This is a genomic window from Sphingomonas sp. CFBP 13728 (genome assembly GCF_014841895.1).
Taxonomy (GTDB): Bacteria; Pseudomonadota; Alphaproteobacteria; order Sphingomonadales; family Sphingomonadaceae; genus Sphingomonas.
The window spans coordinates 619,486-673,353 of the sequence record NZ_JACYUS010000002.1 but is presented as its reverse complement, the minus strand read 5'-3'; the positions used below and the strand labels follow the sequence as shown (position 1 = coordinate 673,353).

The window sequence follows — 53,868 nt, the reverse complement described above, 5'->3', positions numbered from 1 at the left end:
AAGGCCAGACGATGCGCGTCACCTGGATCGGCCATTCGACCGTGCTGGTACAGACCCAGGGGCTCAACATCCTGACCGATCCGATGTGGCTCGAGCGCTCGTCCCCGGTCCAGTTCGTCGGCGTGAAGCGCGTCCGCGAACCCGGCGTGCGCCTCGCGGACCTGCCGAAGATCGACCTGATCCTGCTCAGCCACGACCACCGCGACCATCTCGACATGCGTGCGATGCGACGGCTCTGGCACCGCGACAAGCCGCTGATCGTGACCGGCCTCGGCAACGACCAGATCCTCGCGCGCAGCGGCGTCCGTGCGGTCGCGCGCGACTGGGGCGGGCGCGTGACGCTACGTCCCGGCATCGACGTGATCGTCGACCGCGCGCATCACTGGAGCGAATACGATCCCGGCGACCGCGACAAGACGTTATGGGCTGGCTTCACCGTGACGCTACCCGGTGGCAACCTGTATTTCGCGGGCGACACCGGGCCGGGCGACATGCGCTGGGCAGCCGAAGCGCGCGCCGCCGGCCCGGTCCGCCTCGCGATCCTGCCGATCGGCGCGTATCATTTCGCAGGACAAGAGACCGACAACCACATCGGCCCGGACCAGGCGGTGACCGCGTTCGAACAGCTCGGCGCGGCGTACGCGATTGGTGTCCACTGGGGCACGTTCGAACTGACGTCAGAGGGTATCAACGAACCGCCCGAGCACCTCCGCGCGGCGCTGATTTGCGAACACATCCCGATCAACCGCTTCCGCACCCCAGAGGCCGGCGAGGCCTGGGTGATCAAGTAAAAGCGCTGCCAACCCACGCCGTCATCCTGACGAAAGTCAGGATCCAGAGCCAACCAGCGCCGTGTACTGTTATCCTGGATCCTGACTTTCGTCAGGATGACGGAGACGGCTTCAGACCGCCCCGCGCAACTCCAGCGCCCGCTTGAACACCGCGTCGAACATCTCCGCCGTCAGTACGCCCGTATTCACGTTGTACCGCGAGCAATGGAAGCTATCGATCAGGATGCGGCCATCGGGCATCACATGCTCCGCGCCATGTGCGAACCGCGCCTTGGGCAACCGACCGCCGAGCATCTTCACCGCCGACTGATGCGCGATATGCCCCAGTGCCACGAACACCCGCGCGGTCGGCACCGCATCCGCCTGTGTCTCGAGGAACGGCCGGCAGGTGCGGATTTCCTCCGGCGTCGGCTTGTTCTCGGGCGGCAGGCATTTCACGGCGTTGAGGATGATCGCGCCGTCCAGCGCCAGCCCGTCCTCGGCCTTCGCGCCATACGTCCCGGTCGCGAGCCCGAACCGCCCAAGCGTCTCGTACAGGAACTGCCCCGAATAATCGCCGGTGAACGCGCGGCCCGTGCGGTTCGCGCCGTGCTTCCCCGGCGCGAGGCCGATGATGCCGAGCCACGCGGCCGGATCGCCGAACGCAGGGACCGGCGCGTTCCACCAGGTCGGGAACTCGGTCCGCAACTGCTCGCGCACGCCGACGAGGCGCGGGCAGAGCGGGCAGTCATGCGGCGGCTCGGTCTCGGGCAGCGCGGAGACAGGTACGAAGACCGTCGTGACGTCGATCTCGCCGGTCTCGTCGACGGTTTCGGAAAGCTCGGAGGTGTAAGGTGTGGAATCCATGGGATTGCGCTAGGCGGACCAAATGTCGCCTGCAACCCCGCTCCCACCGATCGCGCAGGCCGCAACCACCTACGCGATCGCGCTCGGCTCCAACCGCCGCGGCCGTCACGGGAGCCCCGAGCGCGAGATCACCTCCGCGCTGGAAGCCCTCGGCAACGTCGTCGCACGGTCGCCGACCGTCGCCAGCGCACCGCTAGGCCCCTCGAACCGCCGCTACGCCAACGCCGTCGCGCTGATCGAAACGCAGGAGGACCCCGCCGCGCTGCTGGTCCGCCTCAAACGGATCGAGCGCGCGTTCGGCCGTCGCCCCGGCCGCCGCTGGGGCAGCCGCGTCATCGACCTCGACATCGTACTCTGGTCCGGCGGCGCGTGGTCGTCACGCGGGCTCACCGTTCCCCACGCCGCGTTCCGCACGCGCAGCTTCGTCCTCGGCCCCCTGGCCAGCCTGATTCCGCAATGGCGCGATCCGCTGACCGGACGAACGATACGGCAATTGGCGCAATCGGTTGACCGAAAGCGGCCACGCGATTAGGTGCGCGGTCCACGATGGCGGGGGTCCGTAGCTCAGTTGGTAGAGCAAGCGACTTTTAATCGAGAGGTCCCGGGTTCGAGCCCCGGCGGACCCACCATCGATGCCTCGGGCGTTGCGCCGAGCAGCCGGCGGCATGTCCCGGCGATTCTCGCGGGCGCATCGGTCGCGGCCGTCGGCATCATCTTCATCCTGCTGGTCGGTCTCGCGGTCGATCATTGGCCGTTCGCGTTCGATCGCGCGATCATCCTCGGCCTGCGCGCCTGGCACGGGCCGTCCTGGCTGCCGAACGTCGCGATCGACGTCACCGCGCTGGGCGGCGGCATCGTGCTGACGATCGTGGTGGTCGTCGTCACCGGTCTGCTGATCGTCCAGCGGCTATGGCTGACCGCACTGGCGACGCTGGCCGCCAGCATCACCGGCGGACTGATCGTCGATTTCGTCAAGGCGCAGGTCAACCGCCCGCGCCCCAACATCGTCGAGCACCTCGTCACCGTCTCGAACATGAGCTTCCCCAGCGGGCATTCGGCGAACAGCGCGATCGTGTATCTCACGCTCGCCGGGCTCGCGTCGCAGGTCACCGAACACCGCGCGACCCGGCGCTATCTTCTGATCGTCGCGATCCTGCTGGTCGGCGCGATCGGCTGCAGCCGCGTGTATCTCGGCGTCCACTGGCCGAGCGACGTGCTGGCCGGGTGGAGCTTCGGCACGCTCTGGGCGCTCGCCTGGTGGCTCGCCACCGCCCGCGCCCGTCGTGCGATCGGCGGCGAGCGCCACGCGTTCGGCACCCCGCCCGCCGATCCGGCCTCCTAGCGGCCCTTCTCCGCCAGCGCGCGCTCCCACGCTAGCGCATCGCGAACGATGCCGTCGAGATCGGCATGGCGCGGCGTCCAGTCGAGCGTCTCGAGGATAGCGCGATTGTCCGAGATCAGCATCGCCGGATCGCCTGCGCGACGCCCTTCGAGGCGACGCTCGATCGTCCGATTGGTAACCTTGTCGACCGCGTCGAGCACCTCGAGCACCGAGAAGCCCTTGCCATAGCCCGCGTTGAGCGTGTGGCTCTTGCCGGGGTCGGCGACCAGGACTTCCAGCGCGGCGACATGCGCGGCGGCGAGGTCGGTGACGTGGATGTAATCGCGCACGCCGGTGCCGTCTGGCGTGGCGAAGTCGGTCCCGTAGACGCCGACATGACCGCGCTTGCCAGTCGCGGCCTCGACCGCGATCTTGATCAGGTGCGTCGCGCCGACCGTCGACTGGCCGCTGCGTCCCTGCGGATCCGCACCCGCGACGTTGAAGTAGCGCAGCGCGGCATAGTTCATCGGATGCGCCGCGGCGACGTCGCGCAGCATCGCCTCGGTCATCAGCTTGGACATGCCGTACGGGTTGATCGGCACGGTCGGATCACCTTCCGCGACGGGCACCTTCTCGGGCGTGCCATAGGTCGCCGCGGTCGACGAAAAGATGAAGTGCGGCACGCCCTCGACGACCGCGCTCTCGATCAGCGCACGGCTGGCGGCGGTGTTGTTGCGGTAATATTTGAGCGGATCGCTGACCGACTCGGGGACGACGACCGAGCCCGCGAAATGCATGATCGCCTTGACGTCATGCTCGCGGATCGCCGCGCGGACCTTCGCATCGTCAGCGACGTTCGCCTCGACCAAAGTAGCACGCGGATCGACCGCCCAGTCGAACCCGGTGACCAGATTGTCGAGCACGACGACGTCATATCCGGCATCCAGCAACGCCAGCACGGCATGGCTGCCGATATAGCCGGCGCCTCCGGTGACCATCACCTTGCCGTCGAGTTTCAGACCATCGATCATATGTGTCTCCTCTTTGTTGCGGGGTAGCGACTTCCTACATTGGTAGAAAGGAGATCGTTATGACGGATTATGTGACGCTGGCCGGCGGCTGCTTCTGGTGCACCGAGGCTGTGTTCAAGGACGTGATCGGCGTCGAGTCGGCCGAGAGCGGGTATATCGGCGGGCATGTCCCTGATCCGACGTACAAACAGGTTTGCGGCGGCGACACCGGCCATGCCGAGGCGATCCGCATCGGCTTCGATCCGGAGCAACTGAAGCTCGGCGATCTGCTCGATATCTTTTTTGCGACGCACGATGCGACGACGCTGAACCGGCAGGGCAACGACGTGGGGACTCAGTACCGCTCGGCGATGTTCCCCGCGGACGATGCACAGAAGGCCGAGATGGAGGCGGCGTTGCAGCGCGCGCAGGCGGACTCGCCGAAGCCTATCGTGACCACCATCGAGCCGATGGACACGTGGTACGAGGCCGAGGGCTATCACCAGGATTACTGGGAAACCTCGGGCCGCTCGAACCCGTATTGCATGGCGGTGATCCCGCCGAAGCTGCAGAAGCTGCGCAAGAGCTTCGCCGCACGGTCGAAGGCGGCGGTGAACGCTTAAGATCGGACCAATGCTGTTCCCCCGCGGAAGCGGGGGCCCAGCTAAATGCCGTCATCCGACCTGACTCCTGGACCCCTGCGTGCGCAGGGGAACGGACTATCGATGTGCGGCACGGCGCAAGCGGTCGTTGATCGCTTCACCAATGCCTTCAGATGGGATCGGCGCGATGGCGATCGTTGGACATTCGTTCGCATCGGCAGCGTGAAGCAGATCGAACAGCCTCGCCGCGGCTTCTATGGGATCGCCGGATGCAGAGAGCGTCACGTCGCCCACGACTTCGCCGAACCCGATAAGCCATTCGTCCGGAGCCGCTTCCGTCGCATTCAACCTAAGCGCCTTGTTCGGCGCATAGTGGCTCTCAAGCTGCCCCGGCGCTGTCACCGCACCCTCACGCCCCCCCGGCGAAGGCCGGGGCCCAGTTGGGGGCCTGTCATGATCGGCGTTGCGCGTAGTTACTTCCGACGTTCCGACTGGGCCCCGGCCTTCGCCGGGGTGGTGTTGGAGTTGGGCTAGCATCATTTCCGCAGTCACCGGCCCCGGCCGCAGCACCGTCCGGCCCGCCACGATCGTCGACTCCAACCCCGCCTCGGTCGCCCCGTCGTCGATGATGAGAGGCACATTCCCCCCCAGACTCCCCGCCACATGCGCAGCGCTCGTCGGACTGATCCCCCCGCTAGCATTGGCCGAAGGTGCCGCCAAAGGCCGACTCGATGCGGCGATCAACCCCTGCATAGCCCGATGTCGCGGCACCCGGATCGCGATCGTATCCAACCCCGCCGTCACCAGCGAAGCGATCCCCGAATCCCCCCGCACCGGCAGCACCAGCGTCAAAGGCCCCGGCCAGAACGCCTTGGCCAGCGCCCGAGCCTCCGCATCGAACACCGCGATCCGCTCCGCCGCCGCCAGATCCGCCACATGCACGATCAGTGGATTGAAACTCGGGCGCCCCTTGGCCGCGTAAATCCGCGCCACCGCCTCCGCATTGGTCGCGTCCGCAGCCAGCCCGTACACCGTCTCGGTCGGCACGGCGACGATGCACCCTGCGCGAATCAGTGCGGCGGCCTGCGCCAGCGCGGCCGTTCCGTAGCGGCGGATTTGTGGGTGTGGACGGAGCATTTCCGAGGCGTATAGCGGGTCCAAACCGTAGCGATAAGAGGATGCGATGGCCTTCACTCCAGCAACCACCGAACAGCGTTTCGTGCTCGACCATGTCGTGCGGATCGGCGAGATCGCCGCGACCGAACGCTATGCCGCCGCCAGCGACGACGTCGTCGACGCGGTCCTCGAAGGCGTCGGGCAGTTGGCGTCGGGCGAGTGGGCGCCGCTCAACCGCACCGGCGATACCGTCGGTGCGAAGTGGACTCCCGACGGCGTCGTCATGCCCGATGGTTTCGCGCAGGCGTACAAGGATTACGTCGAGGGCGGCTGGGGCGGAATCGGCGTCGAGGAGGAATGGGGCGGGCAGGGCCTGCCGTTCGCGATCCAGACCGCAGTGCTCGACACATTGGGCTCCGCCAACATGGGCTTCGCGCTCTGTCCGACGCTGACCGTCGGCGCGATCGAGGCGCTCCAGCATCACGGCAGCCCCGAGCAGCAGGCGCTGTATTTGCCGCATCTCGCGACCGGAGAATGGACCGGTACGATGAACCTGACCGAGCCGCAGGCCGGCTCCGACGTCGGCGCATTGCGCGCGACCGCCACGCCGCTGGGCGACGGCAAATGGAGCATCAAGGGCACCAAGATCTACATCTCGTTCGGCGATCACGACATGGCGCCGAACATCGTCCACCTCGTCCTCGCTCGGACCCCCGGCGCCCCCGCTGGTACGAAGGGCATCTCGCTGTTCCTCGTCCCCAAATTCCGCCTTCAGGAAGATGGCACGCCGGGCGACTTCAACGACGTCCGCGTCGTTTCGATCGAGCACAAGATGGGCCTCCACGCCTCGCCCACCTGCGTGCTGAGCTTCGGCGACAACGACGACTGCATCGGCGAGTTGATCGGCGCGGAACTCGGCGGCATCCGCGCGATGTTCACGATGATGAACAACGCGCGCCTTAACGTCGGCCTCCAGGGCGTCCAGGTCGCCGAGGGCGCGACGCAGGGCGCGGTCGCCTACGCACTCGACCGCGTGCAGTCGGCGCGCGCCGGCTCGCCGAACAAGGATTCGGTCAAGATCGTCGAGCATCCCGACGTCCGCCGCATGCTGATGCGGATGAAGGCACAGACCCAGGCGGCGCGCGCGCTCGTCTACTACGCGGCAGGGCAGGTCGACCGCGCCAACCTCGGCGACCGCGCCGCGCGCAACCGCCTCGAGCTCGTCACGCCGCTCGCCAAGGCGCACGGCACCGATCTCGGTAACGAAGTCGCCTCGCTCGGCATCCAGGTCCATGGCGGCATGGGTTATGTCGAGGAAACCGGCGCCGCGCAGTATTTCCGCGATGCCCGCATCACGCCGATCTACGAAGGCACGAACGGCATCCAGGCGGCGGACCTCGTCGGGCGCAAACTCGGCCTCGACAATGGCGGCGCGTTCGCCACGCTGATCGCCGACATCCGTGCGGAAGCGAAGGACGAGCGACTTTTGGCGCTGGTCGACGCGTGCGAAGCGATCGGTCGTAAGCTCGCCACCGCGGATGCAGACGACAAGCTCGCCGCAAGCTATCCGTTCCTGACGATGCTGTCGGTCGCGACCTGCGGCTGGTTGATGGAGCGCCAGGGCAGCGTCGCGGGCAGCGACGATTTCGGCCGGATGAAGACCGCGGCGGTGCGCTTCTACCTCGACCAGATCGTCCCCGAGGCGATGGGCCTCAACGCCGCCGCGAACGCGAGCGCGGCGGTACTCTACTCGATCGAAGCGGACCTGTTCGCGGCCTGATCTCGCCCCAATCCCCGTCATTCTGACGAAAGTCAGGATCCAGAGCCAAGCACGTTAGGCCCTTTGGCTCTGGATCCTGGGTCGAGCCCAGGATGACGAAATTTGAATGCCGGCCTCCTGCCCATTCGTGCAAACGCGCCGTCCCCCCTTGATCCTCCCCCGCAAGGGGGAGGTGGCACCGAAGGTGACGGAGGGGGAGGATGCGCAACGACGGTAAACCCTTACCTCCCCCTCCGTCTGGCAAGCGCCAGCCACCTCCCCCTTGCGGGGGAGGATCGACGTCCAGCGCCTCTAGTCGTGCCAGCCTCAAACCACACCATCATGCCGGACTCGTTCCGGCATTCACCGTTCCGCAGATCCGAGGGAAATGAGAACGCGGAACGGTGGTCCCCGGAACAAGCCCGGGGTGACGCAGCAAGCAGGGACGGCGCCCCTTGTCCCGTTCGCCCTGAGCGTAGTCGAAGGGCATGCCCAATTCGCAGGTGCTTCGACTTCGCTCAGCACGAACGGGGGAGGGGGCACTCACTCTAGCGGCCCAGCACTCGACGTCCCTGCGCAACGAAAGGTAAGGGAGGGCGGAAATCTCTGAAAGTCCGACCGATGTTCGACCTCGAAGCCTATCTCCTCCGTGTCGCCATGCCCGCGCGGCCCACGCTCGATTCGATCGGCCTCGGCCGCCTCCAGCACGCGCACCGTCTCTCGATTCCGTTCGAAGACCTCGACGTCGTCCTCGGCCGCGGCATCGCAATCGACAGCACATCGGTCTTCGCCAAGCTCGTTACCGCCCGCCGCGGCGGCTATTGCTTCGAACACAACCGCCTCTTCCTCGACGCCCTCGCGGCACTCGGCTTCACCGCACGCCCGTTGCTAGCCCGCGTTTGGATCGCCGCAACCGACGTGCCGCCGCTCACCCATACCTTTGCGCTGGTGACGATCGACGGCCAGGACTGGATCGCCGATACCGGTTTCGGCGGCAGCTACACGCCGGTCCTCCCGCTCACCGATGGCGCCGAGGCAACCGCCCCCGACGGAGCCCGCTTCCGCCTCGAAGCCACCGAACAAGGTTGGATGCTGCTCCGCGACGGCGATCCGATGACGACCGACGGTCGCGGCGAGACGGGAGGGTTCCAGCCGCAATACAGCTTCACGCTCGCGCAGGTATTCGATGCGGATCTCGCGATGTCGAACCACTGGACCTCGACGGCCCCCGCCAGCCGCTTCACACATACGCCCATCGCCAGCATCGTCCTCCCAAACGGCTTCGCATCGCTGATCGGCCGCAACTACCGGCGGCGTTCGGGGACGGATACGACGGTCGGCGAGATCACCGATCCGCGCGTCTACCGCATCCGCATGAGCCTGTTGTTCGGGATCGACCTGAGCGTCGAGGATGTCGCCGCGCTCGGATTGTTCTGAAGTTCAACCCCACTTCCGTTCGTGCTGAGTAGCGACCGAGTAGCTCCGTCAGGAGCGTATCGAGGGTGCGTATCGAAGCATGGGTTCCACGCGCCAACCTGTCCTTCGATACGTCCTCTCGATACGCTCCGTTGGAGCTACTCGACGACTACTCAGCACGAACGGGAGGGGAGCAGGACTAACGGCAGCTTAAGCCCGCTCACGCTCCAGCAGATCATGCGCATCCAACCCCAGCAGATCGATATGCCCCAAGATCCGCGGCCACTGCGTCGTCACGAAATTCTCGCGCTCCGCTACACGCAAAGCTTCCGCAGCACCCGGCATCACGAACATCCCGACGCCACGCCGGACCTCGACATACCCGTCGTCCTGAAAGCTCTGATACGCCTTGGCGACCGTCAGCGGATTGGCACCCTGCTCGGCGGCAAACGCGCGGACCGACGGCAATTGGTCACCCGCACGGTAGTCGCCGCGAAGTATCCCCGCGGCGATCGTGCTGCGGAGGCGGATATATACGGGGCTGTCGTCGCTGCTGAGCGCTGTCATGCTGTTCTAATACAGCAATTAGCTCCAAAGTCGAGCCTTACGAGCCCCAATGGCTTACGAGCCGTGCCATTTCGGGGCGAGGCCGTTCGTCGAGCGCGCGCGACGGCGTGCCGATGAACATGAACCCCGCGATCCGCTCCGCCGCCGAGCCGAATGCATCGCGCACCACGTCCGAATAGGCCGGCCACCCGGTCAGCCAGCCGCCAGCAAACCCCTCCGCATGCACCGCGTGAAGCAGGTTCATGCACGCCGCCCCCGCTGAAAGCTCCTGTTCCCAAAGCGGAATCTTGCTCTCTTTCGGCGACGACAGCACGACCACCAAGGTCGGCGCCTGGTGCGCGAACTGGTCGAGCGACTCAAGTTCGGTCCGCGACGCCGAGGGCCGTTCCGCGAGGTACGCATCCGTGATCAACGTCGACAGAGCGGCGCGGTGCTCGTCCCCCACCACCACGAACCGCCACGGCGCGAGCTTGCCGTGATCGGGCGTCCGCGCCGCGATCTCGAGGATCGTCGCCAGCTGGTAGGAATCGGGGCCGGGCGTGATCAAATCGCGCGGCTTGCCCGATCGGCGGGTGGCGAGCAGCGAGAGCGGCGTGGAGCGATCGTTGAGCATGCTCCGGCAGATAGGCCCTGATGTGCGATATTTACAGTCCGGGCTTTGTCGTTAAGTTGCGCGCGATCGAGCGCCCGTCAGCGGCGCGCACACGGAGCATCACCACCACATGGCCAGCGCAATCCGAGCCGGCGGCGTTCCTGCCGATGCGAAGACGTTTTTCGGGCACCCGCGCGGGCTGTTCATGCTGTTCTTCGTCGAGATGTGGGAGCGCTTTTCGTTCTACGGCATGCGGGCGATCCTGGTGCTGTATCTCACCAAGCATTTCCTGTTCGGCGATGAGCCGTCCTACGCGATCTACGGCGCGTATACCTCGATGGTGTACATCACGCCGATCATCGGCGGCTATCTGTCCGACCGCTTCCTGGGGCCGCGCAAAGCGGTGCTCGCGGGCGGCATATTCATCACGCTGGGCCATCTGCTGCTCGCGATCGTCGAGGCGCCGCAGGGTGTGCACGGCGCTGCCCTCAACGGCTTCTACCTCGGTCTCGCCTTCATCATCGTTGGCACCGGCTTCCTGAAGGCGAACATCTCGGTGCTCGTCGGCAAGCTCTACGCACGCGAGGACATGCGGCGCGATGGGGCGTTCTCGATCTTCTACATGGGGATCAACACCGGCGCGTTCGTCGGCCCGATCGCGGTCGGCATCCTCGGCGAGACGGTCGGCTGGTCGTACGGCTTCGGCGCGGCGGGCATCGGCATGGCGCTCGGGCTGATCATGTTCATCCTGTTCCAGCGCGAGCTGCACGGTGTCGGCGAAGCGCCCGACGCTGCCGTGCTCGCGTCGAAGCCGGTTGCCGGGCTGTCGATCGAATGGCTGATCTATCTCGGCGGCATCGTCGGCGTCGCCGTCTCGTGGTGGCTGGTGCGGAGCCAGGGCGTCGTCGGTACCGCGCTGATCGTCGCGTCGCTGGTCACCGTCGGCTACATCCTGTGGACCGCGGTCGCGAGGCTGCCGCGCATCGACCGCGACCGGATCTTCGCCGCGTTGTTCCTGATCGCGCTCGCACCGCTGTTCTGGGCGCTGTTCGAGCAGACCGGCTCTTCGCTCAACGTCTACACCGACCAGTCGGTCGACCGCGTCGTGTTCGGCTGGACTATCCCCGCCTCGGTGTTCCAGTCGGTCAATCCGTTCTTCATCATCACGCTGGCACCGGTGTTCGCGGCGCTCTGGACCAGGCTCGGCAAGGCAGGGCGCGAGCCGAGCGCACCGTTCAAGTTCGGCATCGGCCTGATCCTGGTCGGCGCCGGTTTCTTCGCGCTCACGCTCGGTGCGCCTGCGCAAGGCCTGACCCCGGCGATCTTCGTCGTGCTGCTCTACATGCTGCACTCGATGGCCGAGCTCTGCTTCTCGCCGATCGGGCTGTCGTCGATGACGCGGCTGTCGGTGCCGAGCATGACCGGGCTGATGATGGGCACGTGGTTCCTCGCGACCGCAGGCGGCAATTTCCTCGCCGGCCTGATCGCACAGGCGACCGGCGGCGAGGGCGCGGGCGTCGGGCGGGTGCTCGAAGTGTACGGTCGGATCGGCTGGTTCGCGATCGGCGTCGGCGTGGTCGTGCTGGTGCTCGCGCCGTTCGTGACCAAGCTGATGCATCTCGACCAGATGGGTGCGGTCGATCACGCGATGGCCGGCCAGAACACGCTGGCCGAGCCGGACGCGGCTGGGCTCGACACGCGCGGCGAACAGATACCGCGGGGCTGACGCAGAAATCCCCCTCCCGCTTGCGGGAGGGGTTAGGGGAGGGCGCGACGTACGTACTGGCGTCCGGTCCGAGAGGCACGCCCCTCCTCCGACCCCTCCCGCAGACGGGAGGGGAGAAGATCAGATCCGCGTCATCGACAGCGCCTTTTCAGCATACCGCGGCCCGGCCGTTCCACCGCGCGGTGCAGCCGCATCGAGCTTCGCCAGATCATCCGCGGTCAGCGTGATATCCGCCGCCTTCATGCTGTCCTCCAGCGTAACCCGGCGCTTCGACCCCGGGATCGGCACGATGTCGTCGCCCTGCGCCAGCAACCACGCAAGCGCCACCTGCGCTGGCGAAGCGCCCTGCGCATCGGCAATCGACTTCACCACCGCGACCATTTCCATGTTCCTGGCGAAGTTCTCCTCCGAATACCGCGGGTCATTCCGCCGATAATCGCCCTCGGGAAGATCTGACCGCGCGGTAATCTGCCCCGTCAAAAACCCGCGCCCCAGCGGCGAATACGGCACGAACCCGATCCCAAGCTCGCGGCACAACGGCAGGATCTCGTCCTCCACGTCCCGCTCCCACAACGAATACTCGCTCTGCAACGCCGCGATCGGATGCGTCGCGGCAGCGCGCCGGATGGTGTCGAGCCCCGCCTCCGACAACCCGAGATGCCGCACCTTGCCCTCGCGAACGAGGTCCGCCATCGCGCCAACGGTATCCTCGATCGGCACGCCCGGATCGACGCGGTGCTGGTACAGCAGGTCGATCGTCTCGATCCCCAGCCGCTTCAGCGATCCCTCGCAAGCCCGCCGCACGTTGGCTGGCGTGGAATCAACCCCCGTCATCCCGTTCTCGTCGTAGCGAAAGCCGAACTTGGTCGCGATCACGACGCCGTCGCGCTTGCCGCGGATCGCCTTGCCGATCAGCTCCTCGTTGACCAGCGGGCCATAGATCTCGGCGGTGTCGAACAGCGTCACGCCAAGCTCGATCGCGCGGTGGATCGTCGCGATGCTCTCGTCGGCGTTCGCCTCGCCGTACATGCCCTTGCCGATGCCGGCCATCGGCATGCAACCGAGACCCAGCGCGGAAACCTCGAAATCAGGGCCGAGCGTGCGATACTTCATGCGGAATCTCCTGAGCGCCGTTCCCGTGATCGGACCGCGCTGCGACGGAGATGGTAACGGCGGTGTCCATCGTCACGTTCCCGACGGTCCGAAACAGGTCGGGTATGGTCTCGACTGCGATGAGCAGACCCAGCACCTCGAGCGGGATGCCCATTGCCAGCGCCACCGGCGCGACCGAGGCGACGAAGCTGATCGTGCCCGGCAGCGAGATCGACCCCATCGTGGTGATCGCCGCGGTCGCCACGCCCGCCGCCATCTGCCCCGGCCCGATCGGCAGCCCCAGCCAATGCGCGACGTACAGCGCGACGGCCAGGTTCATCGCCGGGCTGGTCGCGCGGAACACCGCGACCGACAGCGGCAGGACGATCCCGGCGGTGGCGGGCGACGCGCCGAGATCGGTCGAGGCCTTCAGCATCGCCGGCAGCGAGGCGAGCGACGATTGCGTACTGATCGCCACCGCCTGTGCCGGCGCGACCGCGCGTGCGAACCGGCCGAAGCCGACCCGCCCGCCGATCATCCCGATCGGATAGGCGGATAGCAGGACGATGAAGCCGATCGCCGAGACGCAGACGATATAGTGCAGCAACGCACCGAACGCCGCCGTACCGGTGCGCGCACCGACCCCGTAGGCGAGCGCGAAGATGCCGATCGGCGCCAGCTTCAGTACCCATTTGATGATGATCAGCAGCGCGTCGACCACCGCCTGGAAGAAGCCGGTCAAAACGCGGCGGCGATCGTCGGGCAGTTTCGTCACGGCAAACGCGAACGTCAGCGCGAAGACGGTGAGCGGCAGGAACGAATCGCTGGAGGCTGCGGCGACGATATTGGTCGGCACGATCGTGTCGAAGAACGCGCCGATCCCCGGCACCGGCCCGACCGGCGCGGCGCCGGTCAATGCGGCGCGCAGTGCAGTGGCGAGCCCGGCAGGCAGCGGGAACGCGTCGAGAATCAGTGGCGTGACCAGCGCGGACATGATCGTCGTGCTCCACAGGATGACGACGATCATCACCATCGCGCGCACCGTGATCCGCCCGGCGCGCGCCGCCTCGGTGGTCGCGCCGATCCCGGTCACGAGCAGCCCGACGACCAGCGGCACGATCACCATCTGCAACCCGTGCAGCCACGCCGACCCGATCGGCTGGGTCACCGCCGTCGCCGCGATCGCGTTCGCCGGCGACCACGCCGCCGCAGCGATGCCGATCGCGATGCCGCCGATCAGGGCCGCGAGAATCCGTGTAGTCTGCGACATGCTCGCCCTTCGTGGTCTACCGCGCTATCAACGGCGTCGAACCCCGATACCGGACGGAAAGCGCGCGCGATGGCAAGAAAATACTTCGGCACCGATGGCATTCGTGGCGCCACCAACGTCTCGCCGATGACCGCGGCAATGGCGATGAAGGTGGGCATGGCCGCCGGCGCGTATTTCCAGCGCGGCGATCACCGCCACCGCGTCGTCATCGGCAAGGACACGCGGCTGTCGGGCTATATGCTCGAATCTGCGTTGGTCGCGGGCTTCACCAGCGTCGGCATGGACGTGGTGATGGTCGGGCCGATGCCGACGCCCGCGGTGGCGATGCTGACCCAGTCGATGCGCGCGGACATCGGCGTGATGATCTCCGCCAGCCACAATCCCTATGCGGACAACGGCATCAAGCTGTTCGGCCCCGATGGCTACAAGCTGTCGGACGAGGCCGAGGCGGCGATCGAGGCACTGATCGACGGCGATATCCCGCTCGTCCCCTCCGACCAGATCGGCCGCGCGCGCCGGATCGAGGATGCGCAAGGCCGCTATATCCATTTCGCCAAGTCGACCTTCCCCGAAAATCTCCGCCTCGACGGCATGCGCGTGGTGCTCGATTGCGCGAACGGCGCCGCCTACAAGGTCGCACCCTCGGCCTTGTGGGAACTCGGCGCCGACGTCGTCGCGATCGGCGTCACCCCCAACGGCACCAACATCAACGACGGCGTCGGCTCGACCGCACCGCAGGCGCTTGCCGAAACGGTGGTTGCGAGCGGCGCGGACATCGGCATCGCGCTCGACGGCGACGCGGACCGGCTGATCGTCGTCGACGAGACCGGCACGATCGTCGACGGCGACCAGCTGATGGCGACGATCGCCGCCAGCTGGGCGCGCCAGGGGCGGCTTGCAGGCGGCGGTCTGGTCGCGACGGTCATGTCCAACCTCGGCCTCGAACGCCATCTCGCCGCGCAAGGGCTGGGCCTCGTCCGCACCGCGGTCGGCGATCGTCACGTGCTCGAAAAGATGCGCTCCAGCGGCTACAATGTCGGCGGCGAACAGTCGGGCCATATCATCCTCAGCGACTATGCGACGACAGGCGACGGCCTCGTCGCGGCGTTGCAGATCCTCGCCGAGGTCAAGCGCTCGGGCGCCCCCGCCAGCGAAGTGCTCCACCGCTTCGAGCCCCTGCCGCAGTTGCTCAAGAACGTCCGCTTCGCCGGCGGCAAGCCGCTCGATCACGACGCGGTCAAGGCGGTGATCGCCGAAGCCGAGGCCGAACTCGCTGGCAAGGGACGGCTCGTCATCCGCCCGTCGGGCACCGAACCGGTGATTCGCGTTATGGCGGAAGGCGACGATCTCGCCCAGGTCGAGCGCGTCGTCGACCGGATCTGCGACGCCGTCCGGAAGGCGGCCGCCTGATGCTCGAAATGCGCCCCACCTGCGAACGCTGCACCGCCGACCTCCCCGCCGACGCCCCCGGCGCGTTCATCTGCTCGTTCGAATGCACTTTCTGCGCGGAATGTGCCGACGCGCTCGACGAGCGGTGTCCCAACTGCGGCGGGGAACTGCTCGATCGCCCGACAAGGCTGGGCGAGGCACCGCCGCAAAAGCCGGCAGCGGGCAGGCGGCACTAGGGGCCGCTCGAGTAAACCCACCTCGCTCCTTACCGCCACCCCAACCCCTTCTACCACCCCGGCGAAGGCCGGGGCCCAAATGGGAGGAGGGTGCTAACCAAGGGCATCGCTCCGTTACTTCGGCCTTTCCAATTGGGCCCCGGCCTTCGCCGGGGTGGTTGAGGGGGCATACCCCTGTCCTACATCTCACCAGGTATGACATAGCCCAGCATATGACCGCCAACCGCGCTAAACCCCGATCAGCGACCCCAAACGGCGCCCAAACGAAACCGCGCGAGCGTCTACACTTTCTATACTTCACTTTTCCCGCCGACCTCCGATGACCGCCAGAATCCTCATAATAGCCGGCTCGGACTCGGGCGGCGGCGCCGGCATCCAGGCGGATATCAAGACCGTGACGATGCTCGGCGGCCACGCAATGACCGCCGTCACAGCGATCACCGCACAGAACACGCTAGGCGTGCAGGCGGTGCACCAGATCCCGACCGACATGGTCCTCGCGCAGATAGACTCGGTCGTCTCGGACATTGGCGTAGACGCAATCAAGATCGGCATGATCGGTTCGGCAGAAACTGCCAACGCCGTAGCCGACCACCTGACCTCCTTGTTCTCCCGCGAAGGCGGGAGCCCAGACTGGACTCCCGCCTTCGCGGGAGAACAAGGTAGGGAAGAGCACCATAACCCAGCACGCATCCCCATCATCTTCGACCCCGTGATGATCGCAACCTCCGGCTCCGTCCTCGCAGACAGCAACACCATCGCCGCGTTCACTCGCCTCATGCGGATCGCCACACTCGTAACCCCCAACCTCCCCGAACTCGCGGCACTCGGCGGGGAAGCCGCAATCCGCGCACTGGGCCCCGCCGTCCTCGTAAAAGGCGGTCACGCCGAAGGCCCAGACATCACCGACCGCCTCGTCACCGACGCCGGCGAAACCCGCTGGACCAACCCCCGCATTGAAACCCGCCACGCGCACGGCACCGGCTGCACGCTCGCCAGCGGCATCGCCACCGGCCTCGCCCAAGGCATGACGCTCGCCGACGCAATCGAGCGCGCCATCGCGTTCGTCCGCGCAGCGCTTGCGCAGGCGCCGGGGCTGGGTACAGGGCACGGCCCGATGGGACACGCGCTCGGCATGAGCCCGTTCGACCAGTTGAAAGACCGCTGATGCCCGGCATGAAACACGAAAAGCTCTGCGTCGGCCCCGTCGCCGGCGTCGACGAAGCCGGCCGCGGCCCGCTCGCCGGGCCGGTCGTAGCGGCTGCCGTGATCCTGCCCGCCAAGGGTGTCCCCCGCGGTATTGACGACTCCAAAAAGCTCTCCGCCTCCGAGCGCGAACGGCTCTGCGCGCGCCTCAAAGGCTGTGCGATCGTTGGCATCGGTATCGTCCAGCCGGAAGAGATCGACACGCTCAACATCTACTGGGCGACGATGAAGGCGATGACGCTCGCGGTCGACGCGCTGGCGGTCGAACTCGGCCAGGCCCCCGGCCACGTCCTGGTCGACGGCAACCGCTTGCCCCGCTGGACCTACCCCGCCACGCCGCTGGTCGGCGGCGACGCGAAATCGCTGTCGATCGCCGCCGCCTCGATCGTCGCCAAGCACACGCGCGACCTCATCATGATCGCCGCCGCCGACGTTCATCCCGAATATAACTGGCATTCGAACAAGGGCTATGGCTGCGCGCACCACATGAAGGCGCTCCGCGATCACGGGCCCACGCCGATTCACCGCCGCAGTTTCGCTCCCGTCGCCGCCGCCTATCTGGCGCGCGAGGGACTTTTCGCACAGGAAACGACGAGCTGAGTCTTTCGCGCCACACCCCAAGGGCTTGAGCCGCGAGTCTCCTACGACTCAATATCTGGACGAAGCCGACTCGATTGGCCGCATCGAGGGAATCTGGCCCAAACGCCGTTAACGAATGTTTGCTTGACGAAGTCGGACAATTCCGCCGCTATGGGCGTCGATAAGGGGCGGAAATCATGGGTTTGATCGACACGATCGCACGGCCGCGTGCGAAGAAGACAGTGGAGCCGGCGGTTCAGCCGGTCCTCCCGCTCGACCAGATCCTGCGCGGCGACTGCATCGAACGGATGAAGGCGCTCCCGTCGAACTCGATCGACATGATTTTCGCCGACCCGCCGTACAACCTCCAGCTCGGCGGTGAACTCTATCGCCCCGACGGCAGCCACGTCGACGCGGTCACCGACGACTGGGACAAGTTCGACACCTTTGCCGCGTACGACCGCTTCACCCGCGCCTGGCTCAAGGAAGCGCGCCGCATCCTCAAGGACGACGGCGCGCTCTGGGTCATCGGCAGCTACCACAACATTTTTCGCGTCGGTGCCGCCGTCCAGGATCTCGGCTACTGGATTCTCAACGACATCGTCTGGCGCAAGACCAACCCGATGCCCAACTTCCGCGGCACTCGCTTCACCAATGCGCACGAGACGCTGATCTGGGCGTCGAAGGGCGAAAAGGCGAAATACCACTTCAACTATCGCGCGATGAAGACGCTCAACGACGAGCTCCAGATGCGCAGCGACTGGGAATTCCCGACCTGCGGCGGCGGCGAACGGCTGAAGAAGAACGGCACCAAGGTGCATCCGACGCAGAAGCCCGAGGCGCTGCTCTACCGCATCCTGCTCGCGTGCACGAAGCCCGGCGACGTCGTGCTCGACCCGTTCTTCGGCACCGGCACCACCGGCGCGGTCGCCAAGCGCCTCGGCCGCAGCTGGATCGGAATCGACCGTGAAGGCGATTACATCGAAGCCGCGCAGGAACGTATCGAGGCCGCACTGCCGCTCGACGAATCGGCACTCGCGACGATGATGAGCCCGCGTACGCAGCCCAAGGTCGCGTTCGGCGTGCTGGTCGAGAACGCCTACCTCGCCCCCGGCGCGGTCCTGACCGACTCGAAGCGCCGCTGGCGTGCTACCATCCGCGCGGACGGCTCGCTGCTCAGCGACTGCGGCACGATCGGCTCGATCCACAAGCTCGGCTCGACCCTCCAGAACGCCCCCGCCTGCAACGGCTGGAGCTTCTGGCACTACGAAAGCGACAAGGGCCTGAAGCCGATCGACGACCTCCGCCAGACGTATCTGCTGGCAACGACGGTCTGAGCAAAGTTCCGTTCGTGCCGAGTAGAGACCGAGCGTAGTCGAGGGCTCGTATCGAGGTACATCTCCCTCGATACGCCATCTCGACACGCTCGATGTCTACTCGGGACGAACGGGATTGGGAGTTTGAACGGCCAGCGGTTTTAAGGAAAAGGGGATCATGACCAGTCTCCACCTCCGCCCCGTCCAGTTCGTCGACACCCCGATCGGCCACGCAGACGGCAGCGTCGCGCGCCTGGCGGGCGGCCTGCAGTGGTTCGCCGCGTACGAAGTGATCGAAGGCCGCAACCGCCGCACCATCCCCGTCGCCGAAATCGCGACCCTGGGCGAGCACGCCGCGCACCTCCACGCCGCCATCACCGCCCCCCGTGCGCCCCTCCAGCTCGGCGAACGCACGCTCCGCTTCGACCAGCCGATCGTCGCCGGCATCCTCAACGTCACCCCCGACAGCTTCTCCGACGGCGGCAAGCATGTCGACGACCCAGCCGCAGCGGCCGCCGCCGGAATCGACATGGCGGCAGCCGGCGCGACGCTGATCGACGTCGGCGGCGAGTCGACCCGCCCCGGTGCCCCCGCGGTCTGGGAAGGCGACGAGATCGCGCGGCTCGTCCCCGTCGTCGAACGCCTCGCACGCGCCGGTGCGATCGTCTCGGTCGACACGCGCAAGGCCGCCGTCATGGAAGCCACGCTCGCCGCCGGCGCGCACATCGTCAACGACGTCGCAGCCCTCCTCTGGGACGATCGCGCGCTGGACGTGGTCGCGAAAAGCGGCTGCCCGGTCGTGCTGATGCACTCGCCCGACCCGAAAAAGGGCGGACACGGCGATGGCGGCTACGCCAACGTCCTCACCGATGTCTTCGACTGGCTCGAAACCCGCATCGCCGCGGTAGTCGCTGGCGGCGTCGACCGGTCGCGGATCATGGTCGACCCCGGCATCGGCTTCGGCAAGACGCTCGCCGAGAACCTCGCGTTGCTCAACGGCCTCGCGATCTTCCACGGTCTCGGCTGCCCGATAATGCTCGGCGCGAGCCGCAAGCGGCTGATCGGCGCGCTCTCGAACGAAGCGCCGGTCGACCAGCGCCTCGCCGGTTCGCTCGCGCTGGCGCTGAAAGGTGCGGAGGCAGGCGTCCAGATCCTGCGCGTCCACGACGTCGCCGAGACGGTGCAGGCGGTGAAGATCTGGCGTGGCCTGCGCGATCAGTCGCTCGTTGGCGGCTAAGCGGGGCGGCTGATCGTCGCTGCATTGCAGCGAAACGCCACTTCGCGCATTAAAAGCCCTGTAAACAAGGGAGCTTTCGTTTGATCGTCACTGCAACACCGCGCTTCAGTCAAATTCTGAGCGAGGTCTGGCGCCCGTTGCTCGGCCTTTTCGTCTGGGATGTGATCGTCACGATCACCTATTACGTCCTGCCGTTCCACGCGCCCGCGCTCCCTCTGACGCTGTTCGGTACCGCGCTCGCGCTGTTCCTCGGCTTTCGCGATAACTCGGCCTATCAGCGCTGGTGGGAAAGCCGTGGCCTGTGGGGCCTGATGATCAACGCCTCGCGCAACTTGGCGCGTATGGCGCGCAACATGCTGCCCGAGCCCGAGGGTCACGACATGAAGCGGACGATCGTGCTCCGCCAGATCGCGTATGTGAACGCGCTGCGCTGCCAGTTGCGCAAGCAGCCCGCACCGCCCGAGGTGCTGCGGTTCCTGTCGAAGGAAGAGGCATCGTTCGCGCTCGAGCGCACCAACATCGCCAACGGCCTGCTCGACGGCACGGGCCGCCGGATCGACATCGCACGGCGCAACGGCTGGATCGACACCATCCAGCAGACGCAGTTTGAGGCGATCCTGGTCGACATCGCCAACGCGCAGGGCGGCATGGAGCGGATCAAGAACACGCCGTTGCCCAACCAGTACCGCTTTTTCCCGAGCCTGTTCACGCGGCTGTTCTGCGTGCTGCTGCCGATCGGTCTGGTCGAGACGCTCGGCTATGCGACGCCCGTCGGTTCGACTATCGCCGGACTGATGTTCCTCGCCGTGCTGCAGATCGGCGACGATCTGGTCGATCCGTTCGCGGACACGATTCACGACGTGCCGCTGAACGCGATGTGCCGGACGATCGAGATCGACCTTCTCCAGGCGATCGGCGACGAAGCACCAGAGCCGCTGCAGCCGGTCCACGGCATTCTCTGGTAGCACACCAGGCGAGTCGACAGGATCCGATCGCGGCGGACCGACCGTTGCAAAACGGCGGTTTTGTCGCGAGGCGGCGAATGAAGATCAGGCCGGGTTACGCCAACGTGCGCTGGGTCGTACGCAGTCGATCGGCGACGGCATTGACAATGGCAATGGCAAATAGAGGCGTCGGCGGAGGCAATCGACTAAACGAACTTCCGCCCATAAGCGGTCGTTGACCACTTGCAGCACCGCAATGAGTCTGTATTATAGTAGCAACACGGTAACGGGGCGAGCGTACATCCGAACGTTCAACGCCGAACTTCGTTGGCTCACAGGGGCGGTTTGAGATGCAACACGTAAACGCCTTTAGCGACGGCGAACTTCTGTTGGTCATAGGCCTTACGGGCTTAGTGGTCTGGTATATTACGAGGTACTGGACCATGCGCCAGATCAGCAAAGCGGCGCCGGGGAGCCAAAGCACCTCCGGCGGTCTGCTGGAACCGATGAAAGCCGAAAATGAGAAATTGCGTGCCCTTGTGGAGAGCCAGGAGGGCCGGATCCGCTCGCTCGAAACAATCGCGACCGACCCCGCTGAGCGCACCGCTCGTGAGATTGAGGCTTTACGGAACGCCTGACCTGAACCGTTACGCCAATGTCCGCAATCCTTCCCAAACCAGACGTTGCTTCACGCCGCGTTGTCGATGCCGAGTTCGCCGAGTTTGCGGTACAGCGTCGAGCGGCCGATGCCGAGGCGGCGTGCGACTTCGGTCATGCGGCCGCGGTAATGGCCGATGGCGAGGCGGATAACGTCGGCCTCGATCTCTTCCAGTGCGCGGAGATTGCCGTCGGGGCGGAACAGCGTGACGCCGCCTCCACCGATCGCCGCGGCAGCGGGCGTGCGCTGGCGGTTGCCCAGCGCCGCGATCTGCGGGAAATCCTCCTCGGTGAGCGCGGCATCCTCGCAGAGCACGGCAGCGCGGAAGAGCGCGTTCTGGAGCTGGCGAACGTTGCCGGGCCAGTCATATTGCACCAGCAGCGCCAGGGCGGAATCGGTGATCCCCAACGGCCGCAACCCCGGTTGCTCGGCGATCCGCGCCAGCAGATGGCGGGCGAGTGCGGGGATGTCGCCGGTGCGTTCGCGCAAGGGCGGTATCGTCACCTGGACGACGTTGAGACGGTAATACAGGTCTTCGCGGAACCGGCCGGCTTCGACCTCGTCGAGCAATCGCACGTTGCTCGCGGCGATCACGCGAACGTCGACTTCGCGGGGATGGCGCGCACCGATCGCGTGGACTTCGCCGGTCTGGAGCACGCGGAGCAGCTTGGCCTGCGCCTCCAATGGCATCTCGCTGACCTCGTCGAGGAACAGCGTGCCGCCATCCGCGTCCTGGAAACGGCCGATCTTGCGCTCGAACGCCCCGGTGAAGGCGCCCTTTTCGTGACCGAACAGTTCGGATTCGACGAGGTTCGCAGGAATCGCGCCGCAGTTGACGGTCGTCATCTGCTTCTTTGCGCGCGGGGAGGCAGCGTGAATCGCCTCGGCGACGACGTCCTTGCCGACGCCGATCTCGCCTTCCAGCAGAACCGCGACGCGGGCGCGGGCGGCCTTTGCGGCGATCGCCAACGCAGCGCGGAAATCGGGCGACGATCCGACGATCTCGTCGAACCCGAGCAATGCCGGGATCTTCTCGGTGAGGGGGCGGAGTTCGCCTGCCGACGTGCCGCCGACGGCGGTGTCGAGGGCAGCGAGAAACCGCTCGGGGGCGAGCGGCTTGACCAGGAAGTCGGTGGCGCCCGCCCGCATGGCCGCAACGGCGTGCGCGACAGATCCGTTGGCCGTGACCAGCAGGATCGGCAGCGCGGGGCGACGTTCGCGCAACGCAGCAATCAGGTCGGTCGCATCCGCATCGGGCGCCCAGTGATCGAGAATGATCGCATCGAGCTGCATGCCGTCCTGCGTGCCGAGCGTCGCGATCGCCATTTCGCCGTCAGTCGCGAAGATCGCGCGCCATCCGCCACGCGCGGCGAGTGCTGCCACCAGCCGCCGCTGCGCAGGCTCCTCGTCGATCAGCAATAGAAGGCGCTGCCCGTTGCGCGTCATGGCGAATCCTGTCCCGTTCCGGCACGTGCAATAGCCGCGCCGGGTAAAGGGCGACTTAAGTACCGGGCTTGGACATTTTGTATGTGCGCGATAAGGTCGGCTGCATAGAGCATAACACTCAGAGGATTGGGCACGAACCATGGCCGGCAACGGGGACATGAAGGCGCACGTCGCGACCTATTCGAGCGTGACGGGGATGATGAAATGGGGTGCCGTCGGGTGCGCACTGGTCGTCGCTCTCGTCATCTGGCTGATTTCCTGACGCGATGAAGATCGCCGTCCTCAAAGAGCAAGCGGACGGCGAGCGCCGGGTTTCCGCGACGCCGGAGACCGTGAAGAAATTCATCGCGCTGGGGGCGACGCTGGCGGTGGAGGCGGGAGCGGGCAATACCGCATCGATCGCCGACGCGGCGTATTCGGATGCGGGGGCTTCGGTGGGCGATCGCGCGGCAACCCTGGCCGGCGCGGATATCGTGCTTGGCGTGCAGGGGCCTGATCCCGCGGGGCTTGGCGGCATTTCGCCGGGAGCGTGGATCGTCGCGAGCCTCAATCCCTTTGGTGCCGGTCCCGATGGCGGGCGGGCGAGGATCGATGCGTATGCCGCGGCGGGCTACGAGGCGCTGGCGATGGAGTTCATGCCGCGGATCACGCGCGCGCAGTCGATGGACATCCTGTCGTCGCAATCGAACCTGTCGGGGTACAAGGCGGTGCTCGATGCCGCCGCCGAATATGGTCGCGCGTTTCCAATGATGATGACCGCGGCAGGGACGATCAGCGCGGCCAAGGCATTCGTGATGGGCGTTGGCGTCGCCGGGCTTCAGGCGATCGCGACCGCACGGCGGCTCGGCGCTCAGGTGTCGGCGACCGACGTGCGCGCGGCGACCCGCGAGCAGATCCAGTCGCTCGGTGCGAAGCCGATCTTCGTCGAGAATGTCGCCGGGATCGAGGGCGAGGGAACGGGCGGGTATGCCGGCGAGATGTCGCCCGAATACCAGGCTGCGCAGGCGGCACTCGTGTCGGGGCACATCGCCAAGCAGGACATCGTCATCACGACTGCGCTGATCCCCGGACGTGCCGCACCCCGCCTGATCTCGGCGGCACAGGTCGCCAGCATGAAGCCGGGCTCGGTGATCGTCGATCTCGCGGTCGAGCAGGGTGGCAACGTCGAGGGCTCGGTCGCGGGTGAAGTGGTCGTGGTGAACGGCGTGAAGATCGTCGGGCATCGCAACGTGCCGTCTCGGTTGGCGGCAGACGCCAGCGCCTTGTTCTCGCGCAACTTGTACAACTTCCTCAACGCCTTCTGGGACAAGGAGGCGGGCAAACCCGTACTCGACGCCGAGATCGGCGATGCGATCCGCCTGACGCAGGGCGGCAAGATCGTGAATCCAAGGCTGCTGGCATGATAATCCTCCCCGGCACGGGGAGGAGGACCGGCGCAGCCGGTGGAGGGGGCGTCCCGCACATGCTACGCCCCGAAGTATCACTAGCACGCAAATTGCGGCGCGAAATGAGCCTTCCGGAAGTGCTGCTATGGGAGCAGTTCCGGGGACAAAAGACTGGCGTCAAGTTCCGCCACCAGCATCCCATCGGTCCATACGTCTGCGACTTCTACTGCGCCGCCGCCAGGCTCGCGGTCGAAGTAGATGGCGAGTTCCATGGACGCGGCGACCGTCCCCAACGCGACGCCGATCGCGACCAGTTTTTCGAACAGAATGGCTACCGGGTGCTGCGAGTGGCGGCAGGCGACGTGCTGAGGGATATCGAGGCCGTGGTGACGATGATTGTCTCGTCCGCGGCCAGCCCCCTCCACCAGCCTGCGGCCGGTCCCCCTCCCCGTGCCGGGGAGGAATGATGGACTTTATCGCGATCCTGTCGATCTTCGTGCTGGCGTGTTTCGTCGGGTATTTCGTCGTCTGGGCGGTGACGCCTGCGCTGCACACGCCGTTGATGGCGGTGACCAATGCGATCTCCTCGGTCATCATCGTCGGCGCGCTGATCGCCGCCGCTGCGGCCGGCATCGGCGCCGGATCGGGCGTCGCCAAGGCGCTCGGGCTGCTCGCGGTCGTGCTTGCAAGCATCAATATCTTCGGCGGTTTCGCGGTCACCGCGCGGATGCTGGCGATGTACAAGAAAAAGGAACGACCGGTCGCGCCTGCCACGAGCAAGTGAGCGATACGGACGTGAGGGGAACGCGCGATGCATGAACTGACGGTCAGCCCTTGGGCATCGCTCGCCTATCTGGTCGCAGGGGTGTGCTTCATCCTCGCCCTGCGCGGGCTTTCGAGCCCGGCGTCGAGCCAGCGCGGCAATCGCTTCGGCATCATCGGCATGACGATCGCGGTCGTGACGACGCTGGTGACGCATGTGCCCTTCGTCCAGCATGCTCTGGTCGCGGACACCGGACCCATGATAGTCGAGCGCGCTATCGACTGGACCACCGTCGTCGAAATCCTCGCGGCGATCGGTGTCGGCGCTGCGATCGGCCTCGTCACCGCGCGACGGATCGCGATGACCGCGATGCCGCAGCTCGTGGCCGCATTCCACTCGCTCGTCGGTCTCGCCGCGGTGCTGGTCGGCGTTGCGGCGTATCTCAACCCGCAGGCATTTGGGATCTCCGACCTCGTAATTCCGCTGATCGGCCAGCCGTTCGCGGTCATCCACCCGGTCAGCCGGATCGAACTCGGGCTCGGCGTGGCGATCGGTGCGATCACCTTCTCGGGTTCGGTCATCGCGTTCCTGAAGCTCAATGGCAACATGGGCGGAAAGCCGATCATGCTGCCCGGCCGCCACGTCATCAATATCGCGCTGCTCGCCGCCATCCTCGGCCTGATCGCGTATTTCGTCACCAATCAAAGCGCCTGGATCTTCTGGACGATCACGCTTCTGAGCTTCGTCATCGGCTTCCTGCTGATCGTCCCGATCGGCGGCGCGGACATGCCGGTGGTCGTCAGCATGCTCAATTCCTATTCGGGCTGGGCCGCCGCCGCGATGGGCTTCACGCTCCACAACAGTGCGATGATCATCACCGGCGCGCTGGTCGGCAGCTCGGGCGCGATCCTCAGCTACATCATGTGCCGCGCGATGAACCGCAGCTTCATCAGCGTGATCGCGGGCGGCTTCGGCGCGGTCGCGGACACCAGCGGCGGCGCGGTCGCGAGCGATCGCCCGTGGAAGCGCGGCTCGGCGGAGGACGCCGCGTTCCTCATGAGCCAAGCGGAACAGGTCATCATCGTTCCCGGCTACGGCATGGCGGTCGCGCAGGCGCAGCACGTCCTGCGCGAGATGGGCGACAAGCTGAAAGCCGAAGGCGTCCGCGTGAAATACGCGATCCACCCCGTTGCAGGCCGTATGCCGGGGCACATGAACGTGCTGCTGGCCGAAGCAAACGTGCCGTATGACGACGTGTTCGAGCTCGAGGACATCAACAGCGAGTTCGCGCAGACCGATGTCGCGTTCGTGATCGGCGCGAACGACGTGACGAATCCGGCGGCAAAGACCGACAAGTCGTCGCCGATCTACGGCATGCCCGTGCTCGACGTCGAAAAGGCGAAGACGGTATTGTTCATCAAGCGCTCGATGGGTGGGGTCGGCTATGCCGGGGTCGATAACGAGCTGTTCTACCGCGACAATACGATGATGCTACTCGCCGATGCCAAGAAAATGGTCGAGGATATCGTCAAGGCGCTCGATTGATCGAGGCTCATTAGGTTCCCAACTCCGACGAAACTCGATCCAGTTCGGGTGTAACTCTTGGTCTGACGCAGGTTAGTCTCGCTACCACAGCGGAGACCTTGATGACCCGACCGGACAACGCACCTCATGCGGCAAATTACGATACCGGGATCGACGCGGTCCTGGTCGCTGCTACGGGCGCGTCAGACCGGCTCACCGTCGCGCTCAACGCTCTACGCGGGAGGATCGTAGGCCGGTTCGATTGGCAGACCCCGTTCGGCGATCACGCCACGCCCCAGGTGATCGTCCTCGAAGCGATCGGCGTCGATGACGCGCTGCTCGAGGAGCGGCTGCCTGCGATCGTCGACCAGGCGGTTGCCGTGCAGGCAGGCCTCGTGGTTGCCCTGACGTTCGACCAGATCGATGTCGTGACGGCAGCAACGCTTGGTGGCGGCACGCGATTGCTGGTGAACCCGACCGTCAGCGATTGCGTCGCGGCGATCGTCGTCGCAGCGGAGACCGCACGCAGCCCCACCGGCGTGTTCGACGTCGGTCGCGAGACCGATGGCACGCGACTGGAGCGGCTGAACACGGAGGTTGCGCGGATCGCCGAAGCGCTGGCGCGCCTAACGCGCTCCGCGATCGAGGATGATGCTCCAGCGGCGGCGATCGTCGGCGACCGGACCAATCGCTACGGTGCGCCGCCGTCCTTGGCCGAGCCGAGTGCAGCGGATGTTCGTCGGGCGATCCGCGCCCGGCGGTTGCGCGACCAGTTCTTCGGCCCGACGCTGTTCGAGGATCCCGGCTGGGACATGCTGCTCGATCTCTATGCCGCCGAACTGGAGCGGGGCCGCGTTTCGGTGTCGAGCCTGTGCATCGCCGCCGCGGTCGCGCCCACCACTGCGCTGCGCTGGATCGCGCGGATGACCGACACCGGGCTGTTCGAACGCCGCCCCGATTTGCACGACCGGCGGCGCGCCTTCATGGTGCTCTCCGACCGCGCAAGCGAAGCGATGCGCGGGTATATCGTGGCCACCAGAGGCGCAGACCTGCGGATTCCGTGATTTTAGCTTGCCCCCGCCGCCCGGCTTTGGCATCGGACATCCACCCGAGAGGGGCGATTAGCTCAGTTGGTAGAGCGTCTCGTTTACACCGAGAATGTCGGCGGTTCGAGCCCGTCATCGCCCACCATCCTCTATAGTTCGCGGACCAGCCGCACGGCGACCGCGATCCAGGCCGGATCGGCGATGGTCAGCGACTGCGTGCCTGCGCCCGATGGCAAGACGGTAGCGCCGCCGTCGCATCCAGTCAGCCGTCCGAATGCGAACCTCCCGGCCGGTTGGGGGACAAGGACGTCGCGGTTGAGCGCGGTTGTGAAATCATCGGGTCCCAGCGTCGCCGCCCAGATCACATCGCCCGCGCGGTAATCGCCCGTGCCGTTCACGACGGTGATGGCGATCTGGCCCGGCGCGACCTGGGGTGGCGGTGCCGTCGTGGTTCGCCGCGGTGCGTGGGCGCCACGGCCGTCTAGGATCGCGGCGACGGGCAGGTCGGTACGGTCCGGCAATGTCACGAGATCGCTCGCCTCGACGCCCAGCGCCGCGGCAATCCGGTTGAGCCAGCCGATCGAGACGGTGCGCGTGCCGGTCTCCAGCCGCCCGATCGTCTGCGCGGTGGTCGGTGGATCGCAACGCCTGGCGACGTCCTCCAGCGTCAGTCCCTTGGCGCGGCGGACTTCGCGAATGGCGGTAATCATTGAAATTCGATCATCGAACGACTCCAAACCAGATGGGTTATTCTTCTGTCCTACAACCATGCAGATATGGCAACCGCCAAGCGCAACGGGAGATGGCGGATGCGCGAACTGGTAGAGCGGACGGTCGATTCGGAGGGTGTTCCACAGCAGACCGGCACGCGTCGCGGTCGTACGGTCACCGTGAACCTCGCGGAGTCGCCGCTCGGGTGGCTGCGGTCGCGCGCGCTGATCGACGTGACGCAGTTCGAGGCGGGGGAGCGGTTGCGCGCGGATTACGAACGCGCGTCGATCGCGCCCAGCGTGACGATGCGCTGGGCGGAGCGCGTCGATGGGGGAGGCCATGACGGCCTCGATCCGACGTCGGCGCAGATCGCGGCTAAGCGTCGGTTCGACGAAGCGCTGGCGGCCGCGGGGCCGGGGCTGGCGGATATCCTTTGGCGCGTGGTTTGCGCGGGGGAGGGGCTGCCGGTGGCCGAGAGGGCATTGCAGTGGCCGGCGCGGGCGGGGCGGGTCGTGCTGACGCTCGCGCTCGATCGGTTGGCGGCGCATTACGGGATCGGTTAGGCGCTCGCATTGGTGCGCCGGCGTGACTAAGTGGCTGGCATGCGCTTCGACCTGATCAAATGCCACGGCTCCGGTAACGACTTTCCGCTGATAGACGCGCGCGCGTCGACGCTCGGCGATGCGGCTTGGGCTGTCGTTGCGCGGGCACTGGCGGATCGCAATGGACCGGTGGGTGGCGACGGACTCCTGCTGCTGACCGCCGGCGACGATGCCCATGCGTTCGGCATGCGGATGTTCAATTCGGACGGCAGCGAGTCGGAGACGTGCCTCAACGGCCTGCGCTGCGTCGCGCGTGCTGGGTTCTCGGCGACGGGTTCCGAAACCGCGATGGCGCTGCTGAAGACGAGCGACGCGGCCGTTCAGCGCGATGCTGATATCGCCGATGGCGTGTTCACCGTTCGCGAGATCGCTGGCCCCGCATCTCTAGACGTCGCGGCGTGGCCCATGCATGTCGGGACCGATCGCATCGTCGATACGCCGATCGCGCCCTTACCGACGGACCGCGCCTTTACCGCCGTAGCAATGCCCAACCCCCATCTCGTGACGTTCGTGGATGCCATCGACGAGGCCGAACTCGTCCGCGTCGGCGAAGCGTGCGAGGCGGCACCCGAATGGCTGCCCAATCGCGCGAACGTCAGTTTCGTAGAGGTGCGTGGCTATGACCTGTTCGTGCGGACGTTCGAGCGTGGCGTCGGGCTGACCGACAGTTGCGGCAGCGCGATGGCGGCGTCGACCTATGCCGCGTGCCTGACCGGGCGGATTGCGTACGACACGCCGACGACGGTGTTCAACAAGGGCGGGCTGGTTCGCGCCGAGGCGAGCGAGGCGGCGATGGTGACGCTGTCGGGCAATGCGACGTTCGAGTGGACGGGCACGATCGAGGTCGATCTCGATACCGGGGTAGCGAGCGACCTGGCCGTCACGCGGCGGCATGACGATGAGATCGCGGCGTGGGCGGGACTTCTCGCGACGATCTGAACACCGGCTGCGTCCTTCTCCCGGCGCGCGCGTATCTCCCCGCAGTGGCGCCGCACACCGGCTCCGCACGCAGGAGAGAAGCCATGAACCACTTCATTCGTACCGCGATCGTCGCGGCCGCCGTCGCTGTCAGCGGCAGCGCCATCGTCGCAGCCCAGACCAACCCGATGGTCGGCGGCGCCGCGATGTATCCGACCAAGACGATCGTCGAGAACGCCGTCAATTCGAAGGATCACACCACGCTGGTCGCCGCGGTCAAGGCCGCCGGCCTGGTCGAGACGCTGTCGGGCCCGGGTCCGTTCACCGTGTTCGCGCCAACCAACGCCGCGTTCAAGAAGCTGCCGGCCGGCACCGTCGACACGCTGCTCAAGCCCGAGAACAAGGCGCAGCTCGCCAGCGTCCTGACCTATCACGTCGTCCCCGGCACGATCACCGCCGCCGACATCGCCGCCAAGGCAAAGGCGAACGGCGGCATTGCGACCTACACGACCGTGCAGGGCGAGCCGCTGATGTTCAAGAAGGTCGGCACCGGCTGGGGCATCATGGACGGTAAGGGCCACAAGGGTAAGATCACGATCGCCAACGTCATGCAGTCGAACGGCGTGATCCACGTCGTCGACACGGTGATGCTGCCGTAATCGGCGATGCCGAGAGATAGCTGCCTCGCGTTCCCCTGCGAGGCGGTTCTGTCGGGCCCGTTGCCGAGAGGTGACGGGCCCGATTGCGTTTGGGCGCCGTCGCCCCAGTCCCGTCATCTCAACCCCTCCGTCGTCCTGACGAAAGTCAGGACCCAGGATAACAAGCGCTGCCCTTCGTGGCTCTGGGTCCTGACTTTCGTCAGGATGACGGATGGGAGGGATTCAGCCGATCAGCAGGCCAGCGAGTGCTGCGGACATCAAGTTCGCCAAGCTCCCCGCCGCCAGAGCGCGCAGGCCCAGCTTGGCGATCATCGGGCGCTGGTTAGGCGCGAGGCTGCCGGTCACCGCCATCTGGATCGCGATCGACGAGAAGTTGGCGAACCCACACAGCGAGAAGGTGATGACCGCGATCGTTCGCGCGCTGAGCCCCTGCTGCGTACCGAGCGAGATATACGCGACGAATTCGTTCAGGACGATCTTCTGCCCGAACAGCCCGCCGGCGATCCCCGCCTCGCTCCACGGCACGTTGAGCAGGAACATGATCGGCGCAAAGACATAGCCGAGCAGCCCCTGGAAGCTCAGCCCCGGCAACCCGATCATGTTGCCGAGCCCGCCGAGCAGACCGTTCGCCAATGCCACGAGCGCCACGAACGCCAGCACCATCGCGCCGACCGCGACGGCCAGCCGCACGCCGGTCTGCGCGCCCTGGGCGGCGGCCATGATCAGGTTGGCGGGCTTTTCCTCGTCGTGCGTCGCCTGCGGCATGGGCTCGCCCGCGCCCGATTCACCCGGCTGGTCGCCGAGCGCCAGTTCGCCCTCTGGTGGCATCACGCGGTCGGGCATGATGATCTTGGCCATCAGGATGCCGCCCGGCGCCGCCATGAAGCTGGCCGCGAGCAGGTAATCGATGCGGATGCCCATCGACGCATATGCCGCGAGGATCGTGCCCGCGACGCCGGCCATCCCGCTGGTCATCACGGTGAACAGCTGCGCGGGGGTGAGACCCGCCAGATACGGCCGGATGACGAGCGGCGATTCACTCTGGCCCACGAAGATGTTCGCCGCCGCGCACAGCGATTCGACCTTCGAGACGCCGATGACCTTCTCGATCCCGCCGCCGACCCAGCGCACCACGAACTGCATGATGCCGAGATAATAGAGGATCGAGACGAGGCTGGCGAAGAAGATGATCACCGGCAACGCGGCGATCGCGAAACTTTGCCCGCCGATCTCGGGCGTCGCCATCTTGCCGAACAGGAATTCGGTGCCCTTCTGCGAATAGCCGAGCAGATTGGCGACGCCGCCCGACATGCCGCCGAGCACGACCTTGCCGATGCTGGAGTACAGCACGAGAATGGCGATCCCGGCCTGCAACGCGAACGCGGCGCCTACGATACGCAGGCGGATCGCGCGGCGGTCGGTCGACAACAGCACGGCAATGCCCAGGATGACGGCGATGCCCGCCAAACCGATGAAGAGTCTTTCCATGGACGCCCTGCGTTTTCTTGCGATGACACGCGCCGCCCCCCGGCCGCGCAAGCGACCGACATGACACGCGAGCGCCGCGCTCGCCAGTTATTTGAAGCGCGCTAGTCATTTGACGGCGCGCGCGTTTTCGCTAGCGTCCCCGGCGATGGATAAGCCTATTCCCGCGTTTCCGCGTTCGCTCTTCGTTTTTTCGGTCCTGTACGGCGGCATGGTGTGCATCGCCGGCGTGTTGGGGGTGAAGCAGGTCGCGCTCGGCCCGCTCGCGGTCGAGGCGGGGATCTTCGGCTTCCTGCTGTTGGTGGTGCTCAGCAGCGCGATCGCCGAACTGCACGGCCAGAAGACCGCGACGTTCCTCGTCCGCCTCGGGTTCATCCCGCTGCTGGTGTCCGCGGCGCTGATCCACCTGGTGCTGGCGCTGCCGCACGATCCGGGGATGTACCCGCCCGCGGTCGACGCGTTCCCAGTCGTGGTCGGCCAGAGTTCGCGGATGATGATCGCCGGGCTGATCTCCTACGGCATCTCGCAGACGCTTAACGTGCTGATCTTCTCGAAGCTGTCGGGCCAAGTCGGCAGCGGCGAGGGCAAGCTGGTGTGGCTGCGCGGCATGATCGCGAGCATCATCTCGCAGATCATCGACACGATCCTGTTCATCACCATCTCGTTCCTCGGCGAACGGCCGATCGTCGCGCTGATGGAGGGGCAGATGCTGACCAAGGTCATACTGTCGATCGTGCTGGTGCCGTTCATGATCACCTTCTTCGTGAAATTTGGACGGCGGTTGGACCGGGCATAATGTTAGATTTTTCCGTTCGTGCCGAGTAGAGACCGAGCCTGTCGAGGGCTCGTATCGAGGTACAGGTCTCTCGATACGCCATCTCGACAAGTGCTCGATGGCTACTCGAGACGAACGGAAGTTTAGTTGACCGATCACACGCCCGATCCCGCCCTGCTCGCCAAGGCGGAAACGCTCACCGAGGCGCTGCCGTATTTGCAGCGTTACGCCGGCAAGACGTTCGTCGTGAAGTATGGCGGCCACGCGATGGGCGATCCCGAGCTGCAGCGCGATTTCGCCGAGGACATGGTGCTGCTTAAAGCGGTCGGCATCAACCCAGTGGTGGTGCACGGCGGCGGCCCCCAGATCGGCGCGATGTTGAAGCGCCTGGGCGTCGAATCGCGCTTCGTCGACGGCCTGCGCGTCACCGATGCGGAGACCGCGCAGATCGCCGAGATGGTCCTGGCCGGCTCGATCAACAAGGAAATCGTCGGCTGGATCGGCCAGGCCGGCGGCCGCGCGGTCGGCATCTCGGGCAAGGACGCAGGCCTCGTCCTCGCGCAGAAAGTCGGCCACGGCCGCGAGCCCGACAAGCTCCAGGGCATCGAGCGGCATGTCGACCTGGGCTTCGTCGGCGAACCGATCGCGGTCGACCGGACGATCCTCGACACGCTGATTGCGGCCGACATCATCCCGGTAATCGCACCGATCGGCATCGGTGCCGACGGCCACACCTACAACATCAACGCCGACACGATGGCCGGCGCGATCGCGGCAGCAATGGGTGCGGCGCGCTTCTTCCTGCTGACCGATATAGTCGGCGTACTCGACAAGCAGGGCGAGCTGCTGACCGACCTCGACCCGGCGCGGATCGCCGAACTGCGCGCCGACGGCACGGTGACCGGTGGCATGATCCCGAAGCTCGACACCTGCGTCGCGGCGGTCGAATCGGGCGTCGATGCCGCAGTCATCATCGACGGCCGCGTGCCGCACGCGATGCTGCTGGAGATCTTCACCAAGCAAGGCGCGGGCACGCTGGTCAGCGCGAACGGGCGCTCGCGGTAAGGGACGCGACGGGTCTTACCCTCCCCAACCACCACGCCGTCATCAAGCGAAAGCCGGGATGACGATCGTTGGTTGGCCACGAGAGGGCGGCGGCGGAAACGAGCCGCATCATAGGGGTTATCGTTCTCCCCCCGCCCCCTTATATCCGGACCACACCAGCGGAGACCCACGCCTTGATCGCCCTTCTTCAGATCGTCCAGTTGCTGCTCACCGTCATCTGGTGGATCATCGTCGTGCAGGCGATCCTGTCATGGCTGATCGCGTTCAACGTCATCAATACGCACAGCGATTTCGTCCGCACTGTATGGACCGCGCTGCAGCGCATGACCGAGCCGATGTACCGCCCGATCCGCCGCGTGCTTCCGGATTTCGGCGCATTGGACCTGTCGCCGCTCGTCGTGCTGCTGATCCTCTACATCCTGAGCAACATCGTCATTCCGAACATCGCGCAGAACTACCTCGTCGCGACCTATTGACGTCGGCGTCTGAGGCTTATGTCACCGCCACCTGCAATGCAGGTTGTCTTCGCCCGTGATTGCGCGGGAAAGGCGGTTTTCGGCCGCCTGACTTTGCGCTAGTCCGAGCGGATGGCATCGACGATCTCCTGCGACGTTGCGATCGTTGGTGCGGGTTTGGCCGGCGGGATGATCGCGTTGGCGCTCAAGGCCAGGCACCCGGCGCTGGACGTGCGGTTGATCGACTCAGCGTCGGTCGTTGGCGGCAATCATCTCTGGTCGTTCTTCGGCAGCGACGTGGCGCAGGCTGACCGCTGGGTCGTCGCACCGCTCGTGGTGCATGCGTGGCGCGGCTACGACGTGCGGTTTCCGGCGCATGCGCGGACGATCGATGCGACCTATTATTCGATCGAGAGCACACGACTAGACCGTGAAGTACGCCGCGTGCTGCCGCCGCATGCGGTGATGCTCGGCCGGAAGGTGTCGGGCGCGAGTCCGACCGCGGTGGTGATGACGGATGGCGACCGGATCGAGGCGACTGGCGTGATCGACACGCGCGGGCCGGGCGACCTGTCGCTGCTCGATCTGGCGTGGCAGAAGTTTCTCGGGCGCGAACTGGCGCTGAGTGCGCCGCACGAAAGCCCGCGGCCGATGGTGATGGACGCCACCATCCCGCAGATCGACGGGTATCGGTTCGTCTATTGCCTGCCGTTCAGCGCGGACCGGATGTTCGTCGAGGACACATACTATAGCGACACGCCCGATCTCGATGTGCCGGTGATCGGCGCCCGGATCGATGACTATGTCGCCGGGCGCGGCTGGGACGTGGAGCGTGTCGTGCGCGAAGAGTCGGGCGTGCTGCCGGTCGCGATGGGTGGTGATTTCGAGGCGTATTGGCGGTCGGGTGGCGCGCATGTCGCCAAGGCCGGTATGCGCGCGGGGATGTTCCATCCGACCACGGGGTACTCGCTGCCCGATGCGGTGCGGACCGCTTCGATGCTGGCGGGCCTCGGCGATTTTTCGGGCGCGAAGCTCCACGATGCGACGCATGCGATGGCGCGGGCGACGTGGAAGTCGCGCGGGTTCTACCGGATGCTCGACACGATGTTGTTCCGCGCCGCCGAGCCGGAGGAACGCTACCGCATCCTCGAACGCTTCTACCGCCTCTCACCCTCGCTCATCGGCCGTTTCTACGCCGGACGCTCGACGCTTTCCGACAAGGCGCGCGTTCTGACCGGCAAGCCCCCCGTCCCCATCGTGCGCGCCGTCCGCGCCATCGCAGGCAGTATGTCATCATGAAGACCGCAATAGTCATCGGCGCAGGTTTCGGCGGGCTGGCGCTCGCGATCCGGCTGCAATCCGCGGGCGTGCAGACGACGATCGTCGAAAGCCGCGACAAGCCGGGCGGGCGCGGGTATTATTGGGAGCGCGACGGCTTTACGTTCGATGCGGGGCCGACCGTGATCACCGATCCGGATTGCCTGCGCGAGCTGTGGGCGCTGAGCGGGCGCGACATGAGCGAGGACGTGACGCTCGATCCGGTGCTGCCGTTCTACCGGCTGAACTGGCCCGATGGGACGAATTTCGACTATACCAACGACGACGTCCAGATGCGCGCCGAGATCGAGAAGCTGCATCCGGGCGACTGGGCGGGATATGAGAAGTTCCTGCAATATTCGGCGGGGGTGTTTCACGAGGGCTATGAGAAGCTAGGCCATGTCGCGTTTCTCGACTTCGGGTCGATGATCAAGGCGGCGCCGGCGCTGGCGAAATACCAGGCTTGGCGGTCGGTCTATTCGATCGTGTCCAGCTTCGTGAAGTCGGAGAAGCTGCGCGAGGCGTTGAGCTTCCACACGCTGCTGGTCGGTGGCAATCCGATGACGACGAGCGCGATCTATGCGCTGATCCACAAGCTGGAGCGTGACGGCGGGGTGTGGTTCGCGCGTGGCGGGACCAACCGGCTGGTGGCGGCGCTGGTGACTCAGTTCGAGCGGCTGGGCGGCGTGCTGCGGCTCGACGATCCGGTGACGTCGATCGAGACTCTGGGCGATCGCGCGACCGGCGTGACGACGGCGAGCGGCTGGTCGGGTCAGGCGGATGCGGTCGCGGCGAACAGCGACATCATGCACACGTACCGCGACCTGCTGTCGACCTCGCGCAGTGCCAAGCGGAAGACCGGGTCGCTCGAGCGGAAGAAATATTCGCCATCGCTGTTCGTGGTGCATTTCGGGATCAAGGGGACGTGGCCGGGCATCCCGCACCACATGATCCTGTTCGGGCCGCGTTATAAGGGGCTGCTCGAGGACATTTACGACCACGGCGTGCTGTCGGAAGATTTCTCGCTGTACCTGCATCATCCGACCGTGACCGATCCTTCGCTGGCGCCGGAGGGACATTCGACGTTCTATGCGCTGGCGCCGGTGCCGCATCTCGGGAAATTCCCAGTCGACTGGGACGAGATCGCGCCGATCCTGGAGAAGCGCATCCTCGACGAGATCGGGCGGCGCTTGATCCCGGACATCCATGAGCGGATCGTGACGAAGTTCTCGTACGCGCCGAAGGATTTCGCGGCGGATCTCAACGCGCATCTGGGGTCGGCGTTCTCGCTGGAGCCGGTATTGACGCAGAGCGCGTATTTCCGGGTGCACAACCGCGACGAGCATATTCCGAATTTGTACTTCGTGGGGGCTGGGACGCATCCGGGTGCGGGCATTCCGGGGGTTGTCGGCAGTGCTAAGGCGACCGCCCGGTTGATGCTTGAGGGCGAGAAGTAAGGTTTGTTCACGCGGAGGCGCGGAGACGCGGAGGTGTTGCGCTTGTCGCGGAGCGACCGTGTCTCGAACGATTTTCGGAACTTGAGCGAAGACAGCGCAAGCGCTGTCCGGAACGCGACACCTCCGCGTCTCCGCGTCTCCGCGTAAGCCCATTCTTCTCTTGCGGCACCCCGCGCGCTTCCCCTAGCGAGGCGGGATGAAGAGACTTGCTGTGTATTGCGGGTCGGCTACGCCGACTGATCCCACTTATATCGAGGGCGCTCGGGCGCTGGGGCTGGCCTTTGCCAAGCGGGGGATTGGCCTCGTTTATGGCGGCGGGCGGCTTGGGCTGATGGGCGCGATTGCGGATGGCGCGCTTGAGGGCGGCGGCGAGGTTATCGGGGTTATCCCGCAGGCCTTGGTCGATGCGGAGGTCGCGCATCGGGGGCTGACCGAACTGCACGTCGTCAGCGGCATGCATCAGCGCAAGCAGATGTTTACCGATCTGAGCGATGGGTTCGTGACGATTCCCGGCGGTACGGGGACGATGGACGAGCTGTGGGAGGCGCTGAGCTGGGCACAGCTTGGCTATCATGCGGATCCGGTTGGGTTGCTGAATACCGCTGGGTATTACGACCACCTGATCGCGTTCTGGGAGAAGATGGGCGAGGTTGGCTTTTTGCGGCCACAGCACCGCGATCTGCTGATCGTGGCGGATACGCTCGACGTGCTGCTCGACCGGATGGCGGAGCATGTGCCGACGCAGCCGATCGTGCGGATGAACGCGTCGGATTTGTGAGGTTGAAGGCTTACTCCAGCACCTGCCTCCATCCCAATGTTCGCCGCCACCCCGGCGAAAGCCGGGGCCCAGTTGGGAAGGTTGCAGTAACAACGCGCAGCGCCAGCCAACTTACGTCCCCCAACTGGGCCCCGGCCTTCGCCGGGGTGGCGCATATAACGGTGGTGGCGTGCGAGGTGATGACGTGACCCATCCCCTGCCCTCCCGCGACGCGATCGTTGCTACCGCGCATGAGTCGATCTCGCGGGGGTCGAAGAGTTTTGCGGCGGCCAGCCTGTTGTTCGACAAGCCGACGCGGGAGCGGGCGTGGCTGTTGTATGCGTGGTGCCGGCGGTGCGACGATATCGCGGATGGGCAGGATCATGGGCACGGGATGACCGTGGTCGAGGACGCGCCGGCGCGGTTGGTAACGCTGTCGGCGATGACCGAGCAGGCGCTGGCTGGCGAAGTGGTCGGCGAGCCGGCGTTCGATGCGCTGCGGATCTTTGCGGCCGAAACCCGGCTGCCAAAACGTTTCGCGCGCGATCTGGTCGAGGGGTTTGCGCTGGATGCGCGCGAGTGGCGGCCGCGGTCGGAGAACGACCTCTACAAATATTGCTACCATGTCGCGGGTGTCGTCGGGTGCATGATGGCGGTTGCGATGGGCGTCGATCCCGAAGACGAGGATACGCTCGACCGCGCGTGCGATTTGGGGATTGCGTTCCAGCTCGCCAATATCGCGCGCGATGTCGAAGAGGATGACCGGGTCGGGCGGTGTTATCTGCCCGAGGAGTGGCTGGTCGAGATGGACTTTCCGCCGGGTCAGCACATGAAGCCGCCGTTTCGATCGCGGCTGGCGGTGTTGACGAAGCGGATGGCGGATCGGGCGGCGGCGTTCGAGGCAAGCGCGCGGGAGGGGACGCCAGCGCTGTCGTTCCGCTCGGCCTGGGCGGTATTGTCGGCGGCGGGGATTTATGGGGCCATCGGGCGGACCGTGGCGGCGCGCGGGGGGCATGCTTGGGATCACCGGGTGACGACGTCGGGGATGCAGAAGCTGGGGTTTATCGTGACGGCGGCGCGGGAAGCGGCGCGGCGAGATACGCTGTATCCAAGGACTGTGCGCGATGCACGGTTGTGGAAGCGACCTCGCTGATTGTCGACGTCTAGCTTGTTCTCCCGCGAAGGCGGGAGCCCAGTCTGGGTCCCCGCCTTCGCGGGGAAACACTCTAGCCCTGTGGCTTCGCCTTGCTGGCCTTCGCCATCAACTGGCCTTGCGCACGGCAGTTTGCGCCGATCATGGGATACGGAACGTCGGTGTTCTGTGCCAGCTGGTCGGGGAGCGCCGCACGGCACTGCGCCATCGTCTCGTAGCGCGCCGGGATCACCCGCGCCTCGGTGCAGTTCACATTGCCGTCACCGCAGCCCATGATGGCCATGACGTAGAACAGCGGTTCCATTTCATTCTCCAGTGGATCGCGGTGGCCGACATCGGACACGATAACAAAAGCGACGAAGTGGCAGGATTGTTCCCCCAACTGCTTTCGCCGGGGCTTGACTGCGCCTACATCGCATCGATCCATGCCACCCGATACGTACACCTCCACCCGCGCGGACCAGCCCTTGCTGCCGACGCTCCGCCGCTTCCTGCCGTTCCTGTGGCCGGCGGGGCAGCCCAGGCTGAAGGCGCGGATCGTCGTCGCGATGCTGCTCGTGATCGCGTCGAAGCTGATCCAGGTTTTCGGCGCGGCGTTCACCTTGAAATACGCGGTCGACCGGATGGCGGGGAACGACCGCACCGCGCTGACGCTCGTCGTGTTGCTGGTGGTCGGGTACGCGGCGTCGCGGTTCGGGACGACGCTGTTCGACAATTTGCGCAACGCAGTGTTCGAGCGCGTCGGGCAGGATGCGTCTCGGCGGCTGGCGGCGCAGGTGTTTCGCCACCTGCATGCGCTGAGCCTCGATTTTCACCTGTCCAGGCGGACGGGTGCGGTCACCAAGGTGGTCGAGCGCGGCACCAAGAGCATCGATACGATGCTGTATTTCCTGCTGTTCAATATCGCGCCGACGGTGTTCGAACTGGTGCTGGTACTCGGGCTGTTCTGGACCAAGTTCGGTTGGCCGCTGGTCGTCGCGACCGTGGTAATGGTGGTCGGCTATATCGCGTTCACGCGGATGGTGACCGACTGGCGCAATGCGCTGCGCGCGCGGATGAATGACCTTGATACCGGCGCCGTCGCGCATGCGGTGGATTCGCTGCTGAACTTCGAGACGGTGAAGTATTTCGGCGCGGAGGAGCGCGAGGCGAAGCGCTACGACAGCGCGATCACGGCCTATTCCGAGGCCGCGGTGAAGAGCGAGAATTCGCTCGCGTGGCTGAACCTCGGGCAGGCGTTGATCACCAATGTGATGCTGGCGGGCGGCATGGGGTTCGTCGTGTGGCGGTGGAGCCGGGGCGAGGCGTCGGCGGGCGACGTGGTGTTCGTGTCGACGCTGCTGGCGCAGTTGTTTCGGCCGCTCGACCTGTTGGGGATGGTGTATCGCACGATCCGGCAGGGTGCGCTCGACATGGCGGCGATGTTCGACCTGATCGATACGCCGGCGACGGTCGTCGATGCACCGGGTGCGCCGGCGCTGGCGGTGAGCGCGGGGCATGTGCGGTTCGAGGGGGTGTCGTTCGGGTACGATGCGGGGCGGCCGATCCTGCGCGACCTGGAGCTGGATGTGCCGGCTGGGTCGACGTTGGCTGTCGTTGGGCCGTCGGGGGCGGGCAAGTCGACGCTCGCGCGGTTGCTGTACCGGTTCTACGACCTGACGGGCGGGCGGATTACCGTCGACGGGCAGGATATTTCGCAGGTTCGGCAGGCGTCGTTGCGCGCTGCGATCGGGATCGTGCCGCAGGATACGGTGCTGTTCAATGACACGATCGGGTACAATATCGCCTATGGTCGCGAGGGTGCGGAGATGCCGGAGGTCGAGGTTGCCGCCAAGGGCGCGGCGATCGCTGGGTTCATCGAGCGCCAGCCGCTGGGGTATGAGACGCGCGTCGGCGAGCGTGGGTTGAAGCTGTCGGGTGGTGAGAAACAGCGCGTGGCGATCGCTCGGACGTTGTTGAAGAACCCGCCGATCCTGATCCTGGACGAGGCTACGTCGGCGCTCGATAGCCGGACCGAGGCTGAGATACTCGATACGCTGGAGGCGATCGAGCGCGGGCGGACGACGATCGTGATCGCGCACCGATTGTCCACGGTGGTGCATGCGGACCAGATCGTCGTGCTCGAGGCGGGGCGGATCGTCGAGAAGGGGACGCATGCCGAGCTGCTGCGGCAGGGTGGCGTGTATGCGGAGATGTGGAACCGGCAGGCGCAGGAGCGCGCGGGGGATGATGATGGGGCATTGGCGGCGGAGTAAGGTGTGGGACACCCGTGCGTAGCGATCGATCATGAACGCGCCCTAGCCCTCCCCACACCGCCGTGTCAGACGTGTTGTGTGCTCATCCCGTAAAGCAAATACGGCGGCCGCATTCGAACGGCAGCTTCCCCTTCCATGTTCTCCCGCGAAGGCGGGAGCCCAGGCTGGGTCCCCGCCTTCGCGGGGAAACATGGAAGCGCAGAGCGTGGGTCTGCGCAATTCCCCACCCCGGCGGAGGCCGGGGCCCAATTGGGGGACGTTGCTAACGAAGGGCAGCGCGTCGTTATTGCCACCTTTCCACTTGGGCTCCGGCCTTCGCCGGGATGGTTGTGGGATGGGTGCCGGGGTGCCGTGGTGGAGCCCTAAAGGCGAGCGTCGCGATGCACGCAACCTCCTCTGTTCCGTCGCGAACGCGGGGGGCCAGGAAGCACGAGCGATGGCGCTGCTTGGTCCTGGGCCCCCGCGTTCGCGAGGGAACAGAAAGGGTGTGGCAGCCTATGCAGGAATCGACGGGTCCAGCTCGCGTAACCTTGCCTCGATCGCACTCGAATATTGGTAGATGTGCGTCAGGTCCGACAGCAAATGCCGCGTCTCGTCCTTGCCCGCGAACATCCCGAGATACTTGGTCGTGATGCCGTTGAAGTGCATCCGCGCGACCGTCTTGCGATTGTTGTCGTCGAGCAGGATCGCGCAATACGACTTCGCGTCGCGGACGATCACGCGTTTCGGGTCGACGAGCCGTGAGGCGATCGCCTGGATGATGTGGAAGCCGGAAATTTCCTCCTGCGTGGTGACGATGCCGTCGCCGTCGGAAGGGTCGTCGGACGCGCCCGGCGGCAGGTCCTCGACCGGGCTCGACGCCTTCAGCGCGGACGACAGCCGTTCGTTGACGAAATCGCGGATCAGCGCGGCGATCGCAGGCGCGAGCAGCTTTGCGAAACCGTCCTTGATCGCGGGCGTCAGGCGTCCGCCGTGGACACGCTGCGCCATCATCCGGACGAACTCGTCCGACGGCTCGGCGAACTCCTTCTCCAGTTCGAGGCGGATCAGCGACTGCGTCTTGAGATTGCCGGCCTCCTGGACGATCTTGTCGATGTCGAACGCGGCCTTGGTGAACTTCTCGAGCGTACGGATGTCGCCGGGCTTGATCGCGTCCATCGTGAAGGTGAAGAAGGGCTTGTCGTCCATCTTGTTCGGGCGCTCGATGTCCGAATAGAATTGGTAGACGACGCCGTTGGTCAGCACCGCGAGGCGCGCGTCGGTGACGCTGAAATAGCGGAACAGCTGGCCCGCGTGGTTGACGTTGAGCTGCACCGACGAGGGCTTGCACTCGATCAGGATCGACACTTTCCCGCCCGCGCAGATCGCGTAGTCGACCTTCTCGCCCTTCTTGGTGCCGACGTCCGCGGTGAATTCGGGGACGACTTCGGATGGGTTGAAGACGTCGTAGCCGAGCGACTGGAGGAACGGCATGACGAGCGCGGTCTTCGCCGCTTCCTCGGTCAGCAGCACCTCGCGGTGTTCGATCGTGCGCTTCTGCAACTCGGCCAGCCTGATGTTCAGTTCCATGCGCGTCCCCCCGGATTGAACGTGGAGGATGCGCAGGGAAGGTCCGGTGGTCCATGACGGTACCGAAACAATCTGCTCGGAATTCGATCTAGTCTGCGTAGCGTGATGATCGAACCGATCGCGGATCATGCATTGCGGCGACGGTGAACGAACCCTAGGTCCGGGGCGATGGCACTCGACCCTCTTCCCGATCTCCAGCGCATCTTCGGCTTTCCTGATTTTCGTGGCGTGCAGCGCGATGTCGTCGACCGGGTGCTCGCGGGGCAGCGGACGCTGGCGGTCATGCCGACCGGGGCGGGGAAGTCGCTGTGCTATCAGTTGCCGGCGACGATGCTGGAGGGGACGTGCGTGGTCGTGTCGCCGCTGATCGCGTTGATGCATGATCAGTTGCGGGCAGCGACTGCCGTTGGGATCAAGGCGGCGACGCTGACGTCGGTCGATACGAACCGTGAGGAGACGATCGCGCGGTTTCGGGCGGGCGATCTGGACCTGCTGTATGTCGCGCCGGAGCGGGCTTCGAACGAGAGTTTTCGCAATCTGCTGTCGCAGGCCAAGCTCAGCCTCTTTGCGATCGACGAGGCGCATTGCGTTAGTGAGTGGGGGCATGATTTCCGGCCGGATTACCGGTTGCTGCGGCCTCTGCTCGACAGCTTTCCGGATGTGCCGCGCCTCGCGCTGACCGCGACCGCGGACGCGCATACGCGGGCGGATATCCTCGAGCAGTTGGGGATCTCGCAGGAGGGCCTGATCGTGTCGGGGTTCGACCGGCCGAACATTCGCTATGCGATTTCGGGGCGCGACAATGTCAACCGGCAGATCGCCGACATCTTGGAGAAGATACCGGGGCCGGGGATCGTCTATGCGCAGACACGCGCGGCGACCGAGAAGCTGGCCGAGGCGTTGGGGCGGAGCGGACGGCCGACGCGGGCGTATCATGCGGGGCTCGATCCGCAGGTGCGCGCGAAGAACCAAGCCGATTTCGTCGCGAGCGAGGACATGGTGATCTGCGCGACGGTCGCGTTCGGGATGGGAATCGACAAGCCCGACGTGCGGTTCGTCGCGCATGCCGGGCTGCCGAAGTCGATCGAGGCCTATTACCAGGAGACCGGTCGCGCGGGGCGTGACGGCGACCCGGCGATCGCGCATCTGTTCTGGGGCGCGGAGGATTTCGCGCGCGCTCGGCAGCGGATCGGCGAGGTCGAGCCCGAGCGGCAGGCGGGCGAGCGGCAGCGGCTGACCGCGATGGGCGGGCTGGTCGAGACCGCCGGGTGCCGGCGGCGAATCCTGCTCAAGCATTTCGGCGAGGAGCGGCTCGAGGATTGCGGGAATTGCGACAATTGCCTCGGTAACGTCGATGCGGTGGATGCGACGGAGACGGCGCGGAAGTTCCTGTCGGCGGTGTTCCGGACCGGGCAGATGTACGGCGTCGGGTACATCGAGGGCATCCTTACGGGGGTGTCGAGCGAACGCAGCCTGATGAACGGGCATGAGGCGCTGTCGGTGTACGGGATCGTCGAGGGCGACGAGGTGGCGTTGCTGAAGCCTGTGTCGCGCGCGTTGATGCTGAAGGATGCGCTCAGGACCAATCCCCATGGGGGCCTCGAGTTCGGGCCGGCGGCGAAGGCTATCCTCAAGGGCGAGGCGGCGGTGTCGATCGTCGTGCCGCCCAAGCGCGAGCGGCGGCGCAAGGGGGTGGTTGGCGCTGTGCCGAACCCGGTCGACGATCCGCTGTTCGAGGCGTTGCGCGTGCGGCGGCGCGATCTGGCGAAGGAAGCGGGCGTTCCGCCGTATGTGATCTTCCACGATTCGGTGTTGCGTGACATTGCGCGGCAGCGACCGTCGTCGCGGGCCGAGCTGAGCCTGTTATCAGGCATTGGCGCGCGCAAGCTCGACGCCTATGGGGATGCCTTCCTCCAGGTCATCCGCGAGTCCGCATGATACGGCAAATAAACGAAAGTATTTCGGTCGCGCCACAGATCGCGGTCGAGCAAGTCGCGGAAATCGCTGCGGCGGGGTTCAAGACGATCGTCAACAACCGACCGGACGACGAGGATGCGGGGCAGCCTTCGGGTGACGCGATCCGCGCTGCGGCGGAAGCGGCTGGGCTGAAATACGTCTCGATCCCGGTGACGCATGCGGGGTTCTCGCATCCGCAGATCGACGCGATGACGCAGGCGCTGACCGACTCGGACGGGCCGGTGCTGGCGTATTGCCGGTCGGGGACGCGGAGCTGCAACCTTTGGGCGCTGGCAGCGGCGAAGGCGGGGCGGAATCCGAACCTGCTGCTCGCGCAGGCCGAGGACGCCGGGTACGACCTGCGCGGAATCCGACCGATGCTGGACGCGCTCGCAGGGCCGCGATGACGCCTGCGATCGTCGGCGGCATCGTGGCCGTCGTTGTGGTGCTGCTCGCCGCCTTGGGATGGGTGGTCGTGCGAATGCAACGGGTCGTGAAGATCGAGACACCGGAAGAGGCGGCGGACGCGGCGCAGGCACAGCTTCGCGGGTTTGCGGTGGCTGGCGCTGTCGTCGGCGCGGACGGGCAAGGCGCGCTGGCGATCGCGGATGACGGGCGCGTTGCCGCGGTGAAGCGGATCGGCAAGACCCTGACGGTGCGCGAGGTATCGTGGCGGACGGTGCGCGCGACGCACGAGGGGATTTTGGTCGAGACCGGGGACAAGGCGCTGGGTGCGGTGATGCTCGCGCAGGTCGATGTCCTCGATATCCGCCGGTTGGCGCCGAAGAGCGTGCGGGTCTAGCGAGCCCGACGCACCGCGGTCATTCTGCGGCAGCGGTCCTGACGCTTGCGGAACGTTTCCCGTTTCGACGCGTCGCCGCAGTAGATGAGAACATGGGTCGCCAAGCGCTGGGTGAAAGTCACCGGCATCGTCGTCGTGGCCGTGATGGCTACGGTCATAATCGGGCTCGCCGTGTTCCCCTGGGGATCGCTGAAAGGCGTGATCGAGCGGCAGCTAACCGCGCGCTTCGGGCGGCTGGTGACGATCGGCGGGATCGAGCGCGTCGACGGGTTCGGCTTTTCGCCGACGATCCGCATCACGCAGGTCCGTATTCCGCAGGCGACATGGGCCGGTAGCGGCGATTTCGTGCGGTTGCGCGAGGCGGAGGCGACGTTTTCCGCGCTGTCGCTGTTGAAGGGCGGGTTCGGGCCGCGCGACGTGAAGGCGTCCGGACTGTACCTGGCGCTGGTGCGTGACAAGCAGGGGCGGACCAACTGGGATCGGCCGGGCAAGGCCAAGAGCGGCGGCAGTTCGAACGACCTGCAGGGGCTCGTCATCCGCGACAGCGTGATCTCGTACCGCGATGCCAAGCAGGGGCGTCAGATCACCGCGCGGTTCTCCTCCGATCCGGTTGCGGGCATCCGCGCTAACGGCACCGGTACCGTGCGGGGGGCAGCGGTGCGGATCGCGGTCTCGGGGCCGTCGATCGAGCGGTCGCAGGGCAAGCCGTGGCCGTTCACCGCGTCGATCGATGGGGACAAGCTGTCGATCTCGGCAAAGGGTGTGATGGACCGGCCGCTCGATACCGATGCGATGACGCTCGACGTGACGGCGCGCGCGACCGACCTGAAGCTAATCGACGCGGTGATCGAGGCAGGGCTGTTCCGGACGCAGCCGGTGTCGTTCAGCGCGCACGTCCGCCACGATGCGCCGAAATGGACCATCACGCAGCTGAAGGGCGTGGTCGGACGGTCGGATTTCGCAGGACATGTGACGGTCGACAAACGGGACGGGCGGAGCAAGGTGAACGGCGACATCGTCTCGCGCCAGTTCGACTTCGCGGACCTGTCGTCCGACGAGGCACAGGCGAAGGGGGCCGCGTTGGAGCGGGCGATCGGGCCGAGGCTGGTGCCGAATACGCGGATCGACATAGGCAAGATCGACAGCACCGATGCCGAGTTCGGGTTCCGCATCCAGCATATCGTCGCCGCGAAGGGCAAGTCGCCGATCGTGTCGGCCAAGGGGACGATCGCGATCGATCACCAGCTGCTGACGCTGGACCAGCTCGTCGCGAGGCTGCCGCAGGGGACCGTCACCGGCAAGGTCACGGTCGACCAGCGGGACGATCGCAAGACGCCGACCGTCGCGATCGACCTGCGGTTGCGGGGTAGCAGCGTGCAGGCACTGGCGGGCGGGCGCGGCGACTTCAGCGGTAACGTGAGCGCGCGGGTGCGGTTGAAGGGGCCGGGCGAGACGATCCGGGCTGCGGTCGGCAACGCCGATGGCAGCATCGGGTTCGTTGCGCGGGACGGGCAGTTACCGCAGGGGATCGCGGCCGCGCTGGGGTTCGATGCGGCGCGCGCGTTGCTGGCGAAAGATGGCGAGCGCGCGGGTCTGCGCTGCGTGGTGGTGAAACTCGACGTGACGCGGGGGCGAGGGCGGGTCGATCCGATGATAGTCGATACCACCGCCAGCCAGTTGCGCGGGCAGGGGAGCGTAGTGTTTCCGTCCGAAGCGCTCAACATTCGGCTGAGCGGCGCGCCGAAGCAGCATGCGTTGCTCCAACTGCCGGGGTCGGCGTACATGACCGGGACGATCCAGCAGCCGAATGTGACGATCCCGCCAGAGGTGAAATCCGTCGGCAATATCTTCAAGGCGATCGGGCGTGCGATCACCGGCAAGCAGGGTCCCACGGCTAGCGATGCGGATTGTTCGGGGTTGGCGGCACGAGTGCTGCGGTAGGCTGAAACGTCAGCGGATATGAAAAACCCCGCCCCGCTGGGTGCGGGACGGGGTCGGACTTCAGCGATATCCCGGGGATATCAGCGATAGAAGATGTGGTTGCCGATCGAGGCGACCTTGATCGCGCGGACGCTGGGGCGGCGATCGGGGGTGTTGAAGTAGAGTGCCTTGTCGGCAGGGCTGTTCCACGCATCGGCGAGAGCGACCTTGGCGACCGCGATCGCGGTGCGGTAGGCGGTGCCGGCGTTGATGTTGGGGATCTGGCCACCGCGAACGAAGCTGAACTGGCCGCGCTGCTTGACGACGGCGCAGACGTTGGCGGGGAAGCGACCCGACTTGGCGCGATTGATGATGACTTCGGCGACCGCGAGCTGACCGGTCAGCGGCTCACCCTTGGATTCGAAATAGATCGCGCCGGCAAGGCACTGGAGCGCTTCGTCGGCGGCGGCGCTATCCTGCGCGGCAACGGCCTGGGCGAGCGTGTCGAATTCTTCGGCTTCTGCGACGGCAGGGCTGACTGCGGTGTTCTCGGCGTTCGTCTCGACAGGTGCGACGGTGGTGGCAACTGGAGCGATCTGCGGAACATTCTGCGGCGAGAGCGCGTTTAGATTGGCGAGAGCGGTGAGATTGGTGGTCGAGCGATCGATACCGGTTGCCTGACCGGGAGCGCTGTTGCCGAGCAGGCCGGCGAGAGAGAAGGTCATGACCGCGATCGTCGCAGCCCGCTGAAGAATCGTCATTCAAACTTATTCAGATGCGGTTGGACCGCGGAAGCAATCGTACGAGCCGATCGTCCAGGCATCCCCCCGACTGCGTAACTGATCCGGATCGCACCCGTCCCAGCACAACGCCAATCAATGTTGCAATTCCCCTCTATTGGGGGGGCTTTCGAGTCAATCGTCGAGGATCGTTTCAGCGGCGAACCGTTCCGCCGCTGCGATGTCCACCTCGATTACCCAGAGATCCGGGTCGCTTGCGCGGCGCCGACGCCAATATCCGTCGAGGTCTTCGAGTGGGGTGGAGTCGATCAGCGCGGTCCGCCCGTCGGGTCCGATGCCGCGTTCGAGCAGACGGGGCGGAGCGCCCTTGTCGATCGCAATGACCAGGATCGCGCCGCCTTGCGGATCGCCTTTCGCCATCACCGCGCCGAAACCGCCGGCATCGTTGACGCGCCGCAACAGCGCGCTGACGAGGACTCCGCTAGGGAGACGACCACTCATGCTGCGCTGCGGTATCCGGGGAGGCCGGCGAGCGCGATCCGCGAGCGCATGAAGGTGCCGGTGCCTCTTGCCGCTTCTTCGCCGTCAGCATCGATCAGTCGCGCGTCCGCGACGAAAACGCGCCGCTTGCCGCTGATCCAGCGTCCCTCGGCGATCACGGGGCCGACTTTCAGCGGTCTTGTGAGGAGGAGGTTGAAGGCGGTGGTGAGCAGGAAGCGATCGGTGACCAGGCTGTTGCAGGCGTAGAAGGCGGCGTCGTCGAGCATCTTGAAATAGCTTGTACCGTGCGCGGCGCCGCCGGCGTGGTAGTGGCGCTCGTCGACCGTGAAATGGATGCGCGCGACGCCGGCTTCGGGGATTTCCAGCGAGGAGTCGAAGAAGCGGTTGATCGGGGCTTGGGCGTAGAGCGACTCCAGTGCGCGGAAATGCGCGTCTGCGCCTGCTGTGTTTTGGGCCGAACTGGGAGCCAAGTCAGGCTGCATCGCGGACCTCGTCGGCGGTGAACAGCGCGTAGACCGCGTCGGGCGAACCGCCGCCGCGCAGTTTCTCGAGGAACGCCTTGTCGCGCAACCGACGCGAGACGCGGGCGAGGGCCTTCAGGTGGACCGCGCCGGCATCGGTGGGGGAGAGCAGCATGAAGACGAGATCGACGGGGAGATTGTCGACCGCCTGGAAATCGACCGGCTCTGCCAACCGCGCGAACACGCCCGTTACCTGCGCGAGCCCTTCGAGCTTGGCGTGCGGGATCGCGACGCCGCCGCCGAACCCGGTCGAGCCGAGTTTCTCGCGCGCTGCCAGCCGGTCGGCGATCATCTTGGGGTCTGCATCGAGTATCTCAGACGCAATCGTGGCGAGATGCTGGAACACTGCCTTCTTGTTTTTGGCGATCACGCCCGTCTGCACTGCGTCGGGACGCAGCATGTCACTAAAATCGGTCATTGTGTTCAATGTCTCAAGCGCCCCCGCGCGCGTCCGCCTTAGCGGGTTGCGCGGGGGCGTAAAGACGCGGCCTTGAGACCCGCGCCTTTATGGACCCTTCTTTATTGGGCCGGGGTGGCCGCTGCTCGCTGTGGCTCGACCCAACCGATCGTGCCGTCGCCGCGGCGATAGACCATGTTGTGCGCGCCGGTGCCCGCATTCATGAAGAGCAACGCGGCGGTGTTGCGCAGATCGAGCATCATCACCGCGTCGGACACGCTGGCCTCGGGGATATCGACGCGCGTTTCGGCGATGATCAGCGGTGCGTCCGCGACATCGTCTTCCTCGATGCTCTCCTGGAACAGCGTGTAGCCGGCATTATCGTAGCCGTTGCTCTCGGCGATCGCGACCGCTTCGCCGGCATGGCGATCCTTCAGGCGGCGCATGTAGCGGCGGAGCTGAGTCTCGATCTTGGCGGCGGCGGCATCGAACGCGGCGCGTGCGTCATAGGCGTCGCCATGCCCCTTGATCACGAGGCCCTTCATCACGTGCGAAACGATGTCGCATTTGAAGCCAGCGTCGTGCGGGCCCTTGCCGAACGTGACTTCCGCCGAGATGGCGCGCGAGAAATACTTGTCGGCGATACCCTGGAGTCGGTCTTCCACGTGGCTGTTGAGTGCTTCGCCAGTGTCAACCTGATGACCAGAAATCCGGATATCCATTGTCGTCTCCTTGTCGGCGTTACAGTCTTCGGGCGGTCCTATTGGCTCCACCCTGCCAGCGTCATCCGGACGCCACGGCCCCCCAGATCGGATCCTTGATCCCCTTCATAAACGCAGCATGAGCCGCAAGGTCTCCCTCGCTCACCGCGAAAACGCGGGCAGGGCGAACGACCCGAGGCGCCTGTGCGACGATCGGAGTCGACGCGGTGCTGCCGGTATCGCTCAGCAGGCCGAGGCCGATCTGGCGACCGCCCATCAGCTCGACATAGACCTGTGCGAGCAACTGCGCGTCGAGCAGCGCGCCGTGCAGGACGCGGTGGCTGCGATCGATGCCGAACCGCGAGCAGAGCGCGTCGAGCGAATGCTTGGCGCCGGGGTGACGGCTGCGCGCGATCTGCAGCGTGTCGACCATCCGCTTCATGTGGACGATCTGGCGCCCGCACTTGGTCAGCTCGCCGTTGAGGAACGAGAAGTCGAAGCCGGCATTGTGCGCGATCATCGGCGCGTCGCCGACGAATTCGAGCAGGTCCTCGACCGCGTCGGCGAACTTCGGCTTGTCGGAGAGGAACTGCGCGCTCAGCCCGTGGACGTTGAACGCCTCGACCGGCATGTCGCGTTCGGGGTGGTAATAGGCGTGGAAGGTGCGGCCGGTCTCGACCCGGTTGAGCATCTCGACGCAGCCGATTTCGACCATGCGGTCGCCGCCGGAAAAACTGAGGCCGGTGGTTTCGGTATCGAAGACGATCTCACGCATCCCGATGGTATCGGCTCAGATTTCCCAGGATGCAAGCACCGCCCGGACTTGCGCGCGCGTCGCGTCGAAGCTTGTGTCGGTGTTGATGACGTGATCCGCGCGGGCGCGTTTTTCGGCGTCGGGGGTCTGGCGGGCCAAGATCGCGGCGAACTTCTCCGCTGTCATGCCGGGACGGGCGAGGACGCGGGCGCGCTGGACGTCGGGGGCGGCGGAGACGACGACGATCATGTCGACGTTGCGATCGCCGCCGGTCTCGAAGAGGAGAGGGACGTCGAAGACGACTCGCTGGCCGACGTGCTTGGCGAGGAAGGCGGCGCGTTCTTCGCCGACGGCGGGGTGGACGATCGCTTCGAGCCGCTTGATCGCGGCGTCGTCGCCGAAGACCGTTGCGCCGAGTTTCGCGCGGTCGACTGCGCCATCGATGGTCGTGCCGGGGAAGGCGGCTTCGATTACGGGAACGAGTCGCCCGCCGACACCTTGCAAGCGGTGGACGGTCGCGTCGGCGTCGAACACGGGGACGGCCTCGTCGGCGAAGATCGCGGCGACTGCGGATTTGCCCATGCCAATCGATCCGGTGAGGCCGATGATCATTTGATCAGCAGCCCGCGGAGTTCGTCGTCGCGATCGCGCGGTGGTTCCACGTGGAACAATATCTCGAACGCGACCGCTGCTTGGCCGATCAGCATCTCCAGGCCATCGACGGTTTCGAGATCGCGCGCGCGCGCCGCTTTCAGCAGGCCGGTTTCGAGCGGGGAATAGACGATGTCGTAGACCAGCGAGTCCGGTTCGAGCGCGCCGAGATCGATGTCGATCGGTGGCTGGCCAGTCATGCCGAGGACGCTGGCGTTGACGAGCAGGCGCGACGGCGGGGCGGCGGGGCCGATCGGAAGCGCCTGGCCCTTGAGCTTGAACGTGGATAGCAGAGCCGCGCCCTTGAGCGGGTTACGGTTGAGAATCGTCACGGGGCCGACACCCATCCGCGACAGCGCGAACAGGATCGCGCGGGCAGCACCGCCGGCGCCGATCACCGTGACGGGCTGACCGGCGATGTCGAGATCGTCGATCGGTGCCCAGAAACCGGCAGCGTCGGTGTTGGTGCCGATGCAGTCGCCCGCCTGGTTGCGGAACACGGTGTTGATCGCGCCGATCGTCCCGCGGACGTTGCCGGGGTCGGAGACGTGGTCGAGCGCCGCGAGCTTGTGCGGCATCGTGATGTTGCACCCTCGCCATGCGGGGTCGGCTTTGCGTTCGGTGAAATAGGCGGGGAGGGCGTCCGGGGTGATGAGCTTGTGGCGGTACTCCGCATCGATCCCCAGCGCGTCGAGCCAGAAGCCGTGGATCAGCGGCGATTTCGACTGCGCGATCGGATCGCCGATCACTTCTGCGTAGGGACGGGTCATTCGAAGCTCCGGTAACTCAGTTTAGTAGCTGTATTTGCATAGATAGGCATACCGCTCTCTTCCCGTCATCCCAGCGAAAGCTGGGATCTCCCCGTTTGGCGAACGTCGTCTGCCTCGTGAGATACCCCAGCTCTCGCTGGGGAGACCGACGGGGGTAGGGCGGGTGAAAGCAAGAGATACGTTACGCCGGCAGCTCGCCGCGCGCGCGGAGGAAGTCGAGGACGTTGAGCAGCGGCATGCCGAGTACCGTGAACTGGCTTCCTTCGATCCTGGCGAACAGTTGCGCGCCGGGGCCTTCGATGCGGTAGCAACCGACGCAGCCCGAGATCGCGGGCCATTCCGCATCGAGATACGTCTCAATGAATGCATCGGACAGCGGGCGGACGTGCATCTTGGCGCGCTCGACGTGGCGCCAGATCGCCTGGCCGTTCTCGGCGACGACCGCGGCGCTCCAGAGGTCGTGGCGCTTACCGGACATCAGCCGCAGGTGCGCCGCGGCGTCGGCGCGGTCGACGGGCTTATCGAGGATGGTGCCGTCTTCCAGTGCTACCAGCGAGTCGCTTCCGAGGACGAGATAGCCGGGCATTCTCGCGGAAACCTTGAGCGCCTTCAGTTCGGCCAGCGCGTCCGCAAGATCGCGCGGGGACAGGTCGCGTAGCGCCGCCTTGGCTGCATCCTCGTCGACGCCGGCGAAGGTCGCCTCGAACGGCACGCCGGCGGCGGTCAGCATCGCGCGACGCGAGGCGCTTTGCGAGGCGAGGATCAGGCTCATGATTCGACCTTCGGAGCGGCGTCGGCGCGGCGCTGGTTGCACAAGGCGATAATTGCCGCCGCGGTTTCCTCGATCGAGCGGCGCGTGACGTCGATCACCGACCAGCCATTGTCGGCGAACATGCGGCGCGCAAAGGCGAGTTCGCGCATCACCGCTTCTTCCTCGACATAGGACGTGTCGGGCTGCTGGTTGAGCGACAGCAGGCGGTTGCGGCGGACCTGGATCAGGCGGTCGGCGCTGGTCGTGAGGCCGACGATCAACGGGTTCTTAAGCCCGTAGAGGATCTTCGGCGGTGGGCTTTCGACCACTATCGGGATGTTGGCGGTCTTGTAGCCGCGGTTGGCGAGATAGATCGAGGTCGGCGTCTT

59 protein-coding genes and 2 tRNA genes (2 of these 61 cut by a window edge) are annotated in these 53,868 nt (G+C 66.0%); 38 read left to right on the top strand and 23 right to left on the bottom strand.

Annotated elements, in window-relative coordinates:
• Positions 1 to 791: the 3' portion of an MBL fold metallo-hydrolase gene (locus tag IFT67_RS12055; RefSeq protein ID WP_192238491.1), read on the top strand. 247 nt of this gene lie to the left of the window's left edge; 791 of the gene's 1,038 nt are visible here — the last part of the coding sequence; its start codon lies off the left edge, out of view; its stop codon occupies positions 789 to 791.
• A gap of 111 nt (positions 792 to 902) precedes the next feature.
• Here the strand turns inward: IFT67_RS12055 and IFT67_RS12050 are convergent, their stop codons facing one another.
• A complete protein-coding gene (locus IFT67_RS12050) occupies positions 903 to 1,637 on the bottom strand; it encodes a uracil-DNA glycosylase (RefSeq protein ID WP_192238490.1) in 735 nt (244 codons plus the stop codon).
• Positions 1,638 to 1,659: 22 nt separating this feature from the next.
• Here IFT67_RS12050 and folK point away from each other — a divergent pair, with 22 nt between their 5' ends.
• The gene (folK, locus tag IFT67_RS12045) at positions 1,660 to 2,169 is read left to right on the top strand and encodes a 2-amino-4-hydroxy-6-hydroxymethyldihydropteridine diphosphokinase (RefSeq protein ID WP_192238489.1); all 510 of its coding nucleotides are present in this window, start codon (positions 1,660 to 1,662) and stop codon (positions 2,167 to 2,169) included.
• A 21-nt stretch (positions 2,170 to 2,190) separates the two neighbouring features.
• Positions 2,191 to 2,266 (top strand) — tRNA-Lys (locus tag IFT67_RS12040).
• Positions 2,267 to 2,381: 115 nt separating this feature from the next.
• Here the strand turns inward: IFT67_RS12040 and IFT67_RS12035 are convergent.
• On the bottom strand, positions 2,382 to 2,522 hold the full coding sequence (locus IFT67_RS12035) for a hypothetical protein (RefSeq protein WP_192238488.1): 141 nt from the start codon (positions 2,520 to 2,522) through the stop codon (positions 2,382 to 2,384).
• Between IFT67_RS12035 and IFT67_RS12030 the strand changes: the two genes are divergently transcribed.
• Positions 2,494 to 2,979: a phosphatase PAP2 family protein gene (locus IFT67_RS12030; protein WP_192238487.1), complete on the top strand. Its 486-nt coding sequence runs from the start codon at positions 2,494 to 2,496 to the stop codon at positions 2,977 to 2,979. The two genes, IFT67_RS12035 and IFT67_RS12030, sit on opposite strands and share 29 nt — an antisense overlap.
• Here the strand turns inward: IFT67_RS12030 and galE are convergent.
• Complete coding sequence (galE, locus tag IFT67_RS12025; RefSeq protein ID WP_244647342.1) at positions 2,976 to 3,989, bottom strand: UDP-glucose 4-epimerase GalE; 1,014 nt, start codon at positions 3,987 to 3,989, stop codon at positions 2,976 to 2,978. The two genes, IFT67_RS12030 and galE, sit on opposite strands and share 4 nt — an antisense overlap.
• A 59-nt stretch (positions 3,990 to 4,048) precedes the next feature.
• Here galE and msrA point away from each other — a divergent pair, with 59 nt between their 5' ends.
• Positions 4,049 to 4,591 carry a peptide-methionine (S)-S-oxide reductase MsrA gene (gene msrA / locus IFT67_RS12020; RefSeq protein WP_192238486.1) on the top strand — a complete coding sequence of 181 codons (543 nt, stop codon included), beginning with the start codon at positions 4,049 to 4,051 and terminating at the stop codon, positions 4,589 to 4,591.
• A gap of 96 nt (positions 4,592 to 4,687) precedes the next feature.
• On the opposite strand, the gene IFT67_RS12015 is transcribed toward msrA, so the two are convergent.
• Positions 4,688 to 5,707, bottom strand: a complete 1,020-nt coding sequence (locus IFT67_RS12015; RefSeq protein ID WP_192238485.1) for an L-threonylcarbamoyladenylate synthase — start codon at positions 5,705 to 5,707, stop codon at positions 4,688 to 4,690.
• A gap of 46 nt (positions 5,708 to 5,753) precedes the next feature.
• Here IFT67_RS12015 and IFT67_RS12010 point away from each other — a divergent pair, with 46 nt between their 5' ends.
• Both IFT67_RS12010 and IFT67_RS12005 read left to right on the top strand, forming a co-directional pair.
• Positions 5,754 to 7,466 carry an acyl-CoA dehydrogenase family protein gene (locus IFT67_RS12010; protein WP_192238484.1) on the top strand — a complete coding sequence of 571 codons (1,713 nt, stop codon included), beginning with the start codon at positions 5,754 to 5,756 and terminating at the stop codon, positions 7,464 to 7,466.
• Between the two features lie 600 nt (positions 7,467 to 8,066).
• Entirely contained in the window at positions 8,067 to 8,882 is an 816-nt protein-coding gene (locus IFT67_RS12005; protein ID WP_192238483.1) for an arylamine N-acetyltransferase family protein, read from the top strand.
• Between the two features lie 189 nt (positions 8,883 to 9,071).
• Here IFT67_RS12005 and IFT67_RS12000 read toward each other — a convergent pair whose 3' ends face one another.
• Together IFT67_RS12000 and IFT67_RS11995 are read right to left on the bottom strand one after the other, a co-directional pair.
• Positions 9,072 to 9,428, bottom strand: a complete 357-nt coding sequence (locus tag IFT67_RS12000; RefSeq protein WP_056053547.1) for a GntR family transcriptional regulator — start codon at positions 9,426 to 9,428, stop codon at positions 9,072 to 9,074.
• 37 nt (positions 9,429 to 9,465) lie between these two features.
• On the bottom strand, positions 9,466 to 10,041 hold the full coding sequence (locus IFT67_RS11995) for a nitroreductase family protein (protein ID WP_192238482.1): 576 nt from the start codon (positions 10,039 to 10,041) through the stop codon (positions 9,466 to 9,468).
• Positions 10,042 to 10,150: 109 nt separating this feature from the next.
• Between IFT67_RS11995 and IFT67_RS11990 the strand changes: the two genes are divergently transcribed.
• Positions 10,151 to 11,746: a peptide MFS transporter gene (locus tag IFT67_RS11990; RefSeq protein ID WP_192238481.1), complete on the top strand. Its 1,596-nt coding sequence runs from the start codon at positions 10,151 to 10,153 to the stop codon at positions 11,744 to 11,746.
• Between the two features lie 120 nt (positions 11,747 to 11,866).
• On the opposite strand, the gene IFT67_RS11985 is transcribed toward IFT67_RS11990, so the two are convergent.
• Together IFT67_RS11985 and IFT67_RS11980 are read right to left on the bottom strand one after the other, a co-directional pair.
• Positions 11,867 to 12,859 (bottom strand): aldo/keto reductase, encoded by a 993-nt coding sequence (locus tag IFT67_RS11985; RefSeq protein ID WP_192238480.1) that lies wholly within the window; start codon positions 12,857 to 12,859, stop codon positions 11,867 to 11,869.
• The gene (locus tag IFT67_RS11980; protein WP_093398346.1) at positions 12,834 to 14,108 is read right to left on the bottom strand and encodes a dicarboxylate/amino acid:cation symporter; all 1,275 of its coding nucleotides are present in this window, start codon (positions 14,106 to 14,108) and stop codon (positions 12,834 to 12,836) included. The genes IFT67_RS11985 and IFT67_RS11980 overlap by 26 nt, the downstream gene beginning before the upstream one ends.
• A gap of 69 nt (positions 14,109 to 14,177) precedes the next feature.
• On the opposite strand from IFT67_RS11980, the gene glmM reads away from it, so the two are divergent.
• The 8 genes from glmM to IFT67_RS11940 all read left to right on the top strand — a co-directional run bounded on the left by glmM (position 14,178) and on the right by IFT67_RS11940 (position 21,653).
• Positions 14,178 to 15,518: a phosphoglucosamine mutase gene (gene glmM / locus IFT67_RS11975; RefSeq protein ID WP_192238479.1), complete on the top strand. Its 1,341-nt coding sequence runs from the start codon at positions 14,178 to 14,180 to the stop codon at positions 15,516 to 15,518.
• Positions 15,518 to 15,733 carry a DUF1272 domain-containing protein gene (locus IFT67_RS11970; protein ID WP_056053527.1) on the top strand — a complete coding sequence of 72 codons (216 nt, stop codon included), beginning with the start codon at positions 15,518 to 15,520 and terminating at the stop codon, positions 15,731 to 15,733. The genes glmM and IFT67_RS11970 overlap by 1 nt, the downstream gene beginning before the upstream one ends.
• A gap of 319 nt (positions 15,734 to 16,052) precedes the next feature.
• Positions 16,053 to 16,901 (top strand): bifunctional hydroxymethylpyrimidine kinase/phosphomethylpyrimidine kinase, encoded by an 849-nt coding sequence (thiD, locus tag IFT67_RS11965; protein ID WP_192238478.1) that lies wholly within the window; start codon positions 16,053 to 16,055, stop codon positions 16,899 to 16,901.
• The gene (rnhB, locus tag IFT67_RS11960) at positions 16,901 to 17,539 is read left to right on the top strand and encodes a ribonuclease HII (protein WP_192238477.1); all 639 of its coding nucleotides are present in this window, start codon (positions 16,901 to 16,903) and stop codon (positions 17,537 to 17,539) included. The genes thiD and rnhB overlap by 1 nt, the downstream gene beginning before the upstream one ends.
• A 176-nt stretch (positions 17,540 to 17,715) precedes the next feature.
• Positions 17,716 to 18,855 (top strand): site-specific DNA-methyltransferase, encoded by a 1,140-nt coding sequence (locus IFT67_RS11955; protein ID WP_192238476.1) that lies wholly within the window; start codon positions 17,716 to 17,718, stop codon positions 18,853 to 18,855.
• A 157-nt stretch (positions 18,856 to 19,012) separates the two neighbouring features.
• Complete coding sequence (gene folP, locus IFT67_RS11950) at positions 19,013 to 20,071, top strand: dihydropteroate synthase (protein ID WP_192238475.1); 1,059 nt, start codon at positions 19,013 to 19,015, stop codon at positions 20,069 to 20,071.
• A gap of 80 nt (positions 20,072 to 20,151) precedes the next feature.
• Positions 20,152 to 21,036 carry a bestrophin family protein gene (locus tag IFT67_RS11945; RefSeq protein WP_192238474.1) on the top strand — a complete coding sequence of 295 codons (885 nt, stop codon included), beginning with the start codon at positions 20,152 to 20,154 and terminating at the stop codon, positions 21,034 to 21,036.
• A 422-nt stretch (positions 21,037 to 21,458) separates the two neighbouring features.
• Entirely contained in the window at positions 21,459 to 21,653 is a 195-nt protein-coding gene (locus tag IFT67_RS11940; RefSeq protein ID WP_192238473.1) for a hypothetical protein, read from the top strand.
• A 50-nt stretch (positions 21,654 to 21,703) separates the two neighbouring features.
• Here the strand turns inward: IFT67_RS11940 and IFT67_RS11935 are convergent, their stop codons facing one another.
• A complete protein-coding gene (locus tag IFT67_RS11935; RefSeq protein WP_192238472.1) occupies positions 21,704 to 23,119 on the bottom strand; it encodes a sigma-54-dependent transcriptional regulator in 1,416 nt (471 codons plus the stop codon).
• 139 nt (positions 23,120 to 23,258) lie between these two features.
• Between IFT67_RS11935 and IFT67_RS11930 the strand changes: the two genes are divergently transcribed.
• The 7 genes from IFT67_RS11930 (at position 23,259) to IFT67_RS11900 (ending at position 27,982) form a co-directional block, all read left to right on the top strand.
• Positions 23,259 to 23,381 (top strand): aa3-type cytochrome c oxidase subunit IV, encoded by a 123-nt coding sequence (locus IFT67_RS11930; protein ID WP_082441508.1) that lies wholly within the window; start codon positions 23,259 to 23,261, stop codon positions 23,379 to 23,381.
• A gap of 4 nt (positions 23,382 to 23,385) precedes the next feature.
• Positions 23,386 to 24,522 (top strand): NAD(P) transhydrogenase subunit alpha, encoded by a 1,137-nt coding sequence (locus IFT67_RS11925; RefSeq protein ID WP_192238471.1) that lies wholly within the window; start codon positions 23,386 to 23,388, stop codon positions 24,520 to 24,522.
• A gap of 104 nt (positions 24,523 to 24,626) precedes the next feature.
• Positions 24,627 to 24,971: an endonuclease domain-containing protein gene (locus IFT67_RS11920; RefSeq protein WP_244647341.1), complete on the top strand. Its 345-nt coding sequence runs from the start codon at positions 24,627 to 24,629 to the stop codon at positions 24,969 to 24,971.
• Positions 24,971 to 25,288 (top strand): NAD(P) transhydrogenase subunit alpha part 2, encoded by a 318-nt coding sequence (locus IFT67_RS11915; RefSeq protein ID WP_056487475.1) that lies wholly within the window; start codon positions 24,971 to 24,973, stop codon positions 25,286 to 25,288. The genes IFT67_RS11920 and IFT67_RS11915 overlap by 1 nt, the downstream gene beginning before the upstream one ends.
• Positions 25,289 to 25,315: 27 nt before the next feature.
• Entirely contained in the window at positions 25,316 to 26,812 is a 1,497-nt protein-coding gene (locus IFT67_RS11910) for an NAD(P)(+) transhydrogenase (Re/Si-specific) subunit beta (protein WP_192238469.1), read from the top strand.
• A 101-nt stretch (positions 26,813 to 26,913) separates the two neighbouring features.
• Positions 26,914 to 27,855 (top strand): MarR family winged helix-turn-helix transcriptional regulator, encoded by a 942-nt coding sequence (locus IFT67_RS11905; protein WP_192238468.1) that lies wholly within the window; start codon positions 26,914 to 26,916, stop codon positions 27,853 to 27,855.
• A 51-nt stretch (positions 27,856 to 27,906) separates the two neighbouring features.
• Positions 27,907 to 27,982: transfer RNA gene (locus tag IFT67_RS11900), tRNA-Val, on the top strand.
• Between the two features lie 4 nt (positions 27,983 to 27,986).
• Here the strand turns inward: IFT67_RS11900 and IFT67_RS11895 are convergent.
• Positions 27,987 to 28,547 carry a helix-turn-helix domain-containing protein gene (locus tag IFT67_RS11895; RefSeq protein WP_192238467.1) on the bottom strand — a complete coding sequence of 187 codons (561 nt, stop codon included), beginning with the start codon at positions 28,545 to 28,547 and terminating at the stop codon, positions 27,987 to 27,989.
• 99 nt (positions 28,548 to 28,646) lie between these two features.
• On the opposite strand from IFT67_RS11895, the gene IFT67_RS11890 reads away from it, so the two are divergent.
• The 3 genes from IFT67_RS11890 (at position 28,647) to IFT67_RS11880 (ending at position 30,727) form a co-directional block, all read left to right on the top strand.
• The gene (locus IFT67_RS11890; RefSeq protein WP_192238466.1) at positions 28,647 to 29,111 is read left to right on the top strand and encodes a DUF6456 domain-containing protein; all 465 of its coding nucleotides are present in this window, start codon (positions 28,647 to 28,649) and stop codon (positions 29,109 to 29,111) included.
• Positions 29,112 to 29,150: 39 nt separating this feature from the next.
• Positions 29,151 to 30,089: a diaminopimelate epimerase gene (gene dapF, locus IFT67_RS11885; protein ID WP_192238465.1), complete on the top strand. Its 939-nt coding sequence runs from the start codon at positions 29,151 to 29,153 to the stop codon at positions 30,087 to 30,089.
• A gap of 83 nt (positions 30,090 to 30,172) precedes the next feature.
• The gene (locus IFT67_RS11880; protein ID WP_192238464.1) at positions 30,173 to 30,727 is read left to right on the top strand and encodes a fasciclin domain-containing protein; all 555 of its coding nucleotides are present in this window, start codon (positions 30,173 to 30,175) and stop codon (positions 30,725 to 30,727) included.
• 222 nt (positions 30,728 to 30,949) lie between these two features.
• Here the strand turns inward: IFT67_RS11880 and IFT67_RS11875 are convergent, their stop codons facing one another.
• The gene (locus tag IFT67_RS11875; protein ID WP_192238463.1) at positions 30,950 to 32,215 is read right to left on the bottom strand and encodes a NupC/NupG family nucleoside CNT transporter; all 1,266 of its coding nucleotides are present in this window, start codon (positions 32,213 to 32,215) and stop codon (positions 30,950 to 30,952) included.
• Positions 32,216 to 32,360: 145 nt separating this feature from the next.
• Here IFT67_RS11875 and IFT67_RS11870 point away from each other — a divergent pair, with 145 nt between their 5' ends.
• From IFT67_RS11870 to IFT67_RS11840, 7 genes are all read left to right on the top strand, one after another.
• Positions 32,361 to 33,008: a queuosine precursor transporter gene (locus IFT67_RS11870; RefSeq protein ID WP_192238462.1), complete on the top strand. Its 648-nt coding sequence runs from the start codon at positions 32,361 to 32,363 to the stop codon at positions 33,006 to 33,008.
• A 126-nt stretch (positions 33,009 to 33,134) separates the two neighbouring features.
• Positions 33,135 to 34,052, top strand: a complete 918-nt coding sequence (gene argB / locus IFT67_RS11865) for an acetylglutamate kinase (protein WP_060526005.1) — start codon at positions 33,135 to 33,137, stop codon at positions 34,050 to 34,052.
• Positions 34,053 to 34,225: 173 nt separating this feature from the next.
• Positions 34,226 to 34,528 carry a YggT family protein gene (locus IFT67_RS11860; protein WP_056066456.1) on the top strand — a complete coding sequence of 101 codons (303 nt, stop codon included), beginning with the start codon at positions 34,226 to 34,228 and terminating at the stop codon, positions 34,526 to 34,528.
• A gap of 111 nt (positions 34,529 to 34,639) precedes the next feature.
• Positions 34,640 to 35,806, top strand: a complete 1,167-nt coding sequence (gene crtY / locus IFT67_RS11855) for a lycopene beta-cyclase CrtY (protein WP_192238461.1) — start codon at positions 34,640 to 34,642, stop codon at positions 35,804 to 35,806.
• Positions 35,803 to 37,281: a phytoene desaturase gene (locus IFT67_RS11850; protein ID WP_192238460.1), complete on the top strand. Its 1,479-nt coding sequence runs from the start codon at positions 35,803 to 35,805 to the stop codon at positions 37,279 to 37,281. The genes crtY and IFT67_RS11850 overlap by 4 nt, the downstream gene beginning before the upstream one ends.
• A 196-nt stretch (positions 37,282 to 37,477) precedes the next feature.
• Positions 37,478 to 38,059 carry an LOG family protein gene (locus IFT67_RS11845; protein ID WP_192238459.1) on the top strand — a complete coding sequence of 194 codons (582 nt, stop codon included), beginning with the start codon at positions 37,478 to 37,480 and terminating at the stop codon, positions 38,057 to 38,059.
• 184 nt (positions 38,060 to 38,243) lie between these two features.
• Positions 38,244 to 39,191: a squalene/phytoene synthase family protein gene (locus tag IFT67_RS11840; protein WP_192238458.1), complete on the top strand. Its 948-nt coding sequence runs from the start codon at positions 38,244 to 38,246 to the stop codon at positions 39,189 to 39,191.
• Positions 39,192 to 39,264: 73 nt separating this feature from the next.
• Here IFT67_RS11840 and IFT67_RS11835 read toward each other — a convergent pair whose 3' ends face one another.
• Complete coding sequence (locus IFT67_RS11835) at positions 39,265 to 39,495, bottom strand: hypothetical protein (protein ID WP_192238457.1); 231 nt, start codon at positions 39,493 to 39,495, stop codon at positions 39,265 to 39,267.
• A 121-nt stretch (positions 39,496 to 39,616) separates the two neighbouring features.
• Between IFT67_RS11835 and IFT67_RS11830 the strand changes: the two genes are divergently transcribed.
• Positions 39,617 to 41,446, top strand: a complete 1,830-nt coding sequence (locus IFT67_RS11830; protein ID WP_192238456.1) for an ABCB family ABC transporter ATP-binding protein/permease — start codon at positions 39,617 to 39,619, stop codon at positions 41,444 to 41,446.
• 495 nt (positions 41,447 to 41,941) lie between these two features.
• Here the strand turns inward: IFT67_RS11830 and IFT67_RS11825 are convergent, their stop codons facing one another.
• Entirely contained in the window at positions 41,942 to 43,015 is a 1,074-nt protein-coding gene (locus tag IFT67_RS11825) for a type I restriction endonuclease (protein WP_192238455.1), read from the bottom strand.
• 168 nt (positions 43,016 to 43,183) lie between these two features.
• Here IFT67_RS11825 and recQ point away from each other — a divergent pair, with 168 nt between their 5' ends.
• The 4 genes from recQ (at position 43,184) to IFT67_RS11805 (ending at position 47,714) form a co-directional block, all read left to right on the top strand.
• Positions 43,184 to 44,953, top strand: a complete 1,770-nt coding sequence (gene recQ / locus IFT67_RS11820) for a DNA helicase RecQ (RefSeq protein WP_192238454.1) — start codon at positions 43,184 to 43,186, stop codon at positions 44,951 to 44,953.
• Positions 44,950 to 45,378: a protein tyrosine phosphatase family protein gene (locus tag IFT67_RS11815; protein WP_056064377.1), complete on the top strand. Its 429-nt coding sequence runs from the start codon at positions 44,950 to 44,952 to the stop codon at positions 45,376 to 45,378. Before recQ ends, IFT67_RS11815 begins: the two co-directional genes overlap by 4 nt.
• Positions 45,375 to 45,773, top strand: a complete 399-nt coding sequence (locus IFT67_RS11810; RefSeq protein ID WP_192238453.1) for a hypothetical protein — start codon at positions 45,375 to 45,377, stop codon at positions 45,771 to 45,773. Before IFT67_RS11815 ends, IFT67_RS11810 begins: the two co-directional genes overlap by 4 nt.
• Before the next feature lie 84 nt (positions 45,774 to 45,857).
• A complete protein-coding gene (locus IFT67_RS11805; protein ID WP_192238452.1) occupies positions 45,858 to 47,714 on the top strand; it encodes an AsmA family protein in 1,857 nt (618 codons plus the stop codon).
• 80 nt (positions 47,715 to 47,794) lie between these two features.
• Here IFT67_RS11805 and IFT67_RS11800 read toward each other — a convergent pair whose 3' ends face one another.
• From IFT67_RS11800 to IFT67_RS11755, 10 genes are all read right to left on the bottom strand, one after another.
• Positions 47,795 to 48,454, bottom strand: a complete 660-nt coding sequence (locus IFT67_RS11800) for a cell wall hydrolase (protein ID WP_107964314.1) — start codon at positions 48,452 to 48,454, stop codon at positions 47,795 to 47,797.
• 153 nt (positions 48,455 to 48,607) lie between these two features.
• The gene (locus tag IFT67_RS11795; protein ID WP_192238451.1) at positions 48,608 to 48,934 is read right to left on the bottom strand and encodes a DUF1491 family protein; all 327 of its coding nucleotides are present in this window, start codon (positions 48,932 to 48,934) and stop codon (positions 48,608 to 48,610) included.
• Positions 48,931 to 49,416 (bottom strand): PaaI family thioesterase, encoded by a 486-nt coding sequence (locus IFT67_RS11790; RefSeq protein WP_192238450.1) that lies wholly within the window; start codon positions 49,414 to 49,416, stop codon positions 48,931 to 48,933. Before IFT67_RS11790 ends, IFT67_RS11795 begins: the two co-directional genes overlap by 4 nt.
• Positions 49,406 to 49,873 carry a PTS sugar transporter subunit IIA gene (locus IFT67_RS11785; protein WP_192238449.1) on the bottom strand — a complete coding sequence of 156 codons (468 nt, stop codon included), beginning with the start codon at positions 49,871 to 49,873 and terminating at the stop codon, positions 49,406 to 49,408. Before IFT67_RS11785 ends, IFT67_RS11790 begins: the two co-directional genes overlap by 11 nt.
• A gap of 101 nt (positions 49,874 to 49,974) precedes the next feature.
• Positions 49,975 to 50,574 carry a ribosome hibernation-promoting factor, HPF/YfiA family gene (hpf, locus tag IFT67_RS11780; RefSeq protein ID WP_056064359.1) on the bottom strand — a complete coding sequence of 200 codons (600 nt, stop codon included), beginning with the start codon at positions 50,572 to 50,574 and terminating at the stop codon, positions 49,975 to 49,977.
• A 61-nt stretch (positions 50,575 to 50,635) separates the two neighbouring features.
• On the bottom strand, positions 50,636 to 51,328 hold the full coding sequence (gene dnaQ / locus IFT67_RS11775) for a DNA polymerase III subunit epsilon (RefSeq protein ID WP_056064356.1): 693 nt from the start codon (positions 51,326 to 51,328) through the stop codon (positions 50,636 to 50,638).
• A 15-nt stretch (positions 51,329 to 51,343) separates the two neighbouring features.
• Complete coding sequence (coaE, locus tag IFT67_RS11770) at positions 51,344 to 51,919, bottom strand: dephospho-CoA kinase (RefSeq protein ID WP_192238448.1); 576 nt, start codon at positions 51,917 to 51,919, stop codon at positions 51,344 to 51,346.
• A complete protein-coding gene (locus tag IFT67_RS11765; RefSeq protein WP_192238447.1) occupies positions 51,916 to 52,728 on the bottom strand; it encodes a shikimate dehydrogenase family protein in 813 nt (270 codons plus the stop codon). The genes coaE and IFT67_RS11765 overlap by 4 nt, the downstream gene beginning before the upstream one ends.
• A 181-nt stretch (positions 52,729 to 52,909) precedes the next feature.
• Entirely contained in the window at positions 52,910 to 53,500 is a 591-nt protein-coding gene (locus tag IFT67_RS11760; protein WP_192238446.1) for a Maf family protein, read from the bottom strand.
• Positions 53,497 to 53,868 carry the final stretch of a pyruvate, water dikinase regulatory protein gene (locus IFT67_RS11755; RefSeq protein ID WP_192238445.1) on the bottom strand. Its footprint extends 462 nt past the window's final position, so only the last 372 of its 834 coding nucleotides appear in the window; its start codon lies beyond the right edge, outside the window; its stop codon occupies positions 53,497 to 53,499. Before IFT67_RS11755 ends, IFT67_RS11760 begins: the two co-directional genes overlap by 4 nt.

What these genes read in the sequence shown, in the direction of transcription:
- IFT67_RS12050 (WP_192238490.1), bottom strand. Translation starts at nt 1,637, where the DNA reads ATGGATTCCACACCTTACACCTCCGAGCTTTCCGAAACCGTCGACGAG.
- IFT67_RS11875 (WP_192238463.1), bottom strand. Translation starts at nt 32,215, where the DNA reads ATGGAAAGACTCTTCATCGGTTTGGCGGGCATCGCCGTCATCCTGGGC.
- IFT67_RS11990 (WP_192238481.1), top strand. Translation starts at nt 10,151, where the DNA reads ATGGCCAGCGCAATCCGAGCCGGCGGCGTTCCTGCCGATGCGAAGACG.
- IFT67_RS12010 (WP_192238484.1), top strand. Translation starts at nt 5,754, where the DNA reads ATGGCCTTCACTCCAGCAACCACCGAACAGCGTTTCGTGCTCGACCAT.
- IFT67_RS11760 (WP_192238446.1), bottom strand. Translation starts at nt 53,500, where the DNA reads ATGAGCCTGATCCTCGCCTCGCAAAGCGCCTCGCGTCGCGCGATGCTG.
- glmM (WP_192238479.1), top strand. Translation starts at nt 14,178, where the DNA reads ATGGCAAGAAAATACTTCGGCACCGATGGCATTCGTGGCGCCACCAAC.
- IFT67_RS11890 (WP_192238466.1), top strand. Translation starts at nt 28,647, where the DNA reads ATGCGCGAACTGGTAGAGCGGACGGTCGATTCGGAGGGTGTTCCACAG.
- IFT67_RS11870 (WP_192238462.1), top strand. Translation starts at nt 32,361, where the DNA reads ATGGATAAGCCTATTCCCGCGTTTCCGCGTTCGCTCTTCGTTTTTTCG.
- IFT67_RS11790 (WP_192238450.1), bottom strand. Translation starts at nt 49,416, where the DNA reads ATGCAGCCTGACTTGGCTCCCAGTTCGGCCCAAAACACAGCAGGCGCA.
- IFT67_RS12000 (WP_056053547.1), bottom strand. Translation starts at nt 9,428, where the DNA reads ATGACAGCGCTCAGCAGCGACGACAGCCCCGTATATATCCGCCTCCGC.
- IFT67_RS11930 (WP_082441508.1), top strand. Translation starts at nt 23,259, where the DNA reads ATGGCCGGCAACGGGGACATGAAGGCGCACGTCGCGACCTATTCGAGC.
- IFT67_RS11920 (WP_244647341.1), top strand. Translation starts at nt 24,627, where the DNA reads ATGAGCCTTCCGGAAGTGCTGCTATGGGAGCAGTTCCGGGGACAAAAG.
- galE (WP_244647342.1), bottom strand. Translation starts at nt 3,989, where the DNA reads ATGATCGATGGTCTGAAACTCGACGGCAAGGTGATGGTCACCGGAGGC.
- IFT67_RS11850 (WP_192238460.1), top strand. Translation starts at nt 35,803, where the DNA reads ATGAAGACCGCAATAGTCATCGGCGCAGGTTTCGGCGGGCTGGCGCTC.
- IFT67_RS11980 (WP_093398346.1), bottom strand. Translation starts at nt 14,108, where the DNA reads ATGTCGCAGACTACACGGATTCTCGCGGCCCTGATCGGCGGCATCGCG.
- IFT67_RS11940 (WP_192238473.1), top strand. Translation starts at nt 21,459, where the DNA reads ATGCGCCAGATCAGCAAAGCGGCGCCGGGGAGCCAAAGCACCTCCGGC.
- IFT67_RS11830 (WP_192238456.1), top strand. Translation starts at nt 39,617, where the DNA reads ATGCCACCCGATACGTACACCTCCACCCGCGCGGACCAGCCCTTGCTG.
- msrA (WP_192238486.1), top strand. Translation starts at nt 4,049, where the DNA reads ATGACGGATTATGTGACGCTGGCCGGCGGCTGCTTCTGGTGCACCGAG.
- IFT67_RS11800 (WP_107964314.1), bottom strand. Translation starts at nt 48,454, where the DNA reads ATGACGATTCTTCAGCGGGCTGCGACGATCGCGGTCATGACCTTCTCT.
- IFT67_RS11955 (WP_192238476.1), top strand. Translation starts at nt 17,716, where the DNA reads ATGGGTTTGATCGACACGATCGCACGGCCGCGTGCGAAGAAGACAGTG.
- IFT67_RS11795 (WP_192238451.1), bottom strand. Translation starts at nt 48,934, where the DNA reads ATGAGTGGTCGTCTCCCTAGCGGAGTCCTCGTCAGCGCGCTGTTGCGG.
- IFT67_RS11915 (WP_056487475.1), top strand. Translation starts at nt 24,971, where the DNA reads ATGGACTTTATCGCGATCCTGTCGATCTTCGTGCTGGCGTGTTTCGTC.
- recQ (WP_192238454.1), top strand. Translation starts at nt 43,184, where the DNA reads ATGGCACTCGACCCTCTTCCCGATCTCCAGCGCATCTTCGGCTTTCCT.
- IFT67_RS11810 (WP_192238453.1), top strand. Translation starts at nt 45,375, where the DNA reads ATGACGCCTGCGATCGTCGGCGGCATCGTGGCCGTCGTTGTGGTGCTG.
- IFT67_RS12015 (WP_192238485.1), bottom strand. Translation starts at nt 5,707, where the DNA reads ATGCTCCGTCCACACCCACAAATCCGCCGCTACGGAACGGCCGCGCTG.
- folK (WP_192238489.1), top strand. Translation starts at nt 1,660, where the DNA reads ATGTCGCCTGCAACCCCGCTCCCACCGATCGCGCAGGCCGCAACCACC.
- IFT67_RS12005 (WP_192238483.1), top strand. Translation starts at nt 8,067, where the DNA reads ATGTTCGACCTCGAAGCCTATCTCCTCCGTGTCGCCATGCCCGCGCGG.
- IFT67_RS11905 (WP_192238468.1), top strand. Translation starts at nt 26,914, where the DNA reads ATGACCCGACCGGACAACGCACCTCATGCGGCAAATTACGATACCGGG.
- dapF (WP_192238465.1), top strand. Translation starts at nt 29,151, where the DNA reads ATGCGCTTCGACCTGATCAAATGCCACGGCTCCGGTAACGACTTTCCG.
- IFT67_RS11910 (WP_192238469.1), top strand. Translation starts at nt 25,316, where the DNA reads ATGCATGAACTGACGGTCAGCCCTTGGGCATCGCTCGCCTATCTGGTC.
- IFT67_RS11970 (WP_056053527.1), top strand. Translation starts at nt 15,518, where the DNA reads ATGCTCGAAATGCGCCCCACCTGCGAACGCTGCACCGCCGACCTCCCC.
- IFT67_RS11935 (WP_192238472.1), bottom strand. Translation starts at nt 23,119, where the DNA reads ATGACGCGCAACGGGCAGCGCCTTCTATTGCTGATCGACGAGGAGCCT.
- dnaQ (WP_056064356.1), bottom strand. Translation starts at nt 51,328, where the DNA reads ATGCGTGAGATCGTCTTCGATACCGAAACCACCGGCCTCAGTTTTTCC.
- IFT67_RS11925 (WP_192238471.1), top strand. Translation starts at nt 23,386, where the DNA reads ATGAAGATCGCCGTCCTCAAAGAGCAAGCGGACGGCGAGCGCCGGGTT.
- hpf (WP_056064359.1), bottom strand. Translation starts at nt 50,574, where the DNA reads ATGGATATCCGGATTTCTGGTCATCAGGTTGACACTGGCGAAGCACTC.
- IFT67_RS11835 (WP_192238457.1), bottom strand. Translation starts at nt 39,495, where the DNA reads ATGGAACCGCTGTTCTACGTCATGGCCATCATGGGCTGCGGTGACGGC.
- IFT67_RS11845 (WP_192238459.1), top strand. Translation starts at nt 37,478, where the DNA reads ATGAAGAGACTTGCTGTGTATTGCGGGTCGGCTACGCCGACTGATCCC.
- crtY (WP_192238461.1), top strand. Translation starts at nt 34,640, where the DNA reads ATGGCATCGACGATCTCCTGCGACGTTGCGATCGTTGGTGCGGGTTTG.
- rnhB (WP_192238477.1), top strand. Translation starts at nt 16,901, where the DNA reads ATGCCCGGCATGAAACACGAAAAGCTCTGCGTCGGCCCCGTCGCCGGC.
- thiD (WP_192238478.1), top strand. Translation starts at nt 16,053, where the DNA reads ATGACCGCCAGAATCCTCATAATAGCCGGCTCGGACTCGGGCGGCGGC.
- IFT67_RS11765 (WP_192238447.1), bottom strand. Translation starts at nt 52,728, where the DNA reads ATGACCCGTCCCTACGCAGAAGTGATCGGCGATCCGATCGCGCAGTCG.
- folP (WP_192238475.1), top strand. Translation starts at nt 19,013, where the DNA reads ATGACCAGTCTCCACCTCCGCCCCGTCCAGTTCGTCGACACCCCGATC.
- IFT67_RS11825 (WP_192238455.1), bottom strand. Translation starts at nt 43,015, where the DNA reads ATGGAACTGAACATCAGGCTGGCCGAGTTGCAGAAGCGCACGATCGAA.
- IFT67_RS11880 (WP_192238464.1), top strand. Translation starts at nt 30,173, where the DNA reads ATGAACCACTTCATTCGTACCGCGATCGTCGCGGCCGCCGTCGCTGTC.
- IFT67_RS11785 (WP_192238449.1), bottom strand. Translation starts at nt 49,873, where the DNA reads ATGACCGATTTTAGTGACATGCTGCGTCCCGACGCAGTGCAGACGGGC.
- IFT67_RS11985 (WP_192238480.1), bottom strand. Translation starts at nt 12,859, where the DNA reads ATGAAGTATCGCACGCTCGGCCCTGATTTCGAGGTTTCCGCGCTGGGT.
- IFT67_RS11995 (WP_192238482.1), bottom strand. Translation starts at nt 10,041, where the DNA reads ATGCTCAACGATCGCTCCACGCCGCTCTCGCTGCTCGCCACCCGCCGA.
- IFT67_RS11815 (WP_056064377.1), top strand. Translation starts at nt 44,950, where the DNA reads ATGATACGGCAAATAAACGAAAGTATTTCGGTCGCGCCACAGATCGCG.
- coaE (WP_192238448.1), bottom strand. Translation starts at nt 51,919, where the DNA reads ATGATCATCGGCCTCACCGGATCGATTGGCATGGGCAAATCCGCAGTC.
- IFT67_RS11895 (WP_192238467.1), bottom strand. Translation starts at nt 28,547, where the DNA reads ATGATTACCGCCATTCGCGAAGTCCGCCGCGCCAAGGGACTGACGCTG.
- IFT67_RS11805 (WP_192238452.1), top strand. Translation starts at nt 45,858, where the DNA reads ATGAGAACATGGGTCGCCAAGCGCTGGGTGAAAGTCACCGGCATCGTC.